Below are 56,573 nucleotides of genomic sequence, written 5' to 3' on the forward strand. Positions count from 1 at the left end.
ATGGCAGACGACACGTCGATGGTCGACGCGTGGAACGTGATCCTCGGAGCTCTCTCGCAGGACGAGCGGATCACCGCTCCCCTCTACGGGTTCGTCTCGCTGGTGGAGCCCAAGGGCATCATGGCCGGCACCTTCTACCTCGAGGTCCCGAACGAGTTCACCCGGGGCATGCTCGAGCAGCGCGTCCGCGTTCCGCTCCTGAGCGCGATCGGCACCCTCGACGACTCCTTCGGGGTCTCGACGTTCGCCTTCGTGGTCAATCCCGACATCGAGCACGAGCCGATGACCCCGCCGTCGCAGTCGGAGTCGATGAACCCGTTCGAGCCGATCACCGGCTCCTCGGCGGCCGTCGCCCCGGTCCGCGTGGTCGAGGAGCTCCGGACGGTCCCCGCGACCGACACGCGCCTCAACCCCAAGTACAGCTTCGACAACTTCGTCATCGGAGGCTCCAACCGCTTCGCGCACGCCGCAGCGGTCGCCGTGGCCGAGGCCCCCGCGAAGGCGTACAACCCGCTGTTCGTCTACGGCGACTCGGGGCTCGGCAAGACCCACCTCCTGCACGCCATCGGCCACTACGCGATGAGCCTCTACCCCGGCATCCGGGTGCGCTACGTCTCCTCCGAGGAGTTCACGAACGACTTCATCAACTCGATCGCGAACAACCGGGGCAACGCCTTCCACGGCCGGTACCGCAACGTCGACATCCTCCTGATCGACGACATCCAGTTCCTGCAGGGCAAGGCCGAGACGCAGGAGGCGTTCTTCCACACCTTCAACCAGCTGCACGACCACAACAAGCAGGTCGTGATCACCTCGGACCTGCCGCCCAAGGCGCTGACCGGCTTCGAGGACCGCATGCGCTCGCGGTTCGAGTGGGGTCTGATCACGGATGTGCAGGCGCCCGACCTCGAGACCCGCATCGCGATCCTCCGCAAGAAGGCCGTCAGCGAGAAGCTGCTGGTGCCCGACGACATCCTCGAGTTCATGGCCTCGAAGGTGTCGAGCAACATCCGCGAGCTCGAGGGGACGCTCATCCGCGTCACCGCGTTCGCGAGCCTGAACCGCACCCCGGTCGACATGTCGCTGGTGCAGACAGTGCTGAAGGACCTGATCACGCTCGACGAGGACAACGTCATCTCGCCGGTCGAGATCATCAACCACACCGCCGACTACTTCAAGCTGACGGTCGACGACCTCTACGGCTCCTCGCGCTCGCAGGCCGTGGCGACGGCGCGCCAGATCGCGATGTACCTGTGCCGCGAGCTGACGAACCTCTCGCTGCCCAAGATCGGCCAGCTCTTCGGCAATCGCGACCACACGACGGTGATGTACGCCAACAAGAAGATCTCGGAGCTCATGAAGGAGCGCCGCAGCATCTACAACCAGGTCACCGAGCTGACCACCCGCATCAAGACGAACCGCTGAGCGCCCGTCCGGCCTCGGCCCGCTGACCGCGCCGGGCGTGGTCGGACGAGGGTGCCTTCACTCTCCGCGCGCCGACGGGGGACTCGATACGCCTCGTCCGCTGCTCGACCAGCAGGCAGGCCTCGAGCGGGCAGCTCCGCCGGCGGCTGTGAGGGCCGCTGTGCGATCCGAGAGCGATGCCTCCCCCTGCTGATCGAGTAGCCCGCGCAGCGGGCGCATCGAGATCCACTGGCGTCGGAAGAGGCCGCTGACAGCCCCTCGCGCCCGCTCGACGGCTCCTTCGCGACGCCCCGCGTTCGACGCATCGAACGAATCCGGACGATTTCCACACGTGTGAGCAACCTGTGGATAACTGTGGACAACCGGCCTCGAACTGTGCGCCCGGACGCCGCCCCTGTGGAATGACGACGGTCGGCGCAGATCCATCCCCAGGGCGTCCACCGCCGCGCTCACAGCTCCTCCACAGAGGGGTGGGGCCCGCATCTCCCTCGGGAGTAGGGGCCCCGACGGTTTTCCACAGTTTCCACACGTGTTAACACTGTTAACGCAGTTCTCTCTTCATGAGGGGGCGAACGACAACCTCTCCACAGACCTCGGACCGAGCAGCGCCCCGCCCTGCTTCCAGGCGCGGTGGAGCTGACGAGTACGATGGGCGTCGGTCTTCGTCCACGACTCGTCAGGGGTGCACTTGTGAGGTTCCAAGCCAACCGCGACGTCTTCAGCGAGGCGGTGTCCTTCGCGGTCAAGCTGCTCCCGCAGCGCACGACTCTGCCGATCCTCTCGGGCATCCTCATCGAGGCGACGAGCGAGGGGCTCACCCTCTCGTCGTTCGACTACGAGGTGTCGGCGCAGACGCAGATCGCGGCCGACGTCGAAGAGACCGGGACGGTCCTCGTCTCGGGTCGCCTCCTCGCGGACATCGCGAACCGTCTCCCCAACGCACCCGTCCGCATCTCGACCGACGAGTCCCGCGTCTCGGTCTCGGCGGGCTCCGCGCACTTCACGCTGCTGCAGATGCCGGTCGAGGAGTACCCGAGCATCCCCGAGATCGACGCCTCGACCGGTCTCGTGCCGGCGGACGCCTTCTCGGCGGCGATCTCGCAGGTCGCCGTCGCCGCCTCCCGCGACGACGTCACCCCCGTCATCACCGGCGTCCAGCTCGAGATCACCGAGAACACCATCGGACTCGTCGCGACGGACCGCTACCGCGTCGCCGTCCGCGAGATCGACTGGGACAACGGCGACAACCCCGCGCCGAGCGAGCCGCTGACCGCCCTCGTGCCCGCCCGGACCCTCCAGGAGGTCGGCAAGACCTTCGGCCACTCCGGCACCGTGTCGGTCGCGATCACCCATCGCGACGAGCGTGAGCTCATCGCCTTCACCGCGGACCGCAAGACCGTGACGTCGCTGCTGATCAAGGGCAACTTCCCGCCCGTCAAGCGCCTCTTCCCCGCCTCCGTCGAGAACTACGCGGTCATGTCGACCAGCGACCTGATCGAGGCCACCCGCCGCGTCTCGCTCGTCCTCGAGCGCGAGGCCGCCCTGCGCTTCAGCTTCAGCAGCGACGGACTGACCCTCGAGGCCATCGGGTCGGAGCAGGCGCAGGCGTCCGAGACGATCGACGCGATCGTCACGGGCACCGACGTGGTCGTCTCGCTCAAGCCCCAGTTCCTGCTCGACGGGCTCGCCGCCGTGCACTCGGAGTTCGTGCGCATCGCGTTCACGAAGACCGAGAACCCCAACAAGCCCGGCCCCGTGCTGATCACCGCGCAGACCTCGCGCGACCAGCCCGGCACCGACAGCTACCGCTACCTGCTGCAGCCCAACCTGCTGCTGCGCTGACGTCGCCGGCCCGGCCCCGTCACTCCCCCTCCGCTCCCTCGCATCGTCGCGACCGCACCGCTCCCGACGAGCGCCCGCCCGCCGGACATCGAACTCCAGGAAGGTTCACCATGCACATCGGACTCGTCGGACTCGGCAAGATGGGCGACAACATGCGCTCCCGCCTCCGTGAGAAGGGCGTCGAGGTCACCGGCTACGACCGCAATCCGGACGTCTCTGACGCCGCCTCCCTCGACGAGATGATCGCGGCGCTGCCCAGCCCGCGCATCGTCTGGGTCATGGTCCCGGCCGGCGAGATCACGGACGCGGTCGTCAAGGACCTCTCCGAGAAGCTCAGCGAGGGCGACCTCGTCATCGACGGCGGCAACTCCCGCTTCACCGAGGACTTCAAGCACGACGCACTGCTCAAGCCGCAGGGCATCCACTACATCGACGCCGGCGTCTCCGGCGGCGTGTGGGGACTCCAGAACGGCTACGGCCTGATGGTCGGCGGGCCCAAGGAGCTCGTCGAGTACGCCATGCCCGTCTTCGACGCGCTGCGCCCCGAGGGCCCCCGCGAGGAGGGCTTCGTCCACGTCGGTGAGGTCGGAGCCGGCCACTACGCGAAGATGGTCCACAACGGCATCGAGTACGCGCTGATGCAGGCGTTCGCCGAGGGCTACGAGCTGCTCGAGACCCGCGACGACATCATCAAGGACGTCACCGGCACCTTCAAGGCGTGGCAGCGCGGCACGGTCGTCCGCTCCTGGCTCCTCGAGCTCCTCGTCCGCGCCCTCGAGCAGGACCCGGAGTTCAAGAACATCGAGGGCTTCGTCCAGGACTCCGGAGAGGGCCGCTGGACCATCGAGGAGGCGATCAACAACGCCGTCCCGGTGCCCACGATCAGCGCCTCGATCTTCGCCCGCTTCGTCTCGCGCCAGGAGGACTCCCCCGCGATGAAGGCGGTCGCGGCGCTCCGCAACCAGTTCGGCGGGCACTCCGTCAAGGCGGTGGACTGAGTCCATCGGTTCGGACTGACTGCGTCAGTCCTCACGCAGTCGGCTTCTCGAGACGGTGACGTCCCAGGGAGCCGGTCGCGAACGGCGCCCTCCGGCCCGCCGCCACCATGAGGCACGAGATGCTCTCATGGTGGCGGCGGGCCTACGGCCGCCTGCTCCTCGGGGAGGCTGCCGCGACCTCGTTCGAGTGGTGGGCCTGCGGCCACCTCCGTCAGAGGCGGGGTGCCGCAGCGTCGGGGTGTTAACCGCAGAGGACGGTGTCGCTGCAGGTAGCCAGCCGCACTGCATGCTGGTCGAGTAGCCCGCGCAGAGGGCGTATCGAGACCCACCGGAGTCAGCGGGTCGCTCTGCCGGCCGGAGAAGTGGAGGAGGTGGTGGCGTGCAGGTGACGCAGCTGGCGCTGAGCGACTTCCGCAACTACGCCTCCGTCGACGTGGCGCTGGTGCCGGGGCCGAACCTGTTCGTCGGACGCAACGGGCAGGGCAAGACGAACCTGGTCGAGTCGCTCGGCTACCTCTCCACCCTCGGATCGCACCGGGTGTCGACCGATCAAGCGCTCATCCGCGCGGGTCGCGACAGCGCCGTGATCCGCGCCCGGCTCCGCAACGCCGACCGCGACCTGCTCGCCGAGGTGCAGATCAACCGCTCCTCCCCCAACCGCGCGCAGATCAACCGCGGCGGCATCAAGCCGCGCGAGCTGCCCCGCTTCTTCTCGAGCGTGCTCTTCGCGCCGGAGGACCTCCTCCTGATCCGCGGCGATCCCTCCGCCCGCCGGCGCTTCCTCGACCAGCTGGTCGTGCTCCGCTCCCCGCGGATGAGCGCGGTGCAGGCCGACTACGAGCGCGTGCTCCGGCAGCGCAACTCGCTGCTGAAGTCGGCGCGCGCGAGCGGGATCCGCGACACCTCGAAGCTCGGCACGCTCGACATCTGGGACGAGCGCCTGATCGCGCTGGGCTCCGAGATCATGCAGTCGCGCCTGACCCTCGTCGAGGAGCTGAGCGGTCCGGTCCGCGGCGCCTACGAGGCCGTCGCCGGCGCCGACCAGCGCCCGCTGCTGCGGTCGCGGCTCAGCATCGAGGGCGCGGTGGACGACGACGACGAGCCGCTCGATGCCGCCGACTCCCCCGAGGCCGTCGATGGTCGGGCGCTGGCCGAGACCTTCGCGACGGCTCTCGCCTCGGTCCGCCGCCGCGAGCTCGATCGGGGCGTCTCGCTGGTCGGTCCGCACCGCGACGACGTGCAGTTCGAGCTCAACGGGCTGCCGGCCAAGGGCTACGCGAGCCACGGCGAGAGCTGGTCGTTCGCGCTCGCGCTCAAGCTCGGGGCGGCCGAGCTGCTCCGCCGCGACTCCCCGATGGGCGATCCCGTGCTCATGCTCGACGACGTGTTCGCCGAGCTGGACGCGCGGCGGCGGGAGCGACTCGCCTCCGTGGTCGCCGACTACGAGCAGGTGCTCATCACCGCGGCCGTGTTCGACGACGTTCCGGCAGCCCTCGCGGCGCACACCGTGCGCATCGAGGCGGGCAGCATCGTCGAGCCGGAGCCGGAGCCGGAGCCGGAGCCGGAGCCGGAGCCGGAGTCGGAGTCCGAGCCGGAGCCCGCGCTCCAGGAGCCCGACCGTGGCTGACGCTCCGCGGCGCGGCTCCCCCGCCCCCGACTCCGAGGCCGCACGCGTCTACCGCCACCTCAAGGAGGTCTTCGGAGGCGACGGCCCGCGCCGCATCCGCAAGACGATCGAGCGCGCGGAGCCCAAGGGCGACGCGATCCCCTTCGGGAAGGGCCGCGACCCGCACGACCTCGGCGACGTGCTGGACGGACTCACCAAGAAGCTCGGCTGGACCGCTCCCCTGGCCCAGGGCGATCTGATCTCGTCGTGGACCGCGATCGCGGGCGAGGAGACGGCGAAGCACTCGACTCCGCTCGGCGTCGTCGACGGTGTGCTCACCGTCGCCTGCGAGTCGACGGCGTGGTCGACGCAGCTGCGGCTGATGCGGATCGAGATCATGAATCACATCGCGGTGAACTACTCCGACGCGGGCATCTCGTCGATCCGATTCCAGGGCCCCGACGTCCCGAACTGGAAAAAGGGCCCCAGGTCGATTCCAGGGCGTGGTCCGCGCGATACCTACGGCTGAGGACGCATTTTAGGTCGACCACGGAGGATTCGGCCGTCAGATCGCCGCTCAGCGCCTCGAGCCGACCCCGTTCCGAGGTAGAATGGAGGGCCGCCGAACCGCAGCGACGCCCCGTCCGCACGATCTTGCGAGCCGAGATCCTCCGACCATCGGATGCGTCGAGTCGGACCGTCAGAGGAGAACTCCACAGCTATGACCCCCGAGCCGACCGACTCCACGTCACCCGCCACGAACGACCTGGATGCGAACGGCTCCACCGCTCCCTCTGCTTTCCAGGAGACCGCTCCCCAGGAGACCGTTCCCCAGGAGACCGCTCCGCACGAGAGCATGTCGACGAAGTCGTCCGGCGACTACGGCGCGAATCAGATCCAGGTCCTCGAGGGCCTCGAGGCGGTCCGCAAGCGCCCCGGCATGTACATCGGGTCGACGGGCCCGCGCGGTCTGCACCACCTGGTCTACGAGATCGTCGACAACGCCGTCGACGAGGCGCTCGCGGGCTACTGCGACGACATCGAGGTGGTGATGCGCGCCGACGGAGGCGTGACCGTCACCGACAACGGCCGCGGCATCCCCGTCGACATGCACCCCACCGAGGGCATCTCGACCGTCGAGCTCGTCCTCACGGTGCTGCACGCCGGCGGCAAGTTCGGCGGAGGCGGCTACGCGGTCTCGGGCGGCCTGCACGGCGTCGGCTCGTCCGTCGTCAACGCTCTGTCGAGCAGGCTCGAGGTCGAGGTCAAGCGCCAGGGCGCGGTCTACCGCATGACCTTCGCCGACGGCGTCCCGGAGGCGCCCCTCAGCCAGGGCGAGGCGAGCGACGAGACCGGCACCAGCATCACCTTCTGGCCCAACGCCGGGATCTTCGAGACCGTCGAGTTCGACTACGAGACGCTCCGCGCCCGGTTCCAGCAGATGGCGTTCCTCAACAAGGGCCTGCGCATCGCGCTGACCGACGAGAACGAGGTCGAGTTCGACGGCGAGGGCGAGGACGAGACGTCCGGTCCCCGCAGCGACGTCTTCCTCTACGAGAAGGGCCTCGTCGACTACGTCGAGTACATCAACTCGCTCAAGAAGTCCGATCTCGTGCACTCCGAGATCATCGACTTCGAGTCGGAGGACACCGAGCGGCGCATCTCGCTCGAGGTCGCGATGCAGTGGACGACGGCGTACACCGAGAGCGTCCACACCTACGCGAACACGATCAACACCCACGAGGGCGGCACCCACGAGGAGGGCTTCCGCGCCGCGCTGACGACCCTCGTGAACAAGTACGCCCGCGCGAACAACCTGCTGAAGGAGAAGGACGAGAACCTCTCCGGCGACGACATCCGCGAGGGCCTGACCGCCGTCGTGTCGATCAAGCTCGGCGAGCCGCAGTTCGAGGGCCAGACCAAGACGAAGCTCGGCAACACCGAGGCCAAGGCGTTCGTGCAGCGCGTGGCCGGCGAGCAGCTCGCCGACTGGTTCGACCGCAACCCCAACCAGGCCAAGGACATCATCCGCAAGGCGATCCAGGCCGCCTCCGCGCGGATGGCCGCCCGGAAGGCGCGGGAGACCGCCCGCCGCAAGGGCCTCCTCGAGGGCGGCGGGATGCCCGGCAAGCTCAAGGACTGCCAGTCGAAGGACCCGTCGATCTCGGAGATCTTCATCGTCGAGGGCGACTCCGCGGGCGGCTCGGCCGTGCAGGGCCGCAACCCCGAGACCCAGGCGATCCTCCCCCTCCGCGGCAAGATCCTCAACGTCGAGAAGGCGCGGCTCGACCGCGCCCTCGGCAACAACGAGGTCCAGGCGATGATCACCGCCTTCGGTGCCGGCATCGGCGAGGACTTCAACCCCGACAAGGCCCGGTACCACAAGATCATCCTGATGGCCGACGCCGACGTCGACGGCCAGCACATCACGACGCTGCTGCTGACGCTGCTGTTCCGCTACATGCGCCCGCTGATCGACCTCGGCTACGTCTACCTCGCGCAGCCGCCGCTCTACCGCCTCAAGTGGTCGAACTCGCCGCACGAGTACGTCTACAGCGACCGCGAGCGCGACGCCCTGCTGGCACACGGCGCGGCGACGAACAAGCGCATGCCGAAGGAGAACGGGATCCAGCGCTACAAGGGTCTCGGCGAGATGGACTACAAGGAGCTGTGGGAGACCACGATGGACCCCGCGACGCGGACCCTCCTCCAGGTCACCCTCGACGACGCGGCCGCGGCCGACGAGATCTTCTCGACCCTGATGGGCGAGGACGTCGAGTCGCGCCGCTCCTTCATCCAGAAGAATGCGAAGGACGTGCGTTTTCTCGACATCTGATGTCGAGAAAACGCACGTCCTTCGAAAGGCGGTAGCCCGGCGGTCCGGTGGACCGCCGTCGCAACCACCTCGAGAACGTGACGGCGACCCTCAATGGGTCGCATTCCAGACGAGAAGCTGACAGCGGGGTTCAACCACCCGCCCACCACCTCACCACCTGACACCCAGCGCGACCGGCGCCGCTACGAACCCGGGCCCCGGACCCACCTGAGAGACCAGAGATCATGGCAGACGAACCCACCACCCCCACCGGCCCCTCCGAGGGCGAGGACATCGTCACCGAGACCGGTGTCGTGATCCACGGTCACGACAAGATCGAGCCGGTCGACCTCCAGCTCGAGATGCAGCGCTCCTACCTCGACTACGCGATGAGCGTCATCGTGGGCCGCGCGCTCCCCGAGGTGCGCGACGGCCTCAAGCCCGTGCACCGCCGCGTGATCTACGCCATGTACGACGGCGGGTACCGGCCCGACAAGGCGTTCTCGAAGTGCTCGCGCGTCGTCGGCGACGTCATGGGCCAGTTCCACCCGCACGGCGACTCCGCCATCTACGACGCGCTGGTGCGCCTCGTGCAGCCGTGGAGCCTCCGCTACCCGCTCGCGCTCGGACAGGGCAACTTCGGCTCGCCCGGCAACGACGGCGCGGCGGCCCCCCGGTACACCGAGACGAAGATGTCTCCGCTGGCCCTCGAGATGGTCAAGGACATCGACAAGAACACCGTCGACTTCCAGGACAACTACGACGGCCGCACCCGCGAGCCGGCGATCCTCCCGGCCCGCTTCCCCAACCTCCTCGTCAACGGCTCGGTCGGCATCGCCGTGGGCATGGCGACGAACATCCCGCCGCACAACCTGCGCGAGGTGGCCGCCGGCGCCAAGTGGGCGCTCGAGAACCCGGAGGCGTCGCGCGAGGAGCTCCTGGAGGCGCTGCTGCAGCGCATCAAGGGCCCCGACTTCCCGACCGGCGCGCAGATCCTCGGCGTCCGCGGCATCCAGGACGCGTACCGCACGGGCCGCGGCTCGATCACGATGCGCGCCGTCGTCTCGATCGAGGAGATCCAGGGCCGCACCTGCCTCGTCGTCACCGAGCTGCCGTACCAGGTGAACCCCGACAACCTCGCGATCAAGATCGCCGAGCTCGTCAAGGACGGCCGCGTCTCGGGCATCGCCGACATCCGCGACGAGACCTCGGGCCGCACCGGCCAGCGCCTCGTCGTCGTGCTGAAGCGCGACGCGGTCGCGAAGGTCGTGCTCAACAATCTCTACAAGCACACCCCGCTGCAGGAGAACTTCGGCGCGAACATGCTCGCGATCGTCGACGGCATCCCGCGCACCCTCTCGCTCGACGGCTTCATCCGCGCGTGGGTCGACCACCAGGTCGAGGTCATCGTCCGGCGCACCCAGTACCTCCTCGACGAGGCCGAGGCGCGCATCCACATCCTGCGCGGCTACCTCAAGGCCCTCGACGCGCTCGACGAGGTCATCGCGCTCATCCGCCGCTCCCCCACCGTCGAGGAGGCGCGCGACGGCCTGATGGAGCTCCTCGAGATCGACGAGGTGCAGGCGCGCGCGATCCTCGACATGCAGCTGCGCCGTCTGGCCGCCCTCGAGCGTCAGAAGATCGTCGACGAGCACGACCGCATCCAGGCCGAGATCGAGGACTACAAGTCGATCCTCGCGAGCCCCTCGCGCCAGCGCACCATCATCTCGGAGGAGCTCGACGAGATCGTCGACCGCTTCGGCGACGACCGCCGCACCGAGATCCTCTTCGGCTTCGACGGGGACATGAGCGTCGAGGATCTGATCCCCGAGGAGGAGATGGTCGTCACCGTCACCCGCGGCGGCTACCTCAAGCGCACCCGGAGCGACTCCTACCGTGCGCAGCACCGCGGCGGTCGCGGAGTGCGCGGCGCCCAGCTGAAGGCCGACGACATCGTCGAGCACTTCTTCGTCACCACCACGCACCACTGGCTGCTGTTCTTCACGAACACCGGACGGGTGTACCGCGCGAAGACCTACGAGCTGCAGGAGGCGAGCCGCGACGCGAAGGGTCAGCACATCGCCAACCTGCTCGCCCTCGAGCCCGGCGAGCAGATCGCGCAGATCCTCGACATCCGCGACTACGAGGCCGCGCGCTACCTCGTGCTCGCCACCCGGGACGGGCTGGTCAAGAAGACCGCGCTGCTCGAGTACGACACCAACCGCTCCGGCGGCATCATCGCGATCAAGCTCCGCGAGGGCGACGAGCTGGTCTCGGCGCTGCTGGTGGAGGACGACAGCGACGTGCTGCTCGTCTCCCGCAAGGGCATGTCGATCCGCTTCACCGCGTCCGACGCGGCGCTGCGCCCGATGGGTCGCTCCACCTCCGGAGTGATGGGCATGTCGTTCCGCGGCGACGACCGCCTGCTCGACGCCAACGTCGTCAGCGACGAGGGCTACGTGTTCGTGGTCACCGAGGGCGGCTACGCGAAGCGCACCGCGGTCGACCAGTACCGGCTCCAGGGCCGCGGCGGGCTGGGCATCAAGGTGGCCAAGCTCGAGGAGAAGCGCGGCGACCTGGTGGGCGCGATCATCACCGGAGAGGACGACGAGGTGCTCGTCGTCCTCGCCAGCGGCAAGGTGGTACGCTCTGCCGTGGCCGAGGTACCGGCCAAGGGTCGCGACACCATGGGAGTCGTCTTCGCACGATTCGCAGAGGACGACCGCATCATCGCACTCGCCAAGAACACCGAACGCAATCTCGACGCCCCGGACGAGGATCCCGACGCCGCAGCGGCGTCTCCCGAATCCGGCCCGGTGTCGGAGGAGGATGGGTCCGTAGATGAGTAGCAGCGTCGCCGAGAAGCTCGCCAAGAAGTCCGCGAAGAGCCCGGCGGCGAAGCAGGTCCGACTCAAGCTCGTCTACGTCGACTTCTGGTCGGCCGTCAAGCTGTCGTTCCTCCTCGGGCTCACGCTCGCGATCATCACGATCGTCGTCGTCTACCTCGTCTACACGGTGCTCGCGCAGACGGGCGTCTTCGACCAGGTCAACGGCCTGGTGCAGGACATCGCCGGCGCGGAGGCGTTCGACCTCAACACGATCATCTCGCTGCCCCAGATCATGGGCTTCGCGGTCGTCGTGGCGGTGCTCAACACGATCGTCACCACCGCCCTCGGTGCGATCGTGGCGCTGCTGTACAACCTCAGTGTCAAGATCACCGGCGGACTGCTGGTCGGGTTCACCAACCAGTAGGGCCGGAGCGGCCGATTGGGATTCTGACGCTGTGTCAGGTAGAGTCTCATCTGGCCAATTCGGGGGTATAGCTCAGGCGGTTAGAGCGCTTCACTGATAATGAAGAGGTCCCAGGTTCAAGTCCTGGTACCCCCACGGTGCCCATTGCGAGAGCCGCTCCCAGCGCGGCTCTCCGCAGTCGGCTCGTCGAGGCGGCCCGTTCCACGGAGCGGGTCGCGTCGGCTGCCGAGAATCGCTGGCCCGCGATTCTCGCCTCCGCCTTCATCCGGCGGTAGATCCCTCCTGATCGGCTGGCCGATCACGGGGCCTTAGCTCAGTTGGTAGAGCGCCTGCTTTGCAAGCAGGATGTCGGGAGTTCGATTCTCCCAGGCTCCACATATTCCAGCAGCGCTCCGCGACTGCCGGCGGGCCGTGTGACCGGTGAAGGCCGCTCGTCACTGTCTCCGGCTGCGCCGCCTCGCGCGCGCACCGAAGGCGTCGAGGGCCGCCAGGACCCCCGTCGCCTGGAAGTAGCGGTTGCGGCGGCTGGTACCCCACCGTGACAGGACCTCCGCCTCGACGAGGGTCCGGACGGAGGCGTCCGCAGCGGGAAAGCTGCGCGTGTGCGACGGCGAGCTGAGCTATCAGCGGCAGATCGACTCGTCGCGCGAAAGCCATCACATCGTCCATCAGAGCCGGAACGCGATCGTGGTGGGGCGGGACGAAGGCGGCGGCGTAGGGGGAGAGCGCGCCACCGCCGATCCAGACCTGGTCGTCACGCCAGTGCCCGACCATGTCGGGGTCGACTCCTCGAGGAGGGCCCTGTGCATCGTCAGGACAGAGGCCGCGTCGAGATCGTCGGACAGCGCGACCGCCGCTCCCGTCCTGCGTCCTCGCTGAGCGCAACGAGTCCGCCCGGCAGTGAGAGGTCGAGGTCCTCGATGAAGGGTGGAACGGCCGCCTCGTACGGACCGGCGGCGGCGAGGATCCTCCGTCGGGAGGCGACCTCGTCCCCGAACCGCTACCACGGTCGAGTCTCGGACGTCGTGCGCGGCCACGACGAATCCGGATCACCTTCTCCACTCATGCGGTCAGCTCAGTGAACCTTGGGTTCCTGACCTTGAATAAGCGCCGGGTGCTCTCACGGATGTCGACCCGTCAGGCCGGTTGGCAGGCGAGGCCGAGGAAGTTCTCCACCGAGAGGGTCTCGGAGGTGCCGTCGCGGATGTCGCCGACGATGATCTCGCCGACCGAGAGGCTGTCGAACTGATCGGCGGTGAAGACCACCGGGCGGGCGAGCACGGACTCGTCGTCGGCGTAGGCGCCGAGGACGTAGTCGACTCCCGGTGAGAAGCGGTCGATCACCGTGTCCGCCGGCCAGACGGTGCGTCCCACCAGATCCGTCGCTCCGAGCTGCGTGACGACGTCGGGGGAGACCCAGCGCGTGATCCTCCGCATGCCGTCGCCGATCTCGAGCGGAGAACGGTCGTCGACGGCGAGGTCGAGGCCGTTCACGACCCCCGAGCAGACCACGACGACCCCGAGCACCTGGCCGTACTGCCCACCGCGCCCGATGCCGACAGTGGCCTCCGACGCCGGCTCTGTCGCGCACCCGGAGAGCGCGAGGGCGGCGGCCGCTGCGAGCGCGACTCCGCCGGCCGTGATGCCGTACCGCATGGGACCTCCCGAGGTCACCCTACGGGCGGGAGCGCCAGCGCGAGGGCCGAGAGGGCCTGGGGGAGCGACGGCGCACCCTCTGCCCGGAACACCGCCGTCCCCTCCGCCGATCGCACCACGACGGTCGGAGTCGAGCGGACGCCGGCCGCCTCGGCCTCGACGGGGTGGAACGCGACGTCGAGCTCGCGGATCTCGGCCGACGGGACGAGCTCGACCGCCCGCTCCAGCACGGCGCGCGCGGCGTGGCAGGCGCCGCAGAAGGCGGAGGTGTACAGCTCGATGATCACGGAGGAGGGAACACCCGGCGACCCGCAGCGATTCCCGAGGGCGTCAGCGGAGGAGCCAGGCCTCGTTCATGCCCAGCGCCACATCGACCAGCTCGACGCGCTCGAGGCCCTCGACCTCGGACAGCGGGAACCACGCCGCGGCGTCGGTGGAGCCGTCGACCTCGTGGGTGAGCTCGCCGCCGACGATGCGGGCGCGGTAGACCACGCGGATCGCGTGCAGCGGCCCCGCCTCCGGCACGCTACGGCGGTGCGCCGGGATGACGTGCGAGTCGACGCCGATCAGAGCCTCGAGCTCGGCGTGGAACCCGGTCTCCTCGAAGATCTCGCGGACGGCGGCGTCGGCGGGGGACTCGCCCTCGTCGATCCCGCCTCCGGGGAGCGTCCACGCCTCCCACGGACCCTGACTCCAGTGAGCGAGGAGCATGCGATCGCCGTCGATGATCACGCCGTACGCGGCGACCCGGATGTCCACCGCAGAAGCCTAACCCCGGAGCGCGCCGGCTCCGGACAGACGGAAGGACCGGACCTCGCTGGGCGAGATCCGGTCCGGGAGTCCGTCGATCAGGAGGCGGTCGACGCGGGGGACTGAGCGGCGCTGGCCGGCTCGTCCTCGGCGACCCACAGCTCGTCGTCGGCGCGGAACGTCTGCCAGACGGCGTAGCCGATGCCGCCGACGGCGACGAGTGCGGCGCCGATCGCGAAGACCGTGCCGGCCTTGTTCTTCTTCTTCGGGGGAGTGGTCAGCTCCTCCCAGCGCGCCTTCGAGATCTCGGCGAGCTTCGCGCGGTTCTTCGAGTCCTTCGCGGCCTCGAACGCGGCCGCGGCAGTGCCTCCGACAGCGGCGAAGGTCGGGAGGACCCTGTGCTTGTAGGCGTCGCGGGCCGACGAGTACGTGCCCTCGACCGCCGAGACGCCGTTGTCGTAGACCGGCTTCACGCGGGACTGGTACGTGTCCTTGACGAGGGGCACGACCTCCTTCTTCGCGTACTTGGTCGCGTGACGGCGGCTCTTCTCGAGAACAGAGGCGGCGTGCGCCAGCACTTCCTGCTGCTCGCTCCAGACCGCCTCGGCGTTCTTCCGGAGACGCTTGAGGTCCTTCTTGTGCTTACGTGACAGACCCATGTTGGTCCTCCATCGGCTACGAGCAGCGAACGCGTCAATACTGCCACTCATCGCGCGGCGTCCGCATCGCGCACCCAGCGCATTGACACCGGGCGTTGCGGAGCCCTACATACGCGCTGTGCGAGAATCCACCCATGCCTTTGCACACCGCAGTTGCGACGTTCCACACCAACAAGGGCGACATCGTCGTCAACCTCTACGGGAATCACGCCCCCAAGACGGTCCGCAACTTCGTCGGTCTCGCGACCGGCGAGATCGAGTGGACCCACCCCGCCACCGGCGCGAAGACCACGGAGCCCCTCTACAACGGCACCGTGTTCCACCGCGTCATCCCCGACTTCATGCTCCAGGGCGGCGACCCGCTCGGCCAGGGCATCGGCGGCCCCGGCTTCCAGTTCGACGACGAGATCAGCCCCGAGCTCGACTTCACCGAGCCCTACATCCTCGCGATGGCCAACGCCGGCAAGCAGGCGGGTCGCGGCACGAACGGCTCGCAGTTCTTCATCACCGTCGCGCCGACCACGTGGCTGCAGGGCAAGCACACCATCTTCGGCGCCGTCGCCGACGAGGAGTCGAAGAAGCTCGTCCAGTCGCTCTCGACCGTGGCGACCGATGGTCGCGACAAGCCGCTCGACGACGTCGTGATCGACAGCGTCGAGATCACCGAGGCCTGATCGCCTCGTCCGACACCATCCTCTCGAGGGCCGGGTCCATCAGGATCCGGCCCTCGTTCTCACCGGAGGCACGTCCGTGACCCAGGTCCCGCCGAGCAGCGCGTACGCCTGCTACCGCCACCCCGACCGGCAGAGCTTCGTGCGCTGCCAGCGCTGCGGGCGCACGATCTGCGGTGAGTGCCAGACTCCGGCGCCGGTGGGTGTGATCTGCCCCGACGACATGGCGCAGCAGCGCGCCTCCGCCCCTCGCACCCGTGGACCGCTGCTCTCGCGGGTGCGGGCGATGACCCGGGCCGACCAGCCGACGGTCACCTACGCGATCATCGCCCTCTGCATCGTGGTCTGGATCCTCGAGATCCTCCCGTTCGTCGGCAACACGGTCATCGGCGGCCTGCTCTACGCCCCCGCCTACACGCTCCCCGGCTACGGCGCCGGGTTCGAGCCGTGGCGGATGCTCACCTCCGTCTTCCTGCACAGCACGTCCCTCTTCTTCGTCATCCCGTTCCACCTCGTGCTGAACATGTACACGCTGTGGGTGTTCGGCATGGTCCTCGAGCGGATGCTCGGCCGCGGCCGGTACCTCACTCTCTTCCTCCTGAGCGGCTTCGCGGGGTCGGTCGGCGTGCTGCTGCTGTCGAACCCGCTGACCCCGGTGCTCGGCGCCTCCGGAGCGATCTTCGGCCTCATGGGCGCGTACCTCGTGATCCTGCGGCACCTGGGCGGGCAGGCATCGCAGCTGCTGGTCCTCGTCGGGCTGAACCTCGTGATCGGCTTCCTGCCCGGGATGAACGTCGCCTGGCAGGCGCACGTCGGCGGCCTCGTCGCCGGCGCCCTGATCGGTCTCGTCTACACCCGCACCCGCCAGCGCTCGCAGCGCCGCACCCAGAACCTCCTCGTCGGCCTGATCGGCGCCGGCCTCGTGGCGGTCAGCGCGGCGGCGTACGTCCTCGCCTAGCGCGCCTCCCACGCCGGGAACCGTCCGGATCGCGATCGAGGGACCGCTCTCCACAGCGCTTCCTCACAGCTGTGGACGGAGTTATCCACAGAGTTGTTAACACTGGGGAGAACTACGCCGGTGTCATTCGCCGGCCCCCGGGGCCGCGGCGCGGGGACCGCCGTCGTTGCAGCGATCTCGCTCGCCGGGCGCGGTTCTCCGCTGCCACCGGGCCCGCTCGGAGTTCTCCACAGGAGATTCCACACCTGGGGATAATTACACGCGTGTAGTTCACTCGAGCAGAGCAACGACGACCGTGGCCTCGCGGTCGTCGTCGAACCGGATCTCGGTCGCGAAGCCGGCCGCGGCGAAGGCCGCACCGCTCGTCTCGGCCTGCTCACGACTCGACTCGATGACCACCCCGCCGCCGGGAGTCAGCCACTCGCGCGACTCCCGCGCGATCCGCCGGTGCAGCGCGAGGCCGTCGTCGCCGCCGTCGAGCGACTGCACGGGCTCGTGCAGCCGGGCCTCGGGAGGCATCAGCGCGATCGCCCCGGTCGGCACGTAGGGAGCGTTCACCACGACCAGGTCGAGGGTGCCGCGGTCGGAGTCGGGCAGGGCGGCGAAGAGGTCGCCCTCATGGACGGTCGCGAGACCCTCGAGTGCGCGGCGTGCGCAGGCGACCGCGGCGGGGGAGATGTCGGCCGCGCGCAGACGGAGCCGTGGACGCTCCTCCAGGAGGGACCGCCCGATCGCCCCGGCGCCGCAGCACAGGTCGAGGACCACCGCCGTGGGGCTCCGGAGGATCGACAGGGCCGTGTCCACGACGAACTCCGTGCGGACCCGCGGGACGAAGACCCCGGGAGCCACGGGGATGCGCAGACCGCGGAAGGAGACCCAGCCGAGGATCTGCTCGAGCGGCTCCCCGGTCTCGCGCCGGCGCAGGAGGACCTCGAGCAGGTCGGGAGAGGGAGCGGCCTCCTCGAGGAGCTCGGCCTCCTCCTCCGCGAAGACGCAGCCGGCCGCCCGGAGTCGCGCCACGGACGACGAACGCCCCGTCGGCGGGCCGGACGGGGCGTCGTTCACGAGACGGAGGCGGTCAGCGCCAGCGGGTCGTCATCAGGAAGCCGATGAAGGCGATGCCGAAGCCGATCAGGATGTTGAGGTTGCCGAGATCGGGGATCGGCAGGACGCCCTGGCTGACGTAGAAGACGATGATCCACGCGAGCCCGAGCAGCATGAAGCCGAACATCACCGGCTTGAACCAGACCGGGTTGGGAGTGGGCTCACCGGCACGGGCTTCGTCGCGCTCGGGCTTCGGGCTCTTCGTCGCTCGTGCCATGCCGACCACTGTACCGGGCCGGGGCGGGAGACCGGGAGCGTGCGGCCTGAGGGGGACCTGTGGAGAGCTGTCCACAGGCGCCCGCCGCAGGGTCGGCCGTTCACGGGCCCGGCTTAGACTCGGGGCATGTCCGACCACCAGCCCGAGGCGGGTCCGCTCCGCCCGCGCACGAAGCGCAGGAGCGCACGCCCGCGTCGCCGGCTCTCGTTCTTCGGCGTCCTCGGCGAGCTGCTCATCACGGCGGGGGCGCTCGTCCTCCTCTTCCTCGGCTGGCAGCTGTGGTGGAACGACGCGGTGATCGCGGGGCAGCAGACGTCGGAGGCGGCGGAGCTGCGCGACAGCTGGGACGCCGTCGATCCGGTTCCCGCGCCGACCGAGGCCACCGGAGCGGCGCCGGCCGACTTCGGGACGCCGGTGGTCGCCTCCGCGGCCGCTCTCGACACCTCGTTCGGGAATCTCTACATCCCGCGGTACGGCGAGGGCTGGGTGCGGACGATCGCCGAGGGGATCGACGCCGCGAACGTCCTCGACGAGGGCAGCATCGGCCACTACCCGGGCACGCAGATGCCCGGCGAGGTCGGCAACTTCGCGCTCGCCGCCCACCGCAGCGCCTACGGAGGCGGGATGCACCTCATCGACGAGCTCCAGCTGGGCGATGCGATCTACATCGAGACGGCCGACGGCTGGTACACCTACCGGTTCCGCAACCTCGAGTACGTGCAGCCGTCCGACGTGCAGGTCATCGACCCGGTGCCCTGGACCACCGGTGTCGCACCGACCGACCGGCTCATCACGCTGACGAGCTGCAATCCGCTCTACTCGACGGCGGAGCGGATCATCGCCTACGGCGTGTTCGAGTCGTGGCAGCCCCGCTCGGCCGGTGCGCCCGCCGAGCTCGCGCCTTCACTGGCGCAGGAGGGCTGATCGTGTACGCGGCGCTGTGGCGTGTCCTCCCCGGACCCTGGTGGGTCCGGCTGATCCTCGTGCTCGTGCTCGTCGTGCTGGTGCTCGCCGCCCTGGCCGAGTGGGTGTTCCCGTGGGTGCAGTCGATCATCCTCGATCAGAACGTCACCGTTCAGGAGTGAGCGCGCACGGGGGTCGAGCGGGATGACCCGGATCCTCGTGGTCGACCACTACGACAGCTTCGTCTTCACGCTCGTCGACCATCTGCTCGAGCGGGGCGCCGAGGTGGAGCTCGTCGAGGCCGCCGACCTCTCGGTCGACGATCTCCCGAGCCTCGAGCGCGCCGACGGCGTGCTCCTGTCGCCGGGACCCGGGCGGCCGGAGGACGTCCCGGTCTCGCTCGCTCTCGTCCACCGGGCGGTGGCGGCCGGTCACCCGCTCCTCGGGGTCTGCCTCGGACACCAGATGATCGCGCACGCGCTCGGCGGCAGGGTGTCCCAGGCGCCGGAGCTGGTCCACGGGCGCACCTCCGCCGTCCGCCACGAGGGCGATCCGCTCTTCGCGGGTCTTCCCTCGGGCTTCCCGGCGATGCGCTACCACTCGCTCGCGGTCGAGCGCGGTTCACTGCCCACCGAGCTCGCGGTGACCGCTGCCACACCGGACGGAGTCGTGATGGGACTCCGTCACCGGGTCGCCCCGGTCGTGGGCGTGCAGTTCCACCCCGAGTCGGTGCTGACGGAGGGCGGGCGGCTCCTGCTCGGCAACTGGCTCACGGAGGTGGCCGCGGTCTGACGCCGACGCTCCGACGGGCGCTCCCGACCGTGATCCCCTCCGGCCGGCTCCGCTCATCGGTCCCAGAGGAGCGACGGTGTCCGCACCCTCTTCGCCGGCGTTCTCCCGCCGATGCGGATGCGGAGATCGACCGAGACGCGTGCCGCGAACGGGGGTAGGATGTGCGCGTCACCAGGGGAGCGCCGTGCGCCATCGAAGCGCCTCCCCGAGTGCTCGCCGTGCGGAGATCAGCACCGTGACCCGCACTCACACATTCGTCGGATAGTGAACCCCCCTGTGAGCTGGTGGCGTGATTTGACGGACGGGTGGCGGCAGAGAGAGCGCTCTCTCCCTGCATAATCGGAAGACATCGGCAGGGGGCCGACGGGACGCAGACTCTTCGGGAGATCGTATGGTGAAGTCGATTTCCTGGTCCTATTCGGGAATGAGAGAGCTGGAGTCCCTCGGTCCGCGGATCGTCGTGAAGCCGGGCACGATCCCGCGCATCTCCGGGGCGGGGTTCACCTCGAACGAGCTCACGGCGACGGTCGTCTCGGTGTCGCCCCTCCGCGTGCTGCGCGGGACATGGGGCGCCGACGACTGCTCCGTGCTGAACTTCACCTTCCTCATCGACGGCTTCGTGCGGATGGTCGGACCGGAGCGGACCGTGCTCCTGCGACCGGGATCGATCTCCTACCAGCCGGGCATGACGACCTTCACGACGGAGTCGACCACTCCCGCGACCCTGCTGCTGCTCTCCCTCCGCCGCGAGGAGATGCGCCGCTACGGCTTCGACGCCGCGGCCGGGCTGTACGCACTCGACCCCGATGCACGCTCCACCCGCGCCGCCTTCGCCTTCACGACCGCGTTCGCCCTGGCCGCGGACGCGGGGGCGGGACTCCCGGCCGAGGACGAGATCGGGGGATTCGCTCACGTGGTGAAGCAGCTGCTGGTCGGCGCGTTCCTCTCGGCGGTCGGCACGCACGCAGGCACGACCAGCGTCCGCGCAGCGACCCTCGGCCGCGCGCGGACCGTCATCGATCGCACGCACCGCACGCCGCGCTGCACTCCGGAGGCGGTCGCGGACGCGGTGAACGTGTCGACGCGCTCGCTGCAGAGGCTCTTCGAGGACGCGGGGACCACGGTGGCCAGCGAGATCGAGCGAGCCCGGGTGGCCGGAGCGGTCGAGCTGCTCCTGCGGCGACCCCGCGAGATCTCGCTCGAGACGATCGCCGCCGCCTCGGGCTTCTCGTCGGCCGATCACCTCCGGCGGGCGCTCAAGCGGCGCGAGGGGCTCACGCCGAGCGACATCCGCAGCCGCACCGCCGTTCCCAGCGACGTGCCGCCCCACGACAACGTGCTGCGACTGTCTCCGAAGCTGTCGGGTGCGCAACGCGCCTGAGCGCCTCCTCCGCGAGGCGGGCGGTCAGCCCGCGCAGTAGCCGAGGGTGACGGTCGAGCCCTGCGGGACGTCGCCCGGTGCCAGGGACTGCGTCGTGATCGGCGGGTTCGCGCGGACCGAGTCGCAGGTCTCGTCGGGCGCCTCGACGCCCACGAGCTGCAGCTGCTCGCCGGCGAGCGTCGCGAGCGCCGTGCTCAGCGACTGGCCGACGAGATCGGGCAGGGTGACCGAGCCCGACGAGACGACGAGGTCGACCGGCGACCCCGGAGCCGCCTCCTGGCCGGCGCTGGGCGTCGTCGAGATCACGACGTCGGCCGGCACGGTCGGCGAGTTCTGCCGCGTCTGCGAGCCCTCGACGAGGCCGGCACCCGTGATCGCGGCGATCGCGTCGCTCAGCGCGGTCCCGGCCGTCCCGGGCACCGCGACCGGCTGGGCGCCCTGCGACACGTAGACGCGGATGACGGTGTCGGGGGCGACGATGGTGCCGGAGCCGGGGTCGGTGCGCGTCACCTCGCCCGCGGGCACCGAGTCGCTGTACTCGGTCAGCTGGCTGGGCACGAGATCGAGCGCGGTCAGGGTCGACTGCGCGCTGTCGTAGCTGGTGCCGACGAGCGCGGGCACCTCCCGCGACTGCGAGGGGAGGGTCGTCGTCGGCTGCAGCGTCAGGACCCAGATGACCAGGGCCGCGACGATCACGGCGAGCACGACGATCGACGACCAGATCCACAGGACCGGGGGGCGGCGCTGCGTGCGCACGATCGAGTTGTCCTCGGCGAGCTGCCGCAGGGCGAGCTCGGAGTCGTTCATCCCGCCCTGACTCCGCGCGGCGAAGAGGGAGGTGGTCAGCTCGTCGATCGGACGGTGGTCCGGGAGGCGGCCGGCCGCGGCGTCGCGCAGGTCGTCGCGGAACTCGGCAGCGCCCTGGAAGCGCTCGTAGCGGTCCTTCGACAGGGCCCGGGCGACGACCGCGTCGAGCGCGGGCGTGACGGAGGGGTTGATCGAGCTCGGTGCCGGGGGAGTCTCGCTGACGTGCTGGTAGGCGACCGCGACGGGAGTGTCGCCGCGGAACGGCGCTCGGCCGGTCAGCAGCTCGAAGAGGACGATCCCGGCCGAATACAGGTCGCTGCGCGCGTCGACCTGCTCGCCCTTCGCCTGCTCGGGGGAGAAGTAGGCCGCGGTGCCCAGGATCGCGGTCGTCTGCGCGACGGTGGCGGCCGAGTCGGAGACGGCCCGGGCGATGCCGAAGTCCATCACCTTCACCTGACCCGACGGAGTGATCATGATGTTGCCGGGCTTGATGTCGCGGTGCACGACTCCGGCGCGGTGCGAGTACTCGAGGGCGGTGAGGATGCCCTCGGTGATGCGGACGGCTTCGTCGATCTCGACGGGGCCCTCGGCGATGATGTCCTTGAGCAGGCGCCCCTCGATGTGCTCCATCACGATGAACGGACGGCGGCTCTCGGTGCCGTTGTCGTCGAGCGTGACCTCTTCGCCGGCGTCGAACACCCGGACGATCGTCGGGTGCGACATCCGCGACGCGGCCTGCGCCTCCTGACGGAAGCGGAGCCGGAAGGCGGAGTCGGAGGAGAGCGAGAGCTTCAGCTCCTTGATCGCGACCGTGCGGCCCAGCCGGGTGTCGGTGCCGAGGTAGACCTCGGACATGCCGCCGCGTCCGAGCCGGGGCCCGACCTGGTAACGACCAGCGATCAGGCGACCCTCATCCGTCACGCGCACGCTCCCCTGTCCATTCCGTTCGGCCCGACCCCCCGGGGAGCCACGGCAAGTGTACCTTCGGGCTCCGCGACTTCCGCCGGGGCGCGGCGGGGCGGACGCGGCGTGCGGGCGTGGCCGGGGGCCGGAGCGAGGTGGGTCTCGATGCGCCGCCTGCGGCGGGGCCGCGCTACTCGGTGGAGGTGGGGTTCGGGGTCGAGCCCGAGGTCGCGGTCGCGCTCGGAGTGGGCTCGGGGGCCGCCTCCTCGACGGTGACGGACAGAGTGGGCGAGGCCGCCGACTCCGTCTCGCCGCAGAGGACCGTGTACGTGACCTCGATCGTGCCGGCCGCGGAGCCGGACTGGATCGTCGCAGTCGTGGAGGTCGACGGGTTCGTGCTCGTCACGGAGGCACCCTCGCCGGTCGCCGTCACGCGGTAGCCGGTGACCGAGGTGCCGCTCGGGCACTGGTTGTAGTTGCTCCAGGTGACGTTGAAGGCGGCACCGGCCTCGACGGACGACGCGGCGGGCGTGACGGTCGGCACGGCGCTGGGCGCGTCCGGGATCGCGACCTCGGTGTAGACGGTCACGACGATCGTGGTGCCCTTGGGGACGTTCGCCGTCGGGTTCACGTCCTGCACGTAGCCGACCTGGTCGGCGGAGGCGGCGCTCGGGCCGTCCTCCTTCGAGACGCCCATCCCGAGCTCGGTGAGCTCGGCCTGCACCTCGTCGAACGGGCGGTTGATGTAGGCCGCGCGATCGATGACCGCGGTGTTCGAGGTCTGGGTCGGCGTGGGGGTCTGCGACGGGGTCGGCGTGACGGAGGGGGTCGTGCTCTGCGAGACGCTCGGCGTGGGCTGAGCCTCGGTGCTGTCCCCGGTCGTCAGCGCGAAGATCGTGCCGGCGATCACCACCGCGAGGATAACGATCAGGGCGATCAGCGGCCAGGTCCACGGGCTGCGCTTGCGCGGCTCGTCGACGACGTCCTGCGCCTCGTCGATTCCGACGAGCGCGCCCGCTCCCGCGGCACCGAGGGCCGTGGTCGCGTTCGAGGGGAGGACGGTCGTCGCCTGGGTCGACCCGGGCGCCGACGGCAGCACCGTCGTCGCCTGCGTGGTCGGCAGGTCTCCGGCCACCGCGGGCACGGCGACGGCCGCACCGCGCACGTCGCCCGAGCGGAGCGCCTGCGCCGCGCGCGCGAGGTGCGCGGCGGTCGCGGGGCGGTCGGCCGGCTTCTTGGCGATGCAGGAGTAGACGAGGTTGCGCACGGGCTCGGCGACCGTGACCGGCAGCTCGGGCGGGGTGTCGTTGATCTGCGCCATCGCGATGGCGACCTGCGACTCGCCCGTGAACGGGCGGCGCCCGGCCAGGCACTCGTACGCGACGATGCCCAGCGAGTAGATGTCGGTGGCGGGGGAGGCGGGCTGGCCGCTCGCCTGCTCCGGGGACAGGTACTGGACGGTGCCCATGACCTGACCGGTCGCGGTGAGCGGGACCTGGTCTGCGATGCGGGCGATGCCGAAGTCGGTGATCTTGACGCGGCCGTCGGGCGTGATCAGCAGGTTGCCCGGCTTCACGTCGCGGTGCACGAGTCCGGCGGCGTGCGCGGCGTGCAGCGCCAGCGCGGTCTGCGCGACGATGTCGAGCACCTTGTCGGTCGAGAGGACGCGCTCGCGCTCGAGCACGGTCGACAGCGCCTCGCCGGGCACCAGCTCCATCACGAGGTAGGCCGAGCCGTCCTCCTCGCCGTAGTCGTAGACGTTGGCGATGCCCTCGTGGTTGACCAGCGCGGCGTGACGGGCCTCGGCGCGGAAGCGCTCGAGGAAGCCGGGGTCGCCGAGGTACTCGTCCTTCAGGATCTTGATCGCGATGGTGCGGCCGATCACCAGATCGGTCGCCTGCCACACCTCTCCCATGCCGCCGATGGCGATCCGGGACTGCAGCTCGTAGCGTCCCCCGAAGGTGAGCCCTGTGGTGGGTCTCATTTGTTCAGCACCGCCTCTAGTACCTGTTGTGCGATGGGTGCGGCGATCAGGTTGCCGTACCCGGTCTGTCCGAGTCCTCCGCCGTCCTCGACGAGGACGGTGATGGCGTACTGCGGGTCGTCCGCAGGCGCGAACCCCGTGAACCAGAGGGTGTACGGATCGTCTCCGCCGTTCTCGGCGGTCCCGGTCTTACCGGCCACCGTGACGCCATCTATTGTTGCATTCGTCGCCGCACCGCCCTGGACGCTGGCGACCATCATGGCCTTCACGGCGTCCGCCGTCTCCCGGCTCACGGCCCGTCCGAGCGACTTCTCCTCGAACTGCTGCAGCACGCTGAGATCCTGCGAGCGGATGACGTCGACCAGGTTCGGCTGCATGACCTCGCCGCCGTTCGCGATCGCCGCGGAGACCATCGCGATCTGCAGCGGGGTCGCCCGCACCTCGTACTGTCCGAAGGCGGTGAGCGCCGTCTGGGCGTCGTCGGTGGTCTGCGGGTAGGTGCTCGCCTCGACCGACATCGGGATCTCGAGCTCGGTGTCGAAGCCGAACTTCTCGGCCTGCGAGCGGATGGCGTCGGCGCCGAGCTCGACGCCCATCTCGGCCATCGGCACGTTGCACGAGAGCGACACGGCCGTCGCGAGCGTGACCGTGTCTCCGGAACCGCAGAGACCGCCTCCGGAGTTCGTGACCTGGGTGCTCGTGCCCGGCAGCGTGTACGCCTGCAGGTTCGGGAAGCTCGAGTCGGGGGTGAAGCGGCCCGACTCGAGGGCGGCCGAGGCGACGACGAGCTTGAAGACGGAGCCGGGAGGGTTCAGCGAGCCGCCGATGGCGCGGTTCACGAGGGGCTCGGTCGCGTCGTCGTCGAGGGCGGCGTAGGCGGCGAGGACGTCGTCGGTGTCGTGCGACGCCAACGCGCTCGGATCGAACGTGGGCTTGGAGACCATGGCGAGGATGCGGCCGGTCGCGGGCTCGGTGACGACGACCGCACCGGTGTAGTCGCCGAGGGCGTCGAACGCGGCCTGCTGGGCGACCGGGTCGATCGAGAGCTCGACGGAGGCGCCCTTCGGGTCTTGCCCCGACACGAGGTTGTCGATCTCGTCGAAGAACTGGGAGTTCGAGGTGCCGGAGAGGTAGTCGTTGAGCGAGCGCTCGATGCCCGTGGTGCCCTGGTTGAGCGTGAAGTAGCCGGTGACGGCCGAGTAGAGCGGGCCGTTCGCGTACTGCCGCTGGAACTTGTACACGTCGTCGGACGGCGTCGACGAGGCGATCGGCTGGCCGCCGGCGAGGATCGCGCCCCGCTCGGTCGAGAAGCTCTCGTACAGCGTCCGCGTGTTGCGCGAGTCCTCGGACAGCGTGTCGGCCTGCAGCACCTGGATGGTGGTCGTCGACAGGAAGAGGGCGACGAACATCGTCAGGACGACGAGGCTCACGCGCTTGAGTTCTCGATTCATGGTGGGTCAGACCACCAGACGGGGCTGATTGCGGACTGTGTCGGAGAGGCGCAGGAGCACAGCGACGATCATCCAGTTGGCCACCAGCGACGAGCCGCCGGCCGCGAGGAACGGAGTGGTCAGGCCGGTGAGCGGGATGACGCGGGTGACGCCTCCGATCACGATGAAGCACTGCAGGGCGATGACGAACGAGAGCCCCACGCCCAGGAGACGGCCGAAGTCGTCCTGCCCGGCGAAGCCGATCCGGAAGCCGCGCGACACGAGCAGCAGGTAGAGCCCGAAGATCGCGAAGAGGCCCGCGAGCCCGAGCTCCTCGCCGAGGCTCGCGATGATGTAGTCGGACTGGGGGACCGGCGTGATGTCGGGCATGCCCTGCCCGAGGCCGGTGCCGAGCAGGCCGCCGTGCGCGAGGCCGAACAGGCCCTGCACCAGCTGGTAGCTGCCGCCGGGATCGGCGCTGTAGCGCTCGGGGTTGAAGGCGTCGAGCCAGTTGGCGAAGCGGTTGCCGACGTAGCCGAGCGTCTGGCTGGCGAGGATCGCGCCGCCGAGGAACAGTCCGACGCCGATCAGGACCCAGCTCGTGCGGCCCGTGGCGACGTAGAGCATCACCAGGAAGAGGCCGAAGTAGAGCAGCGCCGTGCCGAGGTCGCGCTGGAACACGATGACCGCCATCGAGACGGCCCAGACCACGAGGATCGGGCCGAGATCGCGCAGCCGCGGGAACCGCATCCGGAGGAACGTCTTCCCGACCATCGAGAGCGAGTCGCGGTTGCGCACGAGGTAGCCCGAGAAGAAGACCGCGAGGGCGATCTTCGCGATCTCGCCGGGCTGGAAGCTGAAGAAGTCGCCGATGCCGATCCAGACGCGGGCGCCGCTGACTTCCTTGCCGATGAAGGGCACGAGCGGCAGCAGGAGCAGCACGATGGCGGCGAAGCCCGCGACGTAGGTGTAGCGGAACAGGACGCGGTGGTTGCGGATGACGAGCAGGACCGTGATCGCCGCGACGATCGCCAGGGCGCTCCAGAAGATCTGGCGGACGGCGACGGACTCCCAGCCGGTCGCGCCGTCGGCGATGTCGATGCGGTAGATCTCGGCGACGCCCAGGCCGTTGAGGACCGTGGCGATCGGGAGGAGGAAGGGATCCGCCTCCGGAGCCGCGAATCGCAGCACCACGTGCACGATCAGCACCAGCGCCGAGAGGCCCGCACCGAGGGAGACGAGCGTGGTGTCGACGGCGCCGAGCGCGCCCAGCTGCACCAGGAGGATCGCGGACGCGTCGATCAGGCAGGCGCCGATCAGGAGGAGCAGCTCGAGGTTGCGCAGACGCTGCCGGAGGAAGCGCGGTCGCTCGCGCTTCGGGGCGTCGGATCGGGTGGTCGTCGCGGCGGCGGTCACGGTGCTCCGTTCGCATCCGTCAGGCGCTCGACGATGTCGACGGCGCTCGCGTACGAGTCGGCGCTGATGGTCTGCTCGAGCTGCTCGACGTCGTACTCGCGGAGGGAGTCGACCGGGATCCCGGTGTCCTCCTTGACCGAGGAGAGCGAGAGCGGGCCGACCGACTGCTGGATGCCCTGGTAGATGATCACGGTGTCGCCGTCGGTGCCGACGTAGAAGCGCGACTGGGTCCAGTCGTAGGCGAGCAGGACGCCGAGGAAACCGGCGATCAGCACGAGCGAGAGACCCACCAGCCAGGTGATGCGGCGGCGGAGGTGCCGGCGGCGGTCCTCCTCGATGAGCTCGTCGAGGTAGTCCTCGGAGGCGGGCTCGAAGTGGGTGGGGCCCTGCGCGGCGGGAGCGCGGGTGTGCAGGCGGAGACCGGGGATGCGGATCCGGTTCTGCGAGTCGTCGGTGCTGAGCGGAGTCGGGGCCGCCGCCGAGCCGACGATCACGGGCTCGGAGCTCGGCTCGAGCACCTGCGCCGTGGCGTTCGCGCCGGGGACGTCGAGGATCACGACGGTCACGTTGTCGGGAGCGCCGTGCGAGAGGCTGTCGCGGATCAGCCGGTCGGCGACCTGCTGGGCGGTCTCGTCGCGCGAGAGCTCCTTCTGGATCTCGTCGTGCGGGACGACGCCCGAGAGGCCGTCGGAGCAGATCAGCCAGCGGTCGCCCGGCTCGGTCTCGAGCGTCAGCGTGTCGATCTCGGGGTTGGTGTGCACATCGCCGAGGACCCGCATGAGGACGGAGCGGCGCGGGTGCGTCATCGCCTCCTCCTCGGTGATGCGCCCGGAGTCGACGAGGCGCTGCACGAAGGTGTGGTCGGTGGTGACCTGCTCGAGCTTGCCGTCGCGGAGGACGTAGATCCGCGAGTCGCCGATGTGGGCGATGGCGACGGACTCGCCGACGCGGACGATCGCGCTGACGGTCGTGCCCATGCCGGTGAGCTCGGGGTGGTCGATGACGGCCTCGGCCAGCAGGGTGTTGGCGGCGAGGAGGGTGCGCTTGAGCTCGTCCTCGGCCTCATAGGTGGAGGCGTAGCGGCGGTCGGCCTCGGCGATGCGCTTGATCGCGATCGAGGAGGCGACGTCGCCTCCCGCGTGACCGCCCATGCCGTCGGCGACGACGAAGAGCTCGCGGCCCGCGTAGCCCGAGTCCTGGTTGTTGGAGCGGATGCGCCCGACGTGCGAGACGGCGGCGCTCTCGCGCGCCGCACCGCCGGCCGGGGTGCCCTCACGGGTGGAAGCCACGCCCTACGACCGCCGCAGCTCGAAGGTCGTCGTGCCGACCTTGACGGGGGTGTTCAGCGGCACCTTGGTGGGCGCGCCGACGCGGCGGCCGTCGAGGAAGGTGCCGTTGGTCGAGTCGAGGTCCTGGATCATCCACTCGTCGTTCCAGATCAGGAGGCGCGCGTGGTGGGTCGAGGTGTAGTCGTCGCGGATCACGAGGGTCGACTCGGAGGAGCGGCCGATCGTGAGCGGCTCGCCGGTGAGCTCGAGCTCGGTGCCGCGCTTGGGACCCGAGGTGATCACCAGGCGCTGGGCCGTGTGGACCGTGGCGACGCCTCCGGAATCGGTGCGCTCGGACTGGGCCTCGCGGGTCCGCCTGGCCGAGGGGGCGGCGGGGGCCGGCGCCGGCTGGGCCTGCGCCTGCGCCGCGACGACGGGCTGGGCCGCCGTGACGAACGGGGCGTCGCTCGCGGCGGGCTGTGCGGCTCCGGCGGGGAGCTTGCGGACCCGCTGCCCGAACAGGTCCGAGCGCAGCGCGTAGACGATGCCGAACACGAAGAACCACAGCAGCGCGAGGAACGCGATGCGCAGCACGAACAGAGTGAGCTCGCTCATAGCCGATCGTCCCAGAATCCGTCGGAGGAGCGCCCGGCGCGGCCGGACGTGCGGGGGGCCTTCGCCGGCGCGCCACCCTGGACGATGCGGAACACGATCCGCGTGCGCCCGATCGAGATGGTCTGCTCGGGCGAGAGCGGAGCCTGGGTGACGGGCCTGCCGTCGAGCTTGGAGCCGTTGGTCGAGCCGAGATCGTGCACCTGGGCGCGCGAACCGTCCCACAGGATCTCGACGTGCTTGCGCGAGGTGCCCGAGTCGTCGACCGTGATGTCGGCGTCGCTCCCGCGGCCGATGACGGTGCGCGACTTCGTGAGGGGATAGCGCTTGCCGTCGATGTCGAGGACGGGGGAGTAGGCGACGGTGCCCTTGACGCTCCGGGAGTCGACCTCGACCATCCCGTCGCTGAGCGACTCGTCGGCGGCGAGGGAGATGTCGACGGGCCCGGAGAAGCGGAAGCCCTGCTTCTTGGCGTGCTCGGTCGCGGCGGTCGTGAGCTCGTCGATGAGCGTCGAGCCCATCCGCTCCATGCGATCGAGATCGGCGGTGGACATGCGCAGGGTGATGCTGTTCGGGACCAGGATGCGGTCGCGGCTGACGATCGCGGCGCTCGTGTCGAGCTCCCTCCGGAGCGCGGACGCGAGCTCGACCGGCTGCAGCCCCGACTTGAAGGTCCTCGCGAAAGCGCCGTTGACGACGCGCTCGAGTCCCTTCTCGAAGTTGTCCAGTATGCCCACGGTCTTCTTCCGGTTCATCGCCTCGCGGCGGTCACGATCGGATCGGGGAGTCGGTGCGCCCCTCTGGTCTGCGCCGCGCACGGCTACGGGCATGTTACTGGGATGCTCTGGATGCGGGCTCCCCGGGACGGATTCGGGGGTGCGGTGCGCGGGCCGGTGCGGGAGGTTCGGCTCGGGGAAACGGGTTCGGCTCGCGGGAATCCGCGGTTCCGACGAGCCGAACGCGATTCTGCGAGCCGGAGATGCGGGGCGGAGCGCCTCGGGGTGCTAGTCTTTCTCGTCGGTGCTTCGGTGCCGTGGTGAGCGCGAGTGGCGGAATAGGCAGACGCGCACGGTTCAGGTCCGTGTGCCCGAAAGGGCGTGGGGGTTCAACTCCCCCCTCGCGCACCAGGGTTCATCAGAACCAGCAGTACGACAGCCCCCGATCGGATATCCGGTCGGGGGCTTCGTCGTTCGCGGACCTGTCCGGTGACGCGGAGGGCTGACGGCTGGTGAGGGAACCCCGGACCGTCGAGGCCGCCTCGAAGGGCGGGCTCCCTCGACGGTCCGGGGTTCCCTCGGTGCCGGGATCAGCTGGTCAGGGGGTGCCGCAGACGCTGCGGGCGCGGGCGGTGCGGGGGTAGGCGGCCGGGTCGCGGGGGACCGCCTCCGGGAACTCGAAGAGGTCGAGCATGAGCTGGAGCGGGTAGGGCAGGGCCTGGCGGACCGTGTGCACGAGCGCGCCGTCGACGAAGAGCGCGACGCCCGCCTCCGACCACTCGACCGCGTAGGTGTGCGGTTCGGCGGTGTCGATCGGGAGGTCGACGTCGACGACGTCGGTCGTGAGGCGCGGATCGTCGATCGCCTTCACTCCGGTGCGGACGGTCGAGCGGCGCTCGCCGCGGAGAGAGCCGAAGAGCTCGGCGACGGTGATCTCGCCGGAGTCGTCGGGCCCGGAATCCTCGAGGCCGACCAGCCAGAGCGCGAGCATGCAGTCGGGGTGGGGGCTCGCCTCGAGGACGGCCTCCACGCGGCCGCCGCTCGGGGTCCACAGCCGACGGGTCGGCACCTCGGTGCGCACGCGGAGCTCCGAGGTGTGGCGGTGAGTGCCGATCGCGGAGCCGAGGGGGCCCGCGAACGTCGCGGTCTGCAGGTTCGAGACGCGCATCGGGCCGTCCTCGTCGCGCCACGGCGGCTGGTCGGCGTCGATACGGAGGAGCAGTCCGTCGGCGTCGAGGTCGTAGCGGGCCCGTGAGCGCTCCGGAGTCGTCCACTGCGGCAGGTAGTGGTCGATCCAGCGCTCGGGGTCGAGGCGGCCCGCTGCGAATCCGTCGGTGAACACGGACGACATCCTCCCGCGCACGACCGACACCGGGGGAGGGGCGCGTGTTCACCGGCGCGATGCCGGGGGCGGCGATGATCGGCGCATGATCGCCCTCCGCGCCGATGTGTCCGCGCTCGACGCTCGTGTCTCGTCCGAGCTGTTGCGCCGCCTCCGCGGGCACCGCCACGTGCAGGTGGGTGCACGCCAGTGGATCGCGGTCGTGCCCGAGGTGGGCTCGGTGCTGATCACCGACGGCACCGCGATCGTGCTCGACGTGCTGGTGGAGCAGCGGGTGCTCGTCCCGATCGTGATCGACGCGCTCGAGACGGAGCTGCGCCGCGACGGGTTCCGCGAGCGGATCGCGCTGCGGTGGTCGACTCCGGATGCGGTCCCTGTCCCGTTCCGCTGAGCCGCGCTCCGCGAGATGCCACTCGAGTACACGCTCTCCGGCGTGTCGCGTACCGAAGAGGCATCTCGCGCCCAAGCGTCAGCGGCGGGTGAGCTCGACGACCGGGATGACGCGGGTGGTCTTGCGCTCGTAGCCCTTGAAGCCGTCGGAGGCGGAGGTGAAGCGCGCCCAGCCCTCGTCGCGCTCGGAGCCCTCCTCGAGGACGCGGGCGCGCACGGGGACGGTGCCGTCGTCGGGGGTCTCGATCTCGGTGTCGGGGTGCGCGATGAGGTTGTGGAACCAGGCGGGGTGCCTCGGGGCCCCGGCGGCGGACGCGGCGATCAGCCAGACGTCGTCGGAGGTGCGGATCGCCATCAGCGGGGCGATCCGCTCCTCGCCCGAGCGGGCGCCGGTGTGGTGCACGAGCACGAGGCTGCGGCCGAAGCCGGCGGTCGTGACGGTGCCGCCGTTCGCGCGGAACTCGTCGATGATGATCTCGTTGAAGTCGGCCATGCGCTTCTTCCGTTCACGGGTGTCAGGCGGAGGCGCCGAGGGCGTCGACGGACGCGATCGCGTCGGGGGGCGGGTCGGAGTCTCCGGCGGCCGCGGCGGGATCCGCGAGCGCACGCCGCCAGGGTAGCTCCGCGGCGCCGACCAGCTCCAGCCTCGAGCGGAGCGCCGCCCGCTCGATCCGCACGCCGCGGGCGAGGTCGCTGAGGGCCCGCGCCGAGACGCGGGCGGCGAGGCGCTCGCGGTCCACGGTGAGCAGCGAGCCGAGGAAGCCGCCGAGGACGACGGCGGTCGGGTTGAAGAGGTTGATGTAGGTCGAGAGACCCTCCGACAGCAGGTCGACCTGGCGGGCGACCTCGGCGAGCACGGCCGGATCGCGCGAAGTGCCGAGGGCGATGTCGAGCTCGTCCTGGTCGAGGACCCGCGCACCGAGCACGTCGAGGAGCGAGCGCATCCGCACCTCGGCCTCGAGGCAGCCGTGCCGACCGCAGCTGCAGCGACGGCCGCCGGCGGCGACGAGGGTGTGGCCGAGCTCGGCGGCGAACCCCGAGGAGCCCTGCAGCGGGATCCCGCCGATGATGACGCCTCCGCCGATGCCGCCCGCTCCGCCGGTGACGTAGACGACGTCGGCGACTCCGCGCGCGGCTCCGAAGAGCGACTCGCCGATCGCGCCGAGGCTCGCGTCGTTGCCGACCGAGACCGGCAGATCGAGCGCCCGCGCCAGCTTCGAGGAGAGATCGACGTTGCGCCAGCCGAGGTGGGGAGCGAGGTGGACGAAGCCGGAGTCGGCCTGGACCAGCCCGGGGACGGCGACGCCGGCGCCGAGGAGGATGCGGTGCGACTCGCGCTCGGCCCGGAAGCCCTCGACGATGCCCGTGACCACGCGCACGACGGTGTCGGGCGACGCGGGCTTCGGTGTGTCGAAGCGCACGCGGCGCAGCAGGTCGCCGTTCAGGCCCACGAGTCCGACGATGATCGCGTCGGTGTCGAGGTGCACCCCGACGACCGCGAAGGCGCGGCCGGGGACGACGGTGGCGCTCGGGCGGCCGATGCGGCCGTCGGGGGCGGTCGTCTCCTCCTCGACCCAGCCGAGCTCGGTCAGCTCGCCGACGAGGTTCGCGACGGCGGAGCGGTTGAGGCCGGTGAGACGGCCGAGATCGGCGCGGCTGGTGGGGCCGTTGCGGTGCACCAGGGTCGCGATCGCGGCGAGGTTGTGGCGGCGGAGCAGCGCATTGCTCGACGGACCGACCGCTCCTGCCATGCTCGTCCGTCTCTCGTCGGGGTCGGCCCGGAGGCGGGCCGCGGATGCACTCGGGCGCGGCCCCTCGTGGAGAGCGCCGCGCCCGAGAACTGTATAAGGAGGAGCCGCGGGTCGCCCCGGCCTCCTCGCCGGGCGGCTAGCGCCCGCCGGCCCGGCGCTTGTTGAAGATGTCGAACGCGACGGCGAGCAGCAGCACGAAGCCCTTGATCGCCATCTGCCAGGCCGCGTCGACCGACAGGATCGACAGGCCCATGTTGAGCACGCCCATCACGAGACCGCCGATGACGGCGCCGACGACCGTGCCGACGCCTCCCTGCACGGCCGCGCCTCCGATGAAGACCGCCGCGATCGCGTCGAGCTCGTAGTTCTGACCGGCCGAGGCGACCGCACCGCCGGCACGGGCGGTGCTGACGATGCCCGCGACTCCGGCCAGGGCGCCCATGTTGACGAAGATGAAGAAGTTGACCCACTTCGTCTTCACGCCCGACATCATCGCGGCGAACAGGTTGCCGCCCATCGCGTAGATGTGGCGCCCGAAGACCGTGCGGCCGAGCACGAAGCTGTAGGCGAGGATCAGCACGGCGAGCACGATCAGGATGATCGGAGTGCCGCTGTAGCCCGCGAGCAGCCAGGCGAGGGCCATGATCGCGACGACCGCCACGACCGCCTTCACCCAGAAGGAGGCGATCGGCTCGCGCGGGAGCTCGAGACGGCGGAGGGTGGCGCGCGTGCGCACCTGCTGCACCACGAGCGCGACGCAGACGAGGAGCCCGAGCACGAGGGTGAGCGCGTCGCGGCCGGCGATGCCGCCGAGGACGCCGGGCAGCCAGCCCGCGCCGATGGCGGTGAACTCGGTCGGGAGGCCGTTGATGGTGCCGCCGGTGAGCAGCACCAGGGTGAATCCGCGGAAGATCAGCATGCCCGCGAGGGTCACGATGAACGCCGGTATGCCGACGAAGGCGACCCAGAAGCCCTGCCACGCGCCGACGAGAGCGCCGGTCACCAGGGCGACGACGACCGCGGCCCACCAGGGCAGGCCCCAGTTGTTCATCGCGATCGCCGAAATCGCGCCGACCATCGCGACGACCGAGCCGACCGAGAGGTCGATGTGGCCCGCGATGATCACCATCACCATGCCGATGGCGAGGATCAGCACGTACGCGTTCTGCTGGATCAGGTTGTTGACGTTGCCCGGCAGCAGGAGGCGGCCGTTCGTCAGGATCTGGAACAGCAGGATGATGATGGCGAGCGCGGCGAGGATGCCGTACTGCCGGAGGTTGATGTTGAGTCGGCGGGCGCGCTTCGGCGGCGTCGACGGGGTGCTCGCCGGCGTGCCGGCCGGCGCTGTGGTGGTCGTGGCGCTCATCGGGCCTGGTCCCTTCCGGCGGTCATGTAGTGCATGAGGTGCTCCTGGGTGGCGTCGGCACGGTCGATCTCGCCCGTGATCCGCCCCTCGGAGATGGTGTAGATGCGGTCGGCGAGCCCGATCAGCTCGGGCAGCTCGGACGAGATGACGACGACCGCCTTGCCCTGGGCCGCGAGCTCGTTGATGATCCCGTAGATCTCGTACTTGGCTCCCACGTCGATGCCGCGGGTGGGCTCGTCGAGGATCAGCACGTCGGGACCCGAGAAGATCCACTTCGAGAGGACGACCTTCTGCTGGTTGCCGCCCGAGAGCTTGCCGGTGACGGCCGAGACGCTCGGGGCCTTGATGTTCATCTTGGAGCGGTACGAGTCCGCGACCTTGTACTCGCGGTGCTTGTCGATCACGCCGAGGCGGGCGAGCCGCGACAGGGCGGCGGCCGACACGTTGACGGTGATGTCGCCGATGAGGTTGAGGCCGTAGCGCTTGCGGTCCTCGGTCGCGTACGCGAGACCGTTGCGGATCGCCTCGTCGACGGTGCGGGTCTGGATCTCCGTGCCGTCCTTGAAGACGCGACCCGAGATGCCGGTGCCGTAGCTCCTCCCGAAGATGCTCATCGCGAGCTCGGTGCGCCCGGCGCCCATCAGCCCGGCGAAGCCGACGATCTCGCCGGCGCGCACGGTGAAGGAGGCGTCCTCGACGACGACGCGGTTGATGTCGACCGGGTGGTGGACCGTCCAGTGCTCGACGCGCAGCTTCTCGTCGCCGATCTGCGGATCGCGCGGCGGGAACATGCTGTTGAGGTCGCGGCCGACCATCGCGCGGATGATGCGGCTCTCGGAGGCGTCCTCTCCGGCCATCGCGAAGCTCTCGATCGTTCGGCCGTCGCGGATGATCGTGACTGTGTCGGCGATCGCGCGGATCTCCTTCAGCTTGTGGCTGATGATGATGCAGGTGATGCCCTGCTGGCGCAGCTGGTCGATGAGGCTGAGCAGGTGGTCGCTGTCCTCGTCGTTGAGAGCGGCCGTCGGCTCGTCGAGGATGAGGAGCTTGACCTCCTTCGCGAGGGCCTTGGCGATCTCGACGAGCTGCTGCTTGCCGACGCCGAGCTCGAGGATCTTGGTCGCGGGGCTCTCGGCCAGGCCGACGCGGGCGAGCAGCTTCGCCGCCTCCGCGTTCGTGGCGTTCCAGTCGATGACTCCGCGCCTGGACTTCTCGTTGCCGAGGAAGATGTTCTCGGCGATCGAGAGGTAGGGGCTGAGCGCGAGCTCCTGGTGGATGATGACGATGCCGTCGGCCTCGCTGTCGTTGATCGAGCGGTACTGGGCGGGATGCCCTTCGAACTCGATCGATCCCTCGAAGCTGCCGACGGGGTAGACGCCCGACAGCACCTTCATGAGCGTCGACTTGCCGGCGCCGTTCTCGCCGCAGATGGCGTGGACCTCGCCGGGCTGGACCGACAGCGAGACGCCGTCGAGGGCGCGGACACCGCCGCCGAACTCCTTGACGATGTCGCGCATGATGAGGATGGGACTGGCCAACAGGGCCTCACTTCGTTGTGCAGGGGTGGGTCGGAGGGGGAGAAGGGCGGGGTGGGGGAGAATCACTCCTCCCCTACCCCGCCCGCCCGATCAGAGGCCGACGTCGCTCGCCTTGAGGAAGTCGGAGTCGATCAGGACCGACTGCACGTCGTCCTTGGTGACGACCTGCGGCTCGAGGAGGTAGGACGGGACGACCTTCTCGCCGTTGTCGTACGTCTCGGTGTCGTTCACCTCGGGCTCCTCGCCCGCGACGATCGACTGCACCATCTGGAACACGCGGTCACCGAGGGTGCGGGTGTCCTTCCAGACGGTCATCGACTGCTCGTCGGCGAGGATCGCCTTGACGTTCGCCTTGTCGGCGTCCTGACCGGTGATCACCGGGTAGTCGGCGCCGGGGGTGTAGCCGGCCGACTTCAGCGACGCCTCGATGCCGATGGCCAGGCTGTCGTTGGGCGAGAGCACGACGTCGACCTTCTGGTCTCCGGTGTAGAAGGAGGAGAGGCGGTTGTCCATCTCGGACTGCGCCTTGTCCGAGGCCCAGCCCTGGATGCCGATCGAGGCCCAGTCGTCGTCGGAGGCGGGCGACTTGCCCGAGGGGACGACGAGCTTGCCGCTCTCGATGTAGGGCTGGAGGACGTCCCAGGCTCCCGAGAAGAAGAACTTGGCGTTGTTGTCGTCGGGGCTGCCGGCGAAGGGCTCGAGGTTGAACGGCCCTGCGGCGTTGGCGAGGTCGAGGGTCTCCTCGATGTACTGGCCCTGGAGCTGGCCGACCTTGTAGTTGTCGAAGGTCGCGTAGTAGTCGACGTCGGGGGTGCCGTTGATGAGGCGGTCGTAGGCGATGACGGTGGCGTTCTGCTTCTTCGCCTCCGCGAGGACCGGGGCGAGCGCCTCGCCGTCGATGGCCGCGATCACGAGGATCTTGGAGCCTCCGGCGATCTGGTTCTGGATCTGCGAGATCTGCTGGTCGGTCTTGTTGTCGGCGTACTGGAGGTCGACGGTGCAGCCGTCGTCCTCGAGCTTCGACTGGAGGCCTTCGCCGTCGTTGATCCAGCGCTCGAGGCTGCGGGTGGGCATCGAGATGCCGACGTTGCAGTCGCCGGTGGCGCTCTCGCCTCCGGCGCCGCCGGAGTTGGCGGGGCTCGCCGAACAGGCGGCGAGACCGAGGGAGATGATGCCGGCGGCGGCCAGCGTCGTGATGCTGCGGGAGAACTTCATGGAGTGCATTCCTCTCTGAAAGCAGTGTCCGAGTGGGAGGACGGCGCGAGGGCGTGCACGGTGGAGCACGCCGTCGTGTCGTCGCCCGGAAGGGCGGGGAGCCCCGAGGGGCTTTGTCCACGGAGACAACATATTGCGTGAGGGTGCGGGTGGCAAGGACGGATCCAGGTGTTGCAGAACCGTGATCTCCGAGACGGGAGATCCGCGTGCTTGCAGGGTGAGACCGCTCTCACGAGAGCGGTGGCGGTCCTGTGCCGCGGCTCGGGTCAGCGGCGGACGCGGTAGCGGAGGAGGACGGTGCCGTTGCCGAACCGGCGCTCCTCGACGAGGTCGAGCGCGGTGCGCAGCCCCCGCGGCAGGCCCGGCTTGCCCCCGCCGACGAGGAGGGGGAGGACGTAGAGCTGGATCTCGTCGACGAGCCCGGCGGTCAGCGCCTGCGCGGCGATGCCGGCGCCTCCGATGAGCAGGTCGCCCAGGGCGGCGGCCTTCAGTCTCTGCACCGCGGCGAGGTCGAAGGCGGAGTCGATGCGGGTGTCGGCGGTCGAGGCGGCGGTGAGGGTCCTCGAGTAGACGACCTTGCTCGGCGCCCTCCAGGCGGCGGCGAACTCGGCGGAGGCGGCCGACTGCGCGGCGAGAGCGGGGTCGGTCTCCCAGCCGGCCATCGTCTCGTAGAGGCGCCGCCCGTAGAGCAGCGTGCCGACCGACTGCATCAGCCGGGTGTGCGAGGCGAAGACCTCGTCGTCGACGGGCAGCCAGGCGAAGACGCCGTCCTCGTCCTCGATGAAGCCGTCGAGGGAGACGTTGGTCACGTGGATCAGGTCGGGCATGCGGCGCCTCCCGGGTCGTCGGCCGCGGCGGGCCGGGTCTCAGGGTGGCACCGGGGCGCCTGCTCCGGCTAGGCGCGCGCGGAGTGATCGGGGCGGTCGATCCGTCACAGAAGACCCGTGTCATCGAGCGGGACGGTGCATCTGTGACGGATGGGACTCGTCTTCTGGAGGTGGGGCATCTGGGCATCCCGGACCTGATCCGTGTGATGCCCGAGTCTCCGTGAGGAGACCGTGCGGTTCGGGGGCGAGTGCGTATGGAAGTCGTGAGGACGCCAGGACCCGCACCGCGCCGGGTGTTGCATCAGGACTCGTGCCGGGTCCGCGACCACCGCGGGCCGGCCGGGCGCCTCCGCATCCGGGGGCAGCCCTCCGCCCTCGGATGGAGTTCTCGTGCTCGACCTTGTCTACGTGATCGGCGTCCTCGCCGTCTTCGCGCTCGTCGGCGTCATCGCCAAGGGGGTCGAGAAGCTCGCGCCCCGCGGCTCCGGCCCTCGCGCGGCGACAGCGGAGGACGAGATCAAGTGATCGTCTTCGACTCCCTCGCCGCGATCCTCGCGATCGCCGCGATCGGGTACCTCGTCGCAGCGCTCGTGAAGCCGGAGCGCTTCTGATGGACACCTTCCTCGCGATCCTGCAGGTCGCCTCCGTCGCCCTGGTCCTCGTCCTCCTGTACCGCCCGCTCGGCGACTACATGGCGCACACCTACACGAGCAAGAAGGACCTCGCCGTCGAGCGCGGCTTCTACCGCCTCATCGGGGTCGAGTCCCACTCCGAGCAGAGCTGGAGCGCCTACCTCCGCGGGGTGCTCGCATTCTCGCTCCTCGGCGTCCTCCTCGTCTACGCGCTGCAGCGGGCGCAGGCCCTCCTCCCCTACTCGCTCGGGTTCCCGGCGATCCCGGAGGGACTCTCGTTCAACACGGCGGTCTCGTTCGTCACGAACACCAACTGGCAGTCGTACTCGCCCGACGTGACGATGGGCTACTCCGTGCAGCTGCTCGGCCTGGCCGTGCAGAACTTCCTCTCGGCCGGAGTCGGCATCGCCGTCGCCATCGCGCTGGTGCGCGGATTCGCGCGCCGGAACAGCGACTCGATCGGCAACTTCTGGGTCGACCTCACGCGCGGGACTCTCCGCCTCCTCCTCCCGCTCTCGGTGATCGCAGCGGTCCTCCTCCTCGCGGGTGGGGTGATCCAGAACGTCGCCGGATCCACCGACGTCACGACGATCACGGGTGGCACGCAGAGCATCCCCGGCGGTCCGGTCGCCTCGCAGGAGGCGATCAAGATGGTCGGCACCAACGGCGGCGGCTTCTTCAACGCGAACTCCTCGCATCCGTTCGAGAACCCCACCGCGTGGACCAGCGCGCTGCAGGTGATCCTGATGCTCGCGATCCCGTTCTCGCTGCCGCGCGCCTTCGGCCGCATGGTCGGCAACGCGAAGCAGGGCTACGCGATCGTCGCGGCGATGGCCACGATCTTCGTCGTCTCGCTCACCGCGCTCACGCTGCTCGAGCTCGCGGGCACCGGCGCCGCACCGCAGGCCGCGGGAGGCGCGATGGAGGGCAAGGAGACGCGGTTCGGCATCGCCGGCTCGGCCCTGTTCGGGGCGACCAGCACGCTGACCTCGACCGGCGCGTCAACTCGATGCACGACTCCTACACGGCGCTCGGCGGCATGCTGCCGATGCTGAACATGATGCTCGGCGAGGTCGCCCCGGGCGGCGTCGGCTCGGGTCTGTACGGGATGCTCGTGCTCGCGGTCCTCGCCGTGTTCATCGGCGGGCTGCTCGTCGGCCGCACCCCGGAGTACCTGGGCAAGAAGCTCGGCCCGTACGAGATCAAGCTCGCGAGCATCTACATCCTGATCACGCCGACCCTCGTGCTGGCCGGCACGGCGCTGAGCTTCGCGATCCCCGCGGTGCGCGCCGACGTCGAGAGCACCTCGATCTGGAACCCGGGGCTGCACGGCCTCTCGGAGGTGCTCTACGCGTTCACCTCGGCGGCGAACAACAACGGCTCGGCGTTCGCGGGACTCACGGCGAACACCCCGTGGTTCAACACCGCGCTCGGCGTCGCGATGCTGCTCGGCCGGTTCCTGCCGATCGTGATGGTGCTGGCGCTCGCCGGCTCGCTCGCGAAGCAGGGCGCCACTCCGTCGACCGCGGGCACGCTGCCCACCCACCGACCCCAGTTCGTCGGCCTGCTGGTGGGCGTCACCGTGATCGTCACCGCACTCACCTACTTCCCCGTGCTCGCGCTCGGACCCCTCGCAGAAGGACTCCAGTGACCCCCATGACCAGCACACTCGAAAGCCCGGCTCCCGTGCGGGCCCCGAGGCGGGGCGCCTCGGCGTTCAGCCCCGAGCAGGTCACCGCGGCGCTCCCCGGAGCGTTCCGCAAGCTCGACCCGCGCCTGATGGTGCGGAATCCGGTGATGTTCCTCGTCGAGGTCGGCGCGGCGCTCACCACGCTGCTCGCGATCGCCGAGCCGTTCCTCGGGGGCGCGCAGGAGTCGGGCGGAGCACCCGTGCCCGGCTCGTTCACCTGGGGCATCGCGGTCTGGCTCTGGCTGACCGTGCTGTTCGCGAACCTGGCCGAATCGGTGGCGGAGGGGCGCGGCAAGGCGCAGGCCGACAGCCTGCGGCAGACCCGCACCAGCACCATGGCCCGCCGTCTGCTCGAGTACCGGGCCGGCGCCGGAGCCGCGATGCACGCGCAGCTCCGCGAGGTCTCCTCCGCCGACCTGCAGCTGGGCGACCACGTGGTCGTCGAGGCCGGCGACCTCGTGCCCGGTGACGGCGACATCGTCTGGGGCATAGCCTCCGTCGACGAGTCGGCGATCACCGGGGAGTCGGCGCCGGTCGTGCGCGAATCGGGCGGCGACCGCAGCGCCGTCACCGGCGGCACCCGCGTGCTGTCCGACCGCATCATCGTGAGGATCACCTCGAAGCCGGGCGAGACGTTCGTCGACCGGATGATCGGGCTGGTCGAGGGCGCCTCGCGGCAGAAGACGCCGAACGAGATCGCGCTGAACATCCTGCTCGCGAGCCTCTCGATCGTGTTCGTCGTGGTCGTGCTGACGCTGAACCCGATCGCGTCGTACGCGGCGGCGCCCGTCAGCGTCCCGGTGCTGGTCGCGCTGCTGGTCTGCCTCATCCCCACGACGATCGGCGCGCTGCTCTCGGCGATCGGCATCGCCGGCATGGACCGGCTCGTGCAGCGCAACGTGCTCGCGATGTCGGGCCGCGCGGTCGAGGCGGCGGGCGACGTGACCACGCTGCTGCTCGACAAGACCGGCACCATCACCTACGGCAACCGGCGTGCCACGGAGTTCGTGACGGTCGACGGCGCCGACGCCACCGAGCTCCTCCGCGCCGCCGCCTCCTCCTCGCTCAGCGACCCCACGCCGGAGGGGAAGTCGATCGTCGACCTCGCCGCGACGAAGGGCGTGCACCAGGACGACCTCGCCGCGGACGTCCTCTCGGCCGTCGTCGTCCCGTTCACCGCGCAGACCCGGATGAGCGGACTCGACTTCGGTGACGGATCGATGATCCGCAAGGGCGCCGGCTCGGCCGTGACCGCCTGGCTCGAGGCCGACGCGCGCCTCGCGAGCACCGTGGTCGCCGAGCTCGACGAGCAGGTGCACCGCATCTCCGAGAGCGGAGGCACGCCGCTGGTCGTCGCCGTGAAGGACGCCCGCGGGGCCGGACGGATCCTGGGCGTCGTGCACCTGAAGGACGTGGTGAAGGAGGGGCTCAAGGAGCGCTTCGCCGACCTGCGCGCGATGGGCATCCGGACCGTGATGATCACCGGCGACAACCCGCTGACGGCGCGCGCGATCGCGGCGGAGGCGGGGGTCGACGACTACCTCGCCGAGGCCACGCCCGAGCAGAAGCTCGCCTACATCCGCAAGGAGCAGGAGGGCGGGAACCTCGTCGCGATGACGGGCGACGGCACGAACGACGCACCGGCCCTGGCGCAGGCCGACGTGGGCGTGGCGATGAACACGGGAACGTCGGCGGCGAAGGAGGCCGGCAACATGGTCGACCTCGACTCCGACCCGACCAAGCTCATCGACATCGTGCGGATCGGCAAGCAACTGCTGATCACCCGCGGGGCGCTCACCACGTTCTCGATCGCGAACGACGTGGCGAAGTACTTCGCGATCATCCCGGCGATGTTCGCGGGCGTGTTCCCAGGGCTCGCGGTGCTGAACGTGATGCAGCTGCACTCGCCGTCCTCCGCGATCCTCTCGGCGATCGTGTTCAACGCGCTCGTGATCATCGTGCTCATTCCGCTGGCGCTGCGCGGTGTGGCCTACCGGGCCCTCAGCGCGTCGAAGGTCCTCAGCCGCAACCTCCTCGTCTACGGACTCGGAGGCGTGATCGCCCCCTTCATCGGGATCAAGCTGATCGACCTCGTCGTCTCGCTCCTCCCCGGCTTCTAGACCTCTCTCGAAAGCAGATCTCTCATGAACTCCACCCGCTCGGGCCTCCGCCAGTACGCCGTCGCGCTCCGCGCCCTGCTCCTGCTCACCGTCGCCCTCGGTGTCGTCTACCCGCTCGCGATCACCGGGATCGGGCAGGCCGCCTTCGCCTCTCAGGCGAACGGCTCGATGCTCACCGTGAACGGGGCACCGGTCGGCTCGTCGCTGATCGGCCAGTCGTTCACCGACGCCGAGGGGGATCCGCTGCCGGAGTGGTTCCAGTCGCGGCCGTCCGCCGCCGGCGACGGGTACGACGCGAGCGCCTCGAGCGGCTCGAACCTCGGGCCGTCGAACCCGGACCTCGTCGGGTCGATCCAGGAGCGCCGGGCCGCGATCGCGGCGTTCAACGGGGTCGACCCGGCCGCGCTGCCCGCCGACGCGCTGACCGCCTCCGCCTCGGGGCTCGACCCGCAGATCAGCCCGGCCTACGCCGAGCTGCAGGTCGCCCGGGTCGCCGAGGCGCGCGGGCTGCCGGAGGAGAGCGTGCGCGCCCTCGTCGACGACGCGGTGCAGGGGCGCGATCTCGGGTTCCTCGGCGACGAGACGGTGAACGTGCTCGAGCTGAACCTCGCACTCGCGCAGCTGTGAGCGCAGGCCTCGGCGCCTCCCCGACTCCGGGCGCACCTCCGGCTCGTAGAATCGCGTTCGGCTCGTCGGAACGCCGCGATCCTGCGCGCCGGAGCCGATCCCGCGAGCCGAAGGTGGGGGCCGGAGCATGACGAAGGGCCGCCTGCGCGTGCTGCTCGGTGCCGCACCGGGCGTGGGCAAGACCTACACGATGCTCGAGGAGGGCCGCCGGCTCGCCGCCGAGGGCCGCGACGTCGTGGTCGCTGTCGTCGAGACGCACGGCCGCGCGGCGACCGCCGCCATGGTCGAGGGGCTCGAGGTGATCCCGCGGCGAGCGGTCGAGCACCGCGGGGTGCTGCTCGACGAGATGGACCTGGAGGCGGTGCTCGCCCGCCGCCCCGAGGTCGCGCTGGTCGACGAGCTCGCCCACACCAACGCGCCCGGCTCGCGCCACGAGAAGCGCTGGGAGGACGTGCGGGCGCTCCTCGACGCCGGGATCACGGTGTTCTCGACCGTCAACATCCAGCACATCGAGTCGCTCAACGACGTCGTGCAGGCGATCACCGGGGCGCCGCAGCGCGAGACGATCCCGGATGCGGTGCTGCGCGCCGCCGACCAGATCGAGGTCGTCGACCTCGCCCCGCAGGCGCTCCGCGACCGCCTCGCGGACGGCCGGGTCTACCCGCCCGAGCGGATCGACGCGGCGCTCTCGAACTACTTCCGCCTCGGCAACCTGACGGCACTGCGCGAGCTCGCCCTGCTCTGGCTCGCCGACGAGGTCGACAACGCACTCCGCGACTACCGCGTCGAGCACGGCATCGACAGCACCTGGGAGGCGCGCGAGCGCGTGGTCGTGACGCTCACCGGAGGGCCGGAGGGCGAGACCCTGCTGCGCCGCGGTGCGCGGATCGCCGCGCGAGCCTCCGGTGGCGACCTGCTCGCCGTGCACGTGGTGACGCCCGACGGGCTGCGGACCCCGCGCCCGCACGTGCTCGAGGCGCAGCGGGCGCTCGTCGAGTCGCTCGGCGGCAGCTACCACCAGGTGGTCGGCGAGGACGTGCCGCGGACGCTCGTCGAGTTCGCGCGCTCGGTCAACGCGACCCAGCTGGTGCTGGGCGTGAGCCGGCGCAGCCGCCTCGCCTCCGCCCTCACCCCGGGCATCGGCGCGACCGTGATCCGCGAGTCGGGCAACATCGACGTGCACATCGTCAGCCACTCGGCGGCGGGGCGCAGCGCGGTGCTGCCGCGGCTCGACGGGGCGCTGACCCTGCGGCGCAAGCTGGCCGGCGCGGCGCTGGCGCTCGTGGGCGGCCCCCTGGTGACCTGGCTGCTGTCGAGCCTCCGCAGCGACGAGTCGATCACGAGCGACGTGCTCTCGTACCAGCTGCTGGTGGTGCTCGTCGCGCTCGTCGGAGGCGTGTGGCCGGCGCTGTTCGCGGCGGTGCTCTCGGGCCTGACCCTCGACTTCTTCTTCGTGGATCCGCTCTACACGATCACGGTCGACGAGCCGCTGCACGCCCTCGCGCTCGTGCTCTACGTGCTCAACGCGGCGCTGGTGAGCGCGGTGGTCGACCGCGCGGCGCGGCGGTCGCGGGCGGCGAAGCGCTCGGCGGCGGAATCGGAGCTGCTCGCGACGATCGCGGGCGGGGTCATCCGCGGGCAGGGGGCGCTGCAGGCGATCCTCGAGATCTCGCGCGAGGCGTTCGGACTGACGGGCGTGCGGCTGCTGCGCGACGGAGCGGTGGTCGCCGTGGACGGCGAGCCGGTGCCGGACGCGGAGCCGGTGCGGATCGCGGTCGGCGCGCACGCGCTGCTCGAGCTGCACGGGCGAGAGCTCGAGGGCAGCGAGCGGCGGCTGCTGCAGGTGGTCGCGGCGCAGCTCGACTCGGTGCTCGAGAACGCGGCGCTCAGCGAGACGGCGAGCTCACTGGCTCCGCTCGCCGAGACCGACCGGGTGCGCAGCGCCCTGCTGTCGGCGGTCAGCCACGACCTCCGCCGGCCGCTCGCCGCGGCCACGGCGGCGGTCAGCGCGCTGCGCTCGCGCGACGTCGAGTGGAGCGAGCGCGACCGCGAGGAGCTGCTCGCGACCGCCGACGAGAGCCTGGTGACGCTCGCGGCGCTCGTCACGGACCTGCTCGATGTCACGCGGCTGGAGGCGGGGGCGCTCGCCGTGGCGCTCGCTCCGCTGGACGCGGCCGACGTGGTGCTGCCCGCGCTCGACGAGCTCGGGCTCGGGCCGGCGGAGGTCGACCTCGACCTCGACCTCGACGGGCCGGCCGTGCTCGCCGACGCGGTGCTGCTGCAGCGCGTGGTGGTGAACCTGCTCGCGAACGCAGTGCGCTACTCGCCCGACGGCACGCGGGTGCGCGTGTCGACCAGTGCGTTCGGCGGCACGGCCCAGATCCGGATCGTGGACCACGGGCCGGGAGTCGCGCCGGCCCGGCGGGAGGAGATCTTCGTGCCGTTCCAGCGGCTCGGCGACGACGACAACACGACGGGGCTCGGGCTGGGGCTCGCCCTGTCGAAGGGGTTCACCGAGGGGATGGGCGGGACGCTCGAGACGGAGGACACTCCGGGGGGCGGGCTGACGATGGTGGTGGGGCTGCCGATCGCGGTGCCCCCGGGTGCAGCTGACACCTCTGATGCCGCTGACACTTCGAATGCCGCTGACACCGCTGATGCTTCGGGAGGAGCCGCATGAAGATCCTGATCGCGGACGACGACCCGCAGATCCTCCGCGCGCTGCGGATCACGCTCACCGCTCGCGGCTACGACGTGGTGACGGCGGGCGACGGCACGGAGGCGATCAACCGCGCGATCGACGAGCACCCCGACCTCTACATGATCGACCTCGGCATGCCGCGGCTCGACGGCGTCGAGGTGATCCACGCGCTGCGCGGCTGGACGAGCGCGCCGATCCTGGTGGTGTCGGGGCGGACGGGGGCGGCCGACAAGGTCGGCGCGCTCGACGCCGGAGCCGACGACTACGTGACCAAGCCGTTCTCGATGGACGAGGTGCTGGCGCGCATCCGGGCGCTGTCGCGGCGGGTGCAGCCGGCCGACGGCGAGCCGCTCGTGGTGATCGGGGAGGTGACCGTCGACCTGGTGGCGAAGAGCGCGACGCGCGCCGGCGCCTCCGTGCGACTCACCCCCACCGAGTGGCAGGTGCTCGAGATCCTGGTGCGCAACGCGGGCAAGCTCGTGACCCGGCGCTCGCTGCTGGACGAGATCTGGGGGCCCGCGCACGTCACCGACACCGGGTACCTGCGGCTGTACCTGGCGCAGTTGCGCAAGAAGCTCGAGCCCGACCCGGCGCACCCGCGGTTCCTGCTGACGGAGGCGGGGATGGGGTACCGGTTCGTGCCGGGGGAGTAGCGGGAGCCTGCCTGCCTGCTGGAGGTGTGGGGTCTCGATACGCCCCTGCGGGGCTACTCGACCAGCAGGGAGCGCCTGTCTGCTGGAGGTGTGGGTCTCGGAGGGGAAGTCACTTCCTGCATATGGCGCCCTCTTCGCTGATCGAGCAGCTCGCGCAGTCGGACCAGCGAGGAGGGCGGCGGGGGCTCGAGCATCAGGCCGAAGTGGGGCCGCCGCCGAGGGCTCGGCCCGTGCGAGAATCGCGCCGTGCGAGGGTGGACGCGAGGCGCGAGGGTGCGCTGGGGTGCGGCCGCAGCCGTGAGCGCGCTGCTGCTGAGCGGATGCGCGCCCGAGGCGGCCGACGTGCCGGCCGGCCCGGTCGCGGCGGTGCTGCCGACTCCGACACCGACTCCGACACCGACGTTCACGCCGACCGCCAGGCCCACGCCGACCGTGACTCCGGCACCGGCCGCCGTGCCGGCCGTCGCCACCGCCGTCTGGCCCGACAACGCGGAGGTGTCGCACCTCTTCTTCCACTCGCTGGTCGTGGATCCGGAGCAGGCGTTCGCGTCGGAGGAGGACGGCGCGGGGTACCTCGACTACATGGTGACGAAGGACGAGTTCACGGCGGTCCTCGAGCAGGTCTACGCGAACGGCTACGTGCTCGTGAGCCCGCACGACCTCTACGCGCGGGCCGAGGACGGCACCGTGACTCCGACGCCCCTCGAGCTGCCGGTCGGCGCGAAGCCGCTCGTGCTCTCGCAGGACGACGTCGACTACTACGAGTACATGGCGGGCGACGGATTCGCGGACGCCCTGGTGCTCGAGGACGGGGTGGTGCGCACGAGCTACACCGACGCCTCCGGACGCACCCGCATCGGCGCGGACGACCTGGTGCCGATCGTCGACGACTTCGTGGCGGCGCACCCGGACTTCTCGCACGACGGCGCGAAGGGCGTGATCGCGCTGACCGGGTACAACGGCGTGCTCGGGTACCGCACGTCCGAGATCGCCTACGGCGCGACGAATCCGCGGATCGCGCAGGACACCGCCGACGCGACCGCCGTGGCCGAGGCGATGGCGGCCGACGGCTGGGAGTTCGCGTCGCACAGCTGGGGCCACATCGACATGCGGGAGTCGTCGATGGAGCGGATCACGGCCGATGTCGGGAAGTGGCGCGACGAGGTGCAGCCGATCGTGGGAGCGACCGACCTGTTCGTCTACCCGTTCGGCGCCGACATCGCGGGGGTCGGCGCGTACTCGGGACCGACGTACGACCTGCTCGCGGCCGAGGGGTTCACCGCGGTCTTCAACGTCGACGCGTCGCGCCCCGCGTGGGGCCAGTGGGGTGCTGGCTATCTGCGGGAGGCGCGGATCAACGTGGACGGCATCAGCCTGCGCGCGGCGATCGAGGGGCGCAACGACACGCTGCGGGCGTTCTTCGATCCGGAGTCGGTGCTCGACCCGGCGCGGCCGGCGTCGATCTCGGGGGAGTGACGCCGGACTGAGCACCCCGCCGGCTGAGGGTGGGGGATCTCGATACGCCCGCTGCGCGGGCTACTCGATCAGCAGGGGGGCGCACGACATCAGCTGAGAGGAGGGTGCGTCCCTCCACGGCGGAGGGACCCCGCTCTCAGCTGATGTCGTGCTGAGTCCGCCCCAGCCGACCGGAGGAGAATGGGAGGACCGCCGAACAAGGAGTGCACCGTGGATCAGCCGCGCATGAACGTCGAGTCGTTCAACCTCGATCACCGCACCGTCGCCGCGCCGTACGTGCGCCTCGCCGACGCGAAGACCCTCCCGGCGGGTGACCACCTCGTCAAGTACGACGTGCGCTTCACCCAGCCCAACGCCTCCCACCTCGAGATGCCGACCGTGCACTCGCTCGAGCACCTCTTCGCCGAGAAGTCGCGCAACCACTCCGACAAGGTCATCGACTTCTCGCCGATGGGCTGCCAGACCGGCTTCTACCTGATCCTGCAGGGCGAGCCCGAGCTCGCCGAGGTGCTCTCGCTGGTCGAGGACACCCTCCGCGACATCACCGAGGCGACCGAGGTGCCCGCGGCCAACGACACGCAGTGCGGCTGGGGCGCGAACCACTCGCTCGAGGGCGCGCAGGACGCGGCGCGCACGTTCCTCTCGCGCCGCGACGAGTGGGAGACGGTGACCGCGTGACCGACGCGATCGTCCTGGTCGCGATGGACGAGGAGGCGGAGCCGTTCCTCGCGACGGCGAGTGCCGCCTCCGAGCCGCGCAGCGTCGGCAACGCCCAGCAGTGGGATCTCGAGCTCGGCGGCCACGACGTGCTGCTGGTGCGCACGGGCGTCGGCCTCGTGAACGCGGCGGGCGGCCTGACCGCCGCGATCCTCCGCACGCTCGGCGACGTGCCGCTGGTGATCAGCGCCGGCTCCGCCGGGGGCCTGGGCACCGAGGTGCGGGTCGGCGACGTCGTCATCGGCGACGAGTACGTGCAGACGGATGCCGACGCACGCGCCTTCGGCTACGCGATGGGGCAGGTGCCGGGGATGCCCGAGCGCTACTCCGGGCACGCCGCGGCGCTCGCCGCCGCGCCGGCGGTCGAGGGGATCGTGGTGCGCCGCGGGCTGATCGTGTCGAGCGACACGTTCGTCTCGGGAGACCACGTCGAGCGGGTGCGCGGCCACTTCTCGGGAGCGCTCGCGACCGACATGGAGTCGGTGTCGCTCGCGCAGACGGCGCACGTGCACTCCCTGCCGTTCGTCTCGGTGCGCGGAATCTCGGATCTGTGCGCTCCGGGCGAGTTCGAGGCGCACGTCGACGACGCGGCCGACCGCTCGGCCGCCGTGGTGGTGGCACTGCTGGACGCCCTGGCGTAGTCCGGGCCGTCCTCGCCCGCCGGGGGGCCGGTCCTGCGCGGGACGCCGCTGAGTGCGCGGTGTCCCGGCGAGAACCGGTTCCCCCGGCGGAGGGGGCTACTCGTTGCCGATGCGCCCGTCCGCTGCGCGCTCGGCGTCGTCGAACTTTCCGCCGGTCGCCTTCCCGGCGGCGTCTCCGGCCGCGTCGAGACCCTTGTCGGTCACGTCCTCGCCCTTGTCGCTGTTCGCCAGGTTCTTCGCCTTGTCGGCCAGGCCTCCGAGATCCACCATGCGAGTCGTTCCTTCCGTCGATGCACGCCCGCGGTCAGCGGGCTCGATGCCCACTCTGCGCCGTCCGGCCACCGCTGTCTCGGGGGTTGCGCGGTGTCGCCCTCGCGAGAAGGGCTAGGCGGCTCCGAGGCCGGTGACGGTGCCGGCGACGGCCACGGTCTCGGCGCCGTCGGGCCAGCGGAGGCGCACACCCGGCGAGGGGACCACGCGGCCGACCGCGGCGGTCGTCGTGACGGGGGTGTGCATCCGTCCTGCTCCGGGACGGTCGGCGGTGATCATCGCGAAGCCCGGGAAGCAGGCGAGCCAGTCGCTCAGGCCCGCCGACGACGGAGCCGGGATCGCGGCGAGATCGAGCACCGCGCCTCCGCCCGACGCCTCGGCGAGCATGCCGACCGTTCCGACGAGCCCGGCCATGCTGACGTCCTTCGCCGCCCGGGGCCGCGCGAGACCCACGGAGGCGGCCATCGCCCGCAGCTCCTCGCCGCGGCGCCCCGAGGTCGAGTCCCACTGCGCGCCCGCGAAGCCGGGCCGCCAGCCGCCGGAGAGATCGGCCGTCACCGAGAGCTCGTCGCCCACCGACGCCGCCCCCGGCACCGGCGACGTCGTGCGCCCGAGCCCCGTCACGCTCAGCGCGGCCGGCACCCCCAGCTGCGTGTGGCCGCCCAGCACCGGCAGGCCCCAGGCCTCGGCCGCGTCGCGGAGACCGCTGACGATCCGCGCGGCGAACGCGGCGTCGCGCGCGCCGATCGCGTCGAGCAGGCCGACGCCGGTCGCCCCCATCGCGGTCAGGTCGTTCACGTTCACCAGCACGGAGCACCAGCCCGCCCACTCCGGATGCCGCTCGACCATGGAGGGGATGATCGCGTCGCAGACGGCCACCATGTCGGTGCCGGGCACCGGAGCGCCGTCGTCGCCGACGAAGCCCGCGCCGCCGAGTCCTCCCGCGGCGGCGAAGGGGGCGAGGAGGGAGCCGAGCGCCGACTTCGCCGCCCGCGCCGCGCGATCGAGGCGGTCCAGCGGCCAGCGCATCCGCACGTGCGGGGCGCCCGCGACCGTCAGCGCGCCGAGCCGCTCCCAGCCGAGGCGGCGGAAGAGCACCTCGTTGCGCTCCTGCACCGAGGCCTCGAAGCGCAGCACGCCCCGCGCCTCCGCCTCGGCGCAGGCCGCGCGCACGAGAGCCGCGCCGATCCCGACGCCGCCGCGCGCCTCCCGCGACACGACGAGCCTGCTGCCCGTCCACCAGCCGAGATCGCGGCCGCGGTCGGCCGGCGCCAGCCGCACGCCCCCGAGCACCGCGCCCTCGCCGGTGACCGCCACGAGCACGACGCAGCGCGGGTCGTCGTCGACGTCGTCGGCGTCGCTCCCCGCGAAGAGGCCCTGCTCGGCGACGAAGACCTCGCGGCGGAGCGCACGGTAGGCGGCGAGCTCGCGCCCCTCCGCCCGCATCACCGTGAACGCCGGCGCTCGGCGCACTCCCTCGAGGATCGAGAGCTGCATCAGGCGCCGGCCGTCTTGAGCACTCCGCACGCCCCGCACGCGGCGCAGCCCGCGGACTGGCCGGTGCTCAGCATGCCCGCGGCGATCAGCAGCGAGGCGACCTGCCCGCTCACCTTCTCGAGCAGCGAGCCGGCGGGAGGCAGCACGTGGTCGACCTCGGTCGCGAGGGTCCCGCGCAGCGGCCGGAACGGGACCACGAACGGGTACACGCCCATCTCGATCAGCTCCTGCGCACTCGCGACCAGCTCGTCCGGGTCCTCTCCGAGGCCCACGAGGAGGTAGGTCGACACCTGGTTGCGGCCGAAGATCCGCACCGCCTCGCGCCACGCCCAGCGGTACTCGTCGAGGGTGACGCGCGCCTTGCCGGGGGTCCAGCGCCGGCGCACCTCGTCGTCCATCGACTCGACGTGGATGCCGATCGACACCGCTCCCGCGTCCTTCAGGGCCTGCAGCGCCGACACGTCGCTCGGAGGCTCGCACTGCACCTGGATCGGCAGGCCCGGCACGGCCTCGAGCACCGCCCGGACGCAGCGGGCGAGGTGCGTGGCGCCGCGGTCGCGCCCCTTGGAGGTACCGGTGGTCATCACCATCTGCCGGATCCCGTCGAGCCGTGCCGCCGCCTCCGCGACCTCCGCCAGCTGGGCCGGAGTCTTGACCGCGATGGTCGACCCGGCCTCGAGCGACGCCTCGATGGCGCAGAACCGGCAGCGCTCGGCCTCGTCGTAGCGCATGCAGGTCTGCACGACCGTGGTGGCGAGGATGTCGCGGCCGTGCAGGCGGGCGATCTTCTCGTACGAGACGCCGTCGGCGGTCTCGAGATCGTAGAAGCGGGGGCGGCGCACCGGAGTGACGTCGAGGCCGATGTCGGCGCCCTCGAGCAGCAGGCGGTCGCCGCTCACCACGTAGGGGCTCTGCGGATTGATCGGGATGGCGGCACCGAGGCCGCCGAGCATCACGTGCCCGTCGTCGCTCGGGCCGGCGCCCGCCTCCCGGTGGACGGGGGCCTCGACGCGGATGCCCTTCAGGGCGATGTCGACGCGGGTGCGGAGAGTGGGCATTCCGAGATCGGTCACGGATGACTCCTTCGTGGCTCGCCGAGGGCGGGCCTGCCGGGCCGCGCAGCACGCGGCCGGGATGTCGATGCGTTCGTCTCGATCCCCAGTCAACGTCGGCTGTGTTTCGAGTCGATGACGAGCGGAACGCGGTCTGGTTACGGAACCGCCGTCACACAGGCTTCTTCCGCTCGAAACCAATCCGAAACACACCATCGGTTTGACTGGAGTCGTTCCACTCGGCACCACCGCTCCATCCGGCGGACGTCATCCCGCGTCGTCTCACACGCTCCCGCCGGAAGCTCCCGCACACCGCTCGCCGAGCTCTCTCGGCGTACCCGCACCCCAGGAGGAACCGAATGTCCGTCTCGCAGGAGATCGAAGACCAGGTCAGCGCCAACATCGAGAAGTCGCGCGGCGAGATCGCGCACCCGTCGCTCCCCAAGGGCAGCAACCTCTACGGCTCCACGAAGGTCTTCCCCGACTACCAGGCCGAGGAGGGGGAGTCGTACCTGACCCTCGTGCACGGCATCGCCCACGAGTCCTCGGTGAGCTTCGTCGCGGTGCTGCAGGCCACACGTGCCGCCCGCAAGGGCTACGAGTCGGCCCTCTACTTCTACGGCCCCGGCACCATCAACGCGATGGCCACCCGCGGCTTCCCGACGGTCGGCGACTCCGGCTTCCCGGGCGAGCAGAACCTCAACAACGCCATCGAGACCTTCATCAACGAGGGCAACCGCGTCTTCGTCTGCCGCTTCGGCATGGCGCTGCACGGCCTGCGCGAGGAGGACCTGATCGAGGGCTGCATCCCCTGCCACCCGCTCGACGTGCAGGACGCGCTCATTCACTACGCCCGGAAGGGCGCCATCATCAACTCGACCTACAACCTGTAGCCCGATGACACTCGTCGGCTCGGTCGCGGCGAACTTCACCCGCGATCTCGATCAGAACTACGCGCTCATCGCCCAGCTCGCCGAGGAGGCGCGGGAGCGGGGAGTCGAGTTCCTCGCCCTTCCCGAGGCCGCGATCGGCGGCTACCTCTCGTCGCTCGGCAACCACGGCGACACGGTGAAGACCACGTCGCGCTCGCTCCCGCCGGCGATCCGCGTCGACGGACCGGAGCTGGCGCGGGTGCAGGAGATCGTGGGCGACCTGATGGTCGCGATCGGCTTCTGCGAGCTCGACGACGACGGGGAGACCCGCTACAACGCGGCGGCGCTCCTGGACGGCGGGCAGGTCTACGGCAGCTACCGCAAGGTGCACCAGCCGCTGGGCGAGCACATGTCGTACTCTCCGGGGCCCGGCTACAGCACCTTCGACACCCCCGTCGGCCGCGTCGGACTGCAGATCTGCTACGACAAGGCGTTCCCGGAGGCGGCGCGCTCGATGGCGCTCGACGGTGCCGAGATCATCGCCTCCCTCTCGGCCTGGCCCGCGGCGCGGACGGCGACCGCCGAGAACCTGCAGGACGACCGCTGGACCTACCGCTTCAACCAGTTCGACATCGCTCGGGCCCTCGACAACCAGGTGTTCTGGCTCGCGTCGAACCAGTCGGGCACCTTCGGCTCGCTGCGCTACGTGGGCAACGCGAAGGTCGTCGATCCCGGCGGCAACATCCTCGCCACGACCCTGCTCGGCGCGGGGATGGCGGTCGCCGACATCGATGTGCGCGGCACGTTCGAGGCCATGCGGGGCGGGATGTTCCACCTCCGCGACCGCCGGCCCGACGCGTACGGCGCACTCGATCGCGTCTGGAGCGGAGGGCTGATCGATGCCTGAGATGACCTTCCACGTCCGCTGGCCCGACGGCACGGAGGAGCGCTGCTACTCGCCGAGCCTCGTGATGCACGACTACCTCGCGGCGGGCGGCCAGTACCCGGTCGAGGAGTTCGTGGCCCGCTCGAGCGAGGCGCTCGACATCGCCTCCGACCGGGTGCGGGAGAAGTTCGGCTTCGCCTGCACCTCGGCGATGCAGCAGCGCAGCGAGATCGTCGAGACCGCGCGCCGCTTCGACGGCGGCACCGTGCGGGTGCTGGCGATGGACCCGGTGCGGCCGTGATCGCGCCGGGGACGCACGTCGAGGTCGCGGTCGTCGGAGGCGGCCAGGCCGGCCTCTCACTCAGCCGCCACCTGTCGGACGACGGGATCGACCACGTCGTCCTCGAGCGGGACACCATCGGCCACGACTGGATCGACCGCCGCTGGGACGCGTTCACCCTCGTCACTCCGAACTGGCAGTGCCGGCTGCCGGGCTACCCGTACGACGGGCCCGATCCCGACGGCTTCATGACGCGCGACGAGGTGCACGCGTGGGTGCGGCGCTACGCCTCGTCGTTCGACGCCCCCGTCGTCGAGCACACCGAGGTGTCGCGGCTGCGCGAGCGCGCGGGCGGAGGCTTCGAGCTGGTCACCAGCGCGGGCAGCATCACCGCCGATCAGGTCGTCATCGCCACGGGCGGCTACCACCGGCCCGTCCTGCCGGCCATCACCTCGCGCCTCCCGCTCGACACCGTGCAGCTGCACTCGGCCGACTACCGCTCGGCCGACGCCCTCCCGCCGGGAGGCGTCCTCGTCGTCGGCTCCGGGCAGTCGGGCGCGCAGATCGCCGAGGATCTCTTCCTCGCCGGCCGCGACGTGCACCTCGCCCTCGGCAGCGCCCCGCGCGTGGCCCGCTTCTACCGGGGTCGCGACTGCGTGGCCTGGCTGCAGGACATGGGCGTCTACGACATCCCCGTGCACGCGCAGGTCGGCGGCCTGACCAAGCGCGAGTCGACGAACCACTACGTCACGGGGCGCGGGGGCGGTCGCGACATCGACCTGCGCGCGTTCGCGCGCGACGGGATGCACCTCTACGGCCGGCTCGCGTCGGTCGAGGGGTCGCTCCTGCGCTTCGCCCCCACCGCGGAGGCGTCGCTCGACTACGCCGACTCGGTCGCGGAGTCGATCAAGGACGACATCGACCGCTTCATCGCGGCCCGCGGGATCGACGCCCCGGTGGAGGCGCGCTACGAGCCGGTCTGGCGCCCTCCCGTCGAGGTGGAGTCCGTGGACCTCGCCGCCGCGGGCATCACGAGCGTGATCTGGGCGGTCGGCTTCCGCTCCGACTACCGCTGGGTCGAGGTCGGCGTCTTCGACGGCGCCGGGCACCCGACCCACCAGCGCGGCGTCACGAGCACTCCGGGGCTCTCGTTCCTCGGGCTGCCGTGGCTGCACACCTGGGGCTCCGGGCGCTTCGAGGCGATCGCGCGCGATGCCGAGCACCTCGCCTCCGAGATCCGCCGCGTCCGCGTCGGGCGGCGGCTCGAGTCGGACCTCGCCGGGTAGCCTCGGCCCATGACGGAGACGGTGATGGGGGCGGTCGCGGCGCACTTCGGTCGCGACCTCGACCGCACCCTCGCCAAGCTCCCCGGGATGATCGCGCAGGCGAGGGAGCGCTCCGTCGATCTGCTCGTGCTGCCCGACGCGACCCTCGGCGGGTACCTGCTCGACATGCACCACCCGGGTCCGCTGGATCTTCCGCCGAGCGTCGAGCTCGACGGCCCCGAGGTCGCTCTCGTGGCCGGGCTCGCCGCCGACATGACGGTCTGCTTCGGCATCTCGGAGCGCGCGCTCGAGGACGGGCGCGACCTCCGCTACAACACGGCCGTCTGCGTCCAGGGCGGCCGGGTGATCGGCACCCACCGCAAAGTGCACCTGCCCCTCGGCGAATCGGAGGCGTACCTGCCCGGCTCGTCGTTCACCGCGTTCGACTCGCCCGTCGGACGCCTGGGCATGCTGATCGACTTCGACAAGACCTTCCCCGAGTCGGCCCGCTCGCTCGCCCTCGACGGGGCCGAGGTGCTCGCCTGCCTGAGCGCCTGGCCCGCGAGCGTCACCGACCGCTCCGACCGGATCCGCAACGAC

52 protein-coding genes, 3 tRNA genes and 1 pseudogene (1 of these 56 running past the window's edge) are annotated in these 56,573 nt (G+C 70.6%); 33 read left to right on the plus strand and 23 right to left on the minus strand.

The genetic code is table 11. From position 1 onward, the window contains the following. The 10 genes from dnaA to GSU68_RS00050 all read left to right on the plus strand — a co-directional run bounded on the left by dnaA (position 1) and on the right by GSU68_RS00050 (position 12,313). Entirely contained in the window at positions 1–1,425 is a 1,425-nt protein-coding gene (gene dnaA, locus GSU68_RS00005) for a chromosomal replication initiator protein DnaA (RefSeq protein ID WP_159905100.1), read from the plus strand. 690 nt (positions 1,426–2,115) lie between these two features. Next, the gene (dnaN, locus tag GSU68_RS00010) at positions 2,116–3,267 is read left to right on the plus strand and encodes a DNA polymerase III subunit beta (protein WP_159905101.1); all 1,152 of its coding nucleotides are present in this window, start codon (positions 2,116–2,118) and stop codon (positions 3,265–3,267) included. A gap of 110 nt (positions 3,268–3,377) precedes the next feature. Further along, the gene (gene gnd / locus GSU68_RS00015) at positions 3,378–4,265 is read left to right on the plus strand and encodes a phosphogluconate dehydrogenase (NAD(+)-dependent, decarboxylating) (RefSeq protein WP_159905102.1); all 888 of its coding nucleotides are present in this window, start codon (positions 3,378–3,380) and stop codon (positions 4,263–4,265) included. A gap of 379 nt (positions 4,266–4,644) precedes the next feature. Further along, on the plus strand, positions 4,645–5,892 hold the full coding sequence (gene recF, locus GSU68_RS00020; protein WP_159905103.1) for a DNA replication/repair protein RecF: 1,248 nt from the start codon (positions 4,645–4,647) through the stop codon (positions 5,890–5,892). Continuing rightward, on the plus strand, positions 5,885–6,400 hold the full coding sequence (locus tag GSU68_RS00025; RefSeq protein ID WP_159905104.1) for a DciA family protein: 516 nt from the start codon (positions 5,885–5,887) through the stop codon (positions 6,398–6,400). Before recF ends, GSU68_RS00025 begins: the two co-directional genes overlap by 8 nt. A gap of 327 nt (positions 6,401–6,727) precedes the next feature. Continuing rightward, positions 6,728–8,707: a DNA topoisomerase (ATP-hydrolyzing) subunit B gene (gene gyrB, locus GSU68_RS00030; protein WP_159910055.1), complete on the plus strand. Its 1,980-nt coding sequence runs from the start codon at positions 6,728–6,730 to the stop codon at positions 8,705–8,707. Positions 8,708–8,931: 224 nt separating this feature from the next. Next, on the plus strand, positions 8,932–11,535 hold the full coding sequence (gene gyrA / locus GSU68_RS00035) for a DNA gyrase subunit A (RefSeq protein ID WP_159905105.1): 2,604 nt from the start codon (positions 8,932–8,934) through the stop codon (positions 11,533–11,535). Next, positions 11,528–11,938: a DUF3566 domain-containing protein gene (locus GSU68_RS00040; protein WP_159905106.1), complete on the plus strand. Its 411-nt coding sequence runs from the start codon at positions 11,528–11,530 to the stop codon at positions 11,936–11,938. The genes gyrA and GSU68_RS00040 overlap by 8 nt, the downstream gene beginning before the upstream one ends. A 61-nt stretch (positions 11,939–11,999) precedes the next feature. Next, positions 12,000–12,073 (plus strand) — tRNA-Ile (locus GSU68_RS00045). 167 nt (positions 12,074–12,240) lie between these two features. Further along, a tRNA-Ala gene (locus GSU68_RS00050) sits at positions 12,241–12,313 on the plus strand. A 762-nt stretch (positions 12,314–13,075) separates the two neighbouring features. On the opposite strand, the gene GSU68_RS00055 is transcribed toward GSU68_RS00050, so the two are convergent. The 4 genes from GSU68_RS00055 to GSU68_RS00070 form a co-directional block, all read right to left on the minus strand. Beyond that, a complete protein-coding gene (locus GSU68_RS00055; protein ID WP_159905107.1) occupies positions 13,076–13,594 on the minus strand; it encodes a hypothetical protein in 519 nt (172 codons plus the stop codon). Between the two features lie 14 nt (positions 13,595–13,608). Further along, entirely contained in the window at positions 13,609–13,881 is a 273-nt protein-coding gene (locus tag GSU68_RS00060; RefSeq protein WP_159905108.1) for a glutaredoxin domain-containing protein, read from the minus strand. 43 nt (positions 13,882–13,924) lie between these two features. Next, positions 13,925–14,353, minus strand: a complete 429-nt coding sequence (locus tag GSU68_RS00065; protein ID WP_159905109.1) for an NUDIX hydrolase — start codon at positions 14,351–14,353, stop codon at positions 13,925–13,927. A gap of 89 nt (positions 14,354–14,442) precedes the next feature. Further along, positions 14,443–15,003, minus strand: coding sequence for a hypothetical protein (locus GSU68_RS00070; protein ID WP_159905110.1), 561 nt, complete (start codon positions 15,001–15,003; stop codon positions 14,443–14,445). 134 nt (positions 15,004–15,137) lie between these two features. Here GSU68_RS00070 and GSU68_RS00075 point away from each other — a divergent pair, with 134 nt between their 5' ends. Further along, positions 15,138–15,677 (plus strand): peptidylprolyl isomerase, encoded by a 540-nt coding sequence (locus GSU68_RS00075; protein WP_056039865.1) that lies wholly within the window; start codon positions 15,138–15,140, stop codon positions 15,675–15,677. A 76-nt stretch (positions 15,678–15,753) separates the two neighbouring features. Beyond that, positions 15,754–16,632 carry a rhomboid family intramembrane serine protease gene (locus GSU68_RS00080; protein ID WP_159905111.1) on the plus strand — a complete coding sequence of 293 codons (879 nt, stop codon included), beginning with the start codon at positions 15,754–15,756 and terminating at the stop codon, positions 16,630–16,632. A 270-nt stretch (positions 16,633–16,902) separates the two neighbouring features. Here the strand turns inward: GSU68_RS00080 and GSU68_RS00085 are convergent, their stop codons facing one another. Further along, positions 16,903–17,652, minus strand: coding sequence for a putative protein N(5)-glutamine methyltransferase (locus GSU68_RS00085; RefSeq protein WP_159905112.1), 750 nt, complete (start codon positions 17,650–17,652; stop codon positions 16,903–16,905). A 58-nt stretch (positions 17,653–17,710) separates the two neighbouring features. Further along, entirely contained in the window at positions 17,711–17,953 is a 243-nt protein-coding gene (locus tag GSU68_RS00090) for a cell division protein CrgA (RefSeq protein WP_159905113.1), read from the minus strand. Positions 17,954–18,079: 126 nt separating this feature from the next. On the opposite strand from GSU68_RS00090, the gene GSU68_RS00095 reads away from it, so the two are divergent. The 4 genes from GSU68_RS00095 to GSU68_RS00105 all read left to right on the plus strand — a co-directional run bounded on the left by GSU68_RS00095 (position 18,080) and on the right by GSU68_RS00105 (position 21,029). Beyond that, the gene (locus GSU68_RS00095; RefSeq protein ID WP_159905114.1) at positions 18,080–18,877 is read left to right on the plus strand and encodes a class E sortase; all 798 of its coding nucleotides are present in this window, start codon (positions 18,080–18,082) and stop codon (positions 18,875–18,877) included. A gap of 2 nt (positions 18,878–18,879) precedes the next feature. Continuing rightward, positions 18,880–19,038, plus strand: coding sequence for a hypothetical protein (locus GSU68_RS19595; RefSeq protein WP_167305269.1), 159 nt, complete (start codon positions 18,880–18,882; stop codon positions 19,036–19,038). 22 nt (positions 19,039–19,060) lie between these two features. Beyond that, positions 19,061–19,648 carry an aminodeoxychorismate/anthranilate synthase component II gene (locus tag GSU68_RS00100; protein WP_159905115.1) on the plus strand — a complete coding sequence of 196 codons (588 nt, stop codon included), beginning with the start codon at positions 19,061–19,063 and terminating at the stop codon, positions 19,646–19,648. 424 nt (positions 19,649–20,072) lie between these two features. Continuing rightward, positions 20,073–21,029 carry a helix-turn-helix domain-containing protein gene (locus tag GSU68_RS00105; protein WP_159905116.1) on the plus strand — a complete coding sequence of 319 codons (957 nt, stop codon included), beginning with the start codon at positions 20,073–20,075 and terminating at the stop codon, positions 21,027–21,029. A 24-nt stretch (positions 21,030–21,053) separates the two neighbouring features. Here GSU68_RS00105 and pknB read toward each other — a convergent pair whose 3' ends face one another. The 7 genes from pknB to GSU68_RS00140 form a co-directional block, all read right to left on the minus strand. Continuing rightward, positions 21,054–22,763, minus strand: a complete 1,710-nt coding sequence (gene pknB, locus GSU68_RS00110; protein ID WP_348272508.1) for a Stk1 family PASTA domain-containing Ser/Thr kinase — start codon at positions 22,761–22,763, stop codon at positions 21,054–21,056. Positions 22,764–22,929: 166 nt separating this feature from the next. Further along, positions 22,930–24,723 (minus strand): protein kinase, encoded by a 1,794-nt coding sequence (locus GSU68_RS00115; protein ID WP_159905118.1) that lies wholly within the window; start codon positions 24,721–24,723, stop codon positions 22,930–22,932. Beyond that, positions 24,720–26,174, minus strand: a complete 1,455-nt coding sequence (locus GSU68_RS00120) for a penicillin-binding protein 2 (protein ID WP_159905119.1) — start codon at positions 26,172–26,174, stop codon at positions 24,720–24,722. Before GSU68_RS00120 ends, GSU68_RS00115 begins: the two co-directional genes overlap by 4 nt. A 6-nt stretch (positions 26,175–26,180) precedes the next feature. Then, a complete protein-coding gene (locus GSU68_RS00125; RefSeq protein WP_159905120.1) occupies positions 26,181–27,569 on the minus strand; it encodes an FtsW/RodA/SpoVE family cell cycle protein in 1,389 nt (462 codons plus the stop codon). Beyond that, positions 27,566–28,858 (minus strand): Stp1/IreP family PP2C-type Ser/Thr phosphatase, encoded by a 1,293-nt coding sequence (locus GSU68_RS00130; protein WP_159905121.1) that lies wholly within the window; start codon positions 28,856–28,858, stop codon positions 27,566–27,568. The genes GSU68_RS00125 and GSU68_RS00130 overlap by 4 nt, the downstream gene beginning before the upstream one ends. A 3-nt stretch (positions 28,859–28,861) precedes the next feature. Continuing rightward, positions 28,862–29,452: an FHA domain-containing protein gene (locus GSU68_RS00135; RefSeq protein ID WP_159905122.1), complete on the minus strand. Its 591-nt coding sequence runs from the start codon at positions 29,450–29,452 to the stop codon at positions 28,862–28,864. Then, on the minus strand, positions 29,449–30,186 hold the full coding sequence (locus tag GSU68_RS00140) for a DUF3662 and FHA domain-containing protein (RefSeq protein ID WP_159910056.1): 738 nt from the start codon (positions 30,184–30,186) through the stop codon (positions 29,449–29,451). The genes GSU68_RS00135 and GSU68_RS00140 overlap by 4 nt, the downstream gene beginning before the upstream one ends. A gap of 303 nt (positions 30,187–30,489) precedes the next feature. On the opposite strand from GSU68_RS00140, the gene GSU68_RS00145 reads away from it, so the two are divergent. Continuing rightward, positions 30,490–30,576, plus strand: a tRNA-Leu gene (locus GSU68_RS00145). Positions 30,577–30,763: 187 nt separating this feature from the next. Here the strand turns inward: GSU68_RS00145 and GSU68_RS00150 are convergent. Continuing rightward, positions 30,764–31,507, minus strand: coding sequence for a glycoside hydrolase family 16 protein (locus GSU68_RS00150; protein WP_159905123.1), 744 nt, complete (start codon positions 31,505–31,507; stop codon positions 30,764–30,766). Positions 31,508–31,592: 85 nt separating this feature from the next. On the opposite strand from GSU68_RS00150, the gene GSU68_RS00155 reads away from it, so the two are divergent. Continuing rightward, positions 31,593–31,898, plus strand: coding sequence for a hypothetical protein (locus GSU68_RS00155; RefSeq protein ID WP_159905124.1), 306 nt, complete (start codon positions 31,593–31,595; stop codon positions 31,896–31,898). Positions 31,899–31,976: 78 nt separating this feature from the next. Here the strand turns inward: GSU68_RS00155 and GSU68_RS00160 are convergent, their stop codons facing one another. From GSU68_RS00160 to GSU68_RS00185, 6 genes are all read right to left on the minus strand, one after another. Beyond that, positions 31,977–32,390 carry a nitroreductase/quinone reductase family protein gene (locus GSU68_RS00160; RefSeq protein ID WP_159905125.1) on the minus strand — a complete coding sequence of 138 codons (414 nt, stop codon included), beginning with the start codon at positions 32,388–32,390 and terminating at the stop codon, positions 31,977–31,979. Between the two features lie 22 nt (positions 32,391–32,412). Further along, a complete protein-coding gene (locus GSU68_RS00165; protein WP_159905126.1) occupies positions 32,413–33,648 on the minus strand; it encodes an ROK family transcriptional regulator in 1,236 nt (411 codons plus the stop codon). 136 nt (positions 33,649–33,784) lie between these two features. Further along, positions 33,785–35,014, minus strand: a complete 1,230-nt coding sequence (mmsB, locus tag GSU68_RS00170; protein WP_159905127.1) for a multiple monosaccharide ABC transporter permease — start codon at positions 35,012–35,014, stop codon at positions 33,785–33,787. Further along, positions 35,011–36,531: a multiple monosaccharide ABC transporter ATP-binding protein gene (mmsA, locus tag GSU68_RS00175; protein WP_159905128.1), complete on the minus strand. Its 1,521-nt coding sequence runs from the start codon at positions 36,529–36,531 to the stop codon at positions 35,011–35,013. Before mmsA ends, mmsB begins: the two co-directional genes overlap by 4 nt. A 111-nt stretch (positions 36,532–36,642) precedes the next feature. Next, a complete protein-coding gene (chvE, locus tag GSU68_RS00180) occupies positions 36,643–37,776 on the minus strand; it encodes a multiple monosaccharide ABC transporter substrate-binding protein (protein ID WP_159905129.1) in 1,134 nt (377 codons plus the stop codon). 257 nt (positions 37,777–38,033) lie between these two features. Further along, positions 38,034–38,594 carry a dihydrofolate reductase family protein gene (locus tag GSU68_RS00185; RefSeq protein ID WP_159905130.1) on the minus strand — a complete coding sequence of 187 codons (561 nt, stop codon included), beginning with the start codon at positions 38,592–38,594 and terminating at the stop codon, positions 38,034–38,036. A gap of 390 nt (positions 38,595–38,984) precedes the next feature. On the opposite strand from GSU68_RS00185, the gene GSU68_RS20000 reads away from it, so the two are divergent. From GSU68_RS20000 to mtnN, 10 genes and pseudogenes are all read left to right on the plus strand, one after another. After that, positions 38,985–39,119: a hypothetical protein gene (locus GSU68_RS20000; RefSeq protein ID WP_279631046.1), complete on the plus strand. Its 135-nt coding sequence runs from the start codon at positions 38,985–38,987 to the stop codon at positions 39,117–39,119. Next, the gene (locus tag GSU68_RS00190; RefSeq protein WP_159905131.1) at positions 39,116–39,205 is read left to right on the plus strand and encodes a potassium-transporting ATPase subunit F; all 90 of its coding nucleotides are present in this window, start codon (positions 39,116–39,118) and stop codon (positions 39,203–39,205) included. The genes GSU68_RS20000 and GSU68_RS00190 overlap by 4 nt, the downstream gene beginning before the upstream one ends. Beyond that, positions 39,205–40,877: pseudogene (gene kdpA / locus GSU68_RS00195) on the plus strand (potassium-transporting ATPase subunit KdpA). The gene GSU68_RS00190 and the pseudogene kdpA overlap by 1 nt, the downstream one beginning before the upstream one ends. A gap of 5 nt (positions 40,878–40,882) precedes the next feature. Continuing rightward, entirely contained in the window at positions 40,883–43,036 is a 2,154-nt protein-coding gene (gene kdpB / locus GSU68_RS00200; RefSeq protein WP_159905132.1) for a potassium-transporting ATPase subunit KdpB, read from the plus strand. 24 nt (positions 43,037–43,060) lie between these two features. Next, positions 43,061–43,663: a potassium-transporting ATPase subunit KdpC gene (gene kdpC / locus GSU68_RS00205; RefSeq protein WP_159905133.1), complete on the plus strand. Its 603-nt coding sequence runs from the start codon at positions 43,061–43,063 to the stop codon at positions 43,661–43,663. Positions 43,664–43,790: 127 nt separating this feature from the next. After that, positions 43,791–46,343: a DUF4118 domain-containing protein gene (locus GSU68_RS00210; RefSeq protein WP_159905134.1), complete on the plus strand. Its 2,553-nt coding sequence runs from the start codon at positions 43,791–43,793 to the stop codon at positions 46,341–46,343. After that, entirely contained in the window at positions 46,340–47,017 is a 678-nt protein-coding gene (locus GSU68_RS00215; RefSeq protein ID WP_056039932.1) for a response regulator, read from the plus strand. The genes GSU68_RS00210 and GSU68_RS00215 overlap by 4 nt, the downstream gene beginning before the upstream one ends. Before the next feature lie 297 nt (positions 47,018–47,314). Further along, the gene (locus GSU68_RS00220) at positions 47,315–48,493 is read left to right on the plus strand and encodes a polysaccharide deacetylase family protein (protein ID WP_159905135.1); all 1,179 of its coding nucleotides are present in this window, start codon (positions 47,315–47,317) and stop codon (positions 48,491–48,493) included. Between the two features lie 180 nt (positions 48,494–48,673). Beyond that, positions 48,674–49,171 (plus strand): S-ribosylhomocysteine lyase, encoded by a 498-nt coding sequence (locus GSU68_RS00225; RefSeq protein WP_244259342.1) that lies wholly within the window; start codon positions 48,674–48,676, stop codon positions 49,169–49,171. Continuing rightward, a complete protein-coding gene (gene mtnN / locus GSU68_RS00230) occupies positions 49,168–49,851 on the plus strand; it encodes a 5'-methylthioadenosine/S-adenosylhomocysteine nucleosidase (RefSeq protein WP_244259343.1) in 684 nt (227 codons plus the stop codon). Before GSU68_RS00225 ends, mtnN begins: the two co-directional genes overlap by 4 nt. Positions 49,852–49,947: 96 nt before the next feature. On the opposite strand, the gene GSU68_RS00235 is transcribed toward mtnN, so the two are convergent. From GSU68_RS00235 to GSU68_RS00245, 3 genes are all read right to left on the minus strand, one after another. After that, positions 49,948–50,121: an Rv0909 family putative TA system antitoxin gene (locus GSU68_RS00235; protein ID WP_159905136.1), complete on the minus strand. Its 174-nt coding sequence runs from the start codon at positions 50,119–50,121 to the stop codon at positions 49,948–49,950. A gap of 114 nt (positions 50,122–50,235) precedes the next feature. Next, on the minus strand, positions 50,236–51,618 hold the full coding sequence (locus GSU68_RS00240; RefSeq protein ID WP_159905137.1) for an MSMEG_0567/sll0787 family protein: 1,383 nt from the start codon (positions 51,616–51,618) through the stop codon (positions 50,236–50,238). After that, positions 51,618–52,691, minus strand: coding sequence for an MSMEG_0568 family radical SAM protein (locus GSU68_RS00245; RefSeq protein WP_244259344.1), 1,074 nt, complete (start codon positions 52,689–52,691; stop codon positions 51,618–51,620). The genes GSU68_RS00240 and GSU68_RS00245 overlap by 1 nt, the downstream gene beginning before the upstream one ends. Positions 52,692–53,029: 338 nt before the next feature. On the opposite strand from GSU68_RS00245, the gene GSU68_RS00250 reads away from it, so the two are divergent. The 5 genes in view from GSU68_RS00250 to GSU68_RS00270 are tightly spaced (at most 9 nt apart) and all read left to right on the plus strand, a layout consistent with a single transcriptional unit that may run on beyond the window. Beyond that, positions 53,030–53,563 (plus strand): MSMEG_0572/Sll0783 family nitrogen starvation response protein, encoded by a 534-nt coding sequence (locus GSU68_RS00250; protein ID WP_056039940.1) that lies wholly within the window; start codon positions 53,030–53,032, stop codon positions 53,561–53,563. 4 nt (positions 53,564–53,567) lie between these two features. Further along, a complete protein-coding gene (locus tag GSU68_RS00255) occupies positions 53,568–54,449 on the plus strand; it encodes a carbon-nitrogen hydrolase family protein (RefSeq protein WP_159905138.1) in 882 nt (293 codons plus the stop codon). Beyond that, positions 54,442–54,729: an MSMEG_0570 family nitrogen starvation response protein gene (locus GSU68_RS00260; RefSeq protein ID WP_159905139.1), complete on the plus strand. Its 288-nt coding sequence runs from the start codon at positions 54,442–54,444 to the stop codon at positions 54,727–54,729. The genes GSU68_RS00255 and GSU68_RS00260 overlap by 8 nt, the downstream gene beginning before the upstream one ends. Beyond that, on the plus strand, positions 54,726–55,994 hold the full coding sequence (locus GSU68_RS00265) for an MSMEG_0569 family flavin-dependent oxidoreductase (RefSeq protein WP_208544621.1): 1,269 nt from the start codon (positions 54,726–54,728) through the stop codon (positions 55,992–55,994). The genes GSU68_RS00260 and GSU68_RS00265 overlap by 4 nt, the downstream gene beginning before the upstream one ends. 9 nt (positions 55,995–56,003) lie before the next feature. Then, positions 56,004–56,573 carry the 5' portion of a carbon-nitrogen hydrolase family protein gene (locus GSU68_RS00270; RefSeq protein WP_159905140.1) on the plus strand. 270 nt of this gene lie beyond the right edge of the window, so 570 of the gene's 840 nt are visible here — the first part of the coding sequence; the start codon lies at positions 56,004–56,006; its stop codon lies beyond the right edge, outside the window.

Origin of the sequence: Rathayibacter sp. VKM Ac-2759 (assembly GCF_009834225.1) — a bacterium.
In the GTDB taxonomy this organism is placed as follows: domain Bacteria; phylum Actinomycetota; class Actinomycetes; order Actinomycetales; family Microbacteriaceae; genus Rathayibacter.

Coding starts and splice junctions, on each gene's coding strand:
- dnaA (WP_159905100.1), top strand. CDS start 1: ATGGCAGACGACACGTCGATGGTCGACGCGTGGAACGTGATCCTCGGA.
- gnd (WP_159905102.1), top strand. CDS start 3,378: ATGCACATCGGACTCGTCGGACTCGGCAAGATGGGCGACAACATGCGC.
- gyrB (WP_159910055.1), top strand. CDS start 6,728: ATGTCGACGAAGTCGTCCGGCGACTACGGCGCGAATCAGATCCAGGTC.
- gyrA (WP_159905105.1), top strand. CDS start 8,932: ATGGCAGACGAACCCACCACCCCCACCGGCCCCTCCGAGGGCGAGGAC.
- GSU68_RS00040 (WP_159905106.1), top strand. CDS start 11,528: ATGAGTAGCAGCGTCGCCGAGAAGCTCGCCAAGAAGTCCGCGAAGAGC.
- GSU68_RS00055 (WP_159905107.1), bottom strand. CDS start 13,594: ATGCGGTACGGCATCACGGCCGGCGGAGTCGCGCTCGCAGCGGCCGCC.
- GSU68_RS00070 (WP_159905110.1), bottom strand. CDS start 15,003: ATGGGTCTGTCACGTAAGCACAAGAAGGACCTCAAGCGTCTCCGGAAG.
- GSU68_RS00075 (WP_056039865.1), top strand. CDS start 15,138: ATGCCTTTGCACACCGCAGTTGCGACGTTCCACACCAACAAGGGCGAC.
- GSU68_RS00090 (WP_159905113.1), bottom strand. CDS start 17,953: ATGGCACGAGCGACGAAGAGCCCGAAGCCCGAGCGCGACGAAGCCCGT.
- GSU68_RS00095 (WP_159905114.1), top strand. CDS start 18,080: ATGTCCGACCACCAGCCCGAGGCGGGTCCGCTCCGCCCGCGCACGAAG.
- GSU68_RS00100 (WP_159905115.1), top strand. CDS start 19,061: ATGACCCGGATCCTCGTGGTCGACCACTACGACAGCTTCGTCTTCACG.
- GSU68_RS00105 (WP_159905116.1), top strand. CDS start 20,073: ATGAGAGAGCTGGAGTCCCTCGGTCCGCGGATCGTCGTGAAGCCGGGC.
- GSU68_RS00115 (WP_159905118.1), bottom strand. CDS start 24,723: ATGAGACCCACCACAGGGCTCACCTTCGGGGGACGCTACGAGCTGCAG.
- GSU68_RS00120 (WP_159905119.1), bottom strand. CDS start 26,174: ATGAATCGAGAACTCAAGCGCGTGAGCCTCGTCGTCCTGACGATGTTC.
- GSU68_RS00135 (WP_159905122.1), bottom strand. CDS start 29,452: ATGAGCGAGCTCACTCTGTTCGTGCTGCGCATCGCGTTCCTCGCGCTG.
- GSU68_RS00155 (WP_159905124.1), top strand. CDS start 31,593: ATGATCGCCCTCCGCGCCGATGTGTCCGCGCTCGACGCTCGTGTCTCG.
- GSU68_RS00160 (WP_159905125.1), bottom strand. CDS start 32,390: ATGGCCGACTTCAACGAGATCATCATCGACGAGTTCCGCGCGAACGGC.
- GSU68_RS00165 (WP_159905126.1), bottom strand. CDS start 33,648: ATGGCAGGAGCGGTCGGTCCGTCGAGCAATGCGCTGCTCCGCCGCCAC.
- mmsB (WP_159905127.1), bottom strand. CDS start 35,014: ATGAGCGCCACGACCACCACAGCGCCGGCCGGCACGCCGGCGAGCACC.
- mmsA (WP_159905128.1), bottom strand. CDS start 36,531: ATGCGCGACATCGTCAAGGAGTTCGGCGGCGGTGTCCGCGCCCTCGAC.
- chvE (WP_159905129.1), bottom strand. CDS start 37,776: ATGCACTCCATGAAGTTCTCCCGCAGCATCACGACGCTGGCCGCCGCC.
- GSU68_RS00185 (WP_159905130.1), bottom strand. CDS start 38,594: ATGCCCGACCTGATCCACGTGACCAACGTCTCCCTCGACGGCTTCATC.
- kdpB (WP_159905132.1), top strand. CDS start 40,883: ATGACCAGCACACTCGAAAGCCCGGCTCCCGTGCGGGCCCCGAGGCGG.
- kdpC (WP_159905133.1), top strand. CDS start 43,061: ATGAACTCCACCCGCTCGGGCCTCCGCCAGTACGCCGTCGCGCTCCGC.
- GSU68_RS00210 (WP_159905134.1), top strand. CDS start 43,791: ATGACGAAGGGCCGCCTGCGCGTGCTGCTCGGTGCCGCACCGGGCGTG.
- GSU68_RS00215 (WP_056039932.1), top strand. CDS start 46,340: ATGAAGATCCTGATCGCGGACGACGACCCGCAGATCCTCCGCGCGCTG.
- GSU68_RS00225 (WP_244259342.1), top strand. CDS start 48,674: ATGGGAGGACCGCCGAACAAGGAGTGCACCGTGGATCAGCCGCGCATG.
- GSU68_RS00235 (WP_159905136.1), bottom strand. CDS start 50,121: ATGGTGGATCTCGGAGGCCTGGCCGACAAGGCGAAGAACCTGGCGAAC.
- GSU68_RS00240 (WP_159905137.1), bottom strand. CDS start 51,618: ATGCAGCTCTCGATCCTCGAGGGAGTGCGCCGAGCGCCGGCGTTCACG.
- GSU68_RS00250 (WP_056039940.1), top strand. CDS start 53,030: ATGTCCGTCTCGCAGGAGATCGAAGACCAGGTCAGCGCCAACATCGAG.
- GSU68_RS00255 (WP_159905138.1), top strand. CDS start 53,568: ATGACACTCGTCGGCTCGGTCGCGGCGAACTTCACCCGCGATCTCGAT.
- GSU68_RS00260 (WP_159905139.1), top strand. CDS start 54,442: ATGCCTGAGATGACCTTCCACGTCCGCTGGCCCGACGGCACGGAGGAG.